The sequence below is a fragment of the Actinoplanes sp. DH11 genome, from assembly GCF_020873875.1.
Classification (GTDB): Bacteria; Actinomycetota; Actinomycetes; order Mycobacteriales; family Micromonosporaceae; genus Actinoplanes.
In genome coordinates this window covers 1-57,671 of sequence record NZ_JAHWGU010000024.1, presented here as the reverse complement: position 1 = coordinate 57,671, position 57,671 = coordinate 1, and the positions used below count along the sequence as shown (strand labels likewise).

Genomic DNA, 57,671 nt, shown 5'->3' with positions numbered 1-57,671 from the left:
GGTGCCATGCCCAGCACCTTGGTGCCGAACTCCCGCCACGCGGGCACGTCGGTGGCCTCGACCCGCAGGTAGCCGAGGGATCTGATCAGGTTCACGGAGCCTCCCGGAGCAGGAAGTCGGTGGCCAGGCGGTGGAACTCGTCGAACTTCTCCAGGTGCGCCCAGTGGCCGCACTGGCCGAACACGTGCAGGCGGGCGTTGCGCAGCACCTTCAGCGCGACGAGCGCGCCGTCGAGCGGGTTGACCCGGTCCTCGCGGCCCCAGACCAGCAGCACCTCGTGCCGGAGCCGGTGTGCGTCGCGCCAGAGCATGCCCTCCTCGGGGGACGCGGCGAAGGACGACGCCATCTCCCGCATCGCCCGCAGCGCGGCGGGCGATGACGCGGCCTCGAGACGCTCGCCGATCATCTCGTCGGTGACGAGCGACGGGTCGAAGACGAGGGTGCGCAGGAACGCGGCAATCCGCTCCCGGCGGGGGTCACGGGCGAACGCGGCGAGCCGTTTCACGCCCTCGGTCGGGTCGGCGGAGAACACGTTGAGGCTGAGGCCACCGGGCCCCATCAGCACCAGGCGGCGGGCGCGCTGCGGGAAGAGCAGCGCGAAGCGTACGGCGGTACCGCCGCCCAGCGAGTTGCCGATGAGGTGGATCCGGTCGAGGCCGAGCTTGTCGAGCAGTTCCGCGAGGGCGGTCGCCGCCGCGGTGAAGTAGTGCCCGGTGATCGGCTCCTCGACCGAGCCGCCGTACCCGGGCTGGTCGACGGTGAGCACGTCGAAGTGCGGGGCGAGCGCGGGCACCGTACGCCCGAAGTTGCTCGTGCCGGACGCACCGGGACCGCCGCCGTGCAGCAGGACCAGCGGCGGACCGTGGCCGTCGCGGGTGAAGGCAAGTGTCATGTCAGACCATCGCGTCGTTGAGCGGCAGACCGAACTCGCCGCGACCGAACATGGACAGGGCCCGCTCGGGGTCGTTTATCGCGTGCACCCGGCCGGCGTGCGCGTCGCGCCAGAACCGCTGGATCGGGGTGCCGACGGTCAGCGCGCGACCGCCGGAGTTCTCGAAGAGGCGGTCGACCGCGCGGATGGCGAGTTCGGTGCCGCGTACCTGATCCCGCCGGACGCGCAACCGCAACGGCATCGGAAGCCGCGCCCCGGCGGTGACCAGGTCCATCAGCTCGCGCATGTTCGCCGCACACGCCAGCCAGGCGGAGTCGAGGTCGCTCGCCGCCTCGGCCACGCGGACCTGGGAGTGCGGGTCCTCGGCGGCGCGGACGCCCACATAGGACGCACGGACCCGGTCGCGCAGGTGGTCGACGTGCGCGCGGTAGGCGCCGGTGGCCATCCCGATCAGCGGCGTGGTGATCGCGTAGGAGAAGAGCGAGGCATACGGGATCTTGAACAGCGGGCCGGGGTTCTGCTCCTGGCCCGGGCAGCGGCAGCGGGAGGTGTCGTTGAAGCTGAGCGAGCGGTACGCCGGGACGAACGCGTCGTCCACCACGATGTCGTTGCTGCCGGTGCCGCGCAGGCCCACCGTGTGCCAGACGTCCTCGATCCGGTAGTCGGCGATCGGCAGCAGGAACGTGCGGAAGTCGGCCGGCGCGCCGTCGTCGGCCGGCGGGACGATGCCGCCGAGCAGCACCCAGGTCGCGTGATCACAACCGGACGAGAAGCTCCAGCGGCCACTCACCCGGTAGCCGCCCTCGACCGCCGTGACCCGGCCGGTCGGCGCGTAGGACGAGGACATCCGGGTGCCCGGGTCGTCGGCCCAGACGTCCTGCTGGGCGCGGTCCGGGAAGAGGCCGAGCTGCCAGTTGTGCACGCCGATCACGGAGGCCACCCAGCCGGTCGAGCCGCACGCCGAGGCGATTTCGCGGACGCCGGTGAGGAAGGTGAGCGGGTGCGCTTCGAGACCGTCGAAACGGGACGGTTGCAGGAGGCGGAAGAAGCCGGTCGCGGCGAGGGACTTGACGATCTCCGGGTCCAGGGCGCGGCGGTCCTCGGTCTCCTGCGCCCGATCACGCAGAACCGGTAACAGTTCACGCACTCCGTCGAGGATCGCTTCCATGAGATCCCTCCAGGTGTTTGGCCGGGGTCCGGCGCGAGGCCTATAGTAGAACACGTTCTACCGCACCGACCAGATCCGGAGGTGGTCCATGCAGCCTCGGCTGATAGACGCGGGAGCTGTGCCGGCCAGATTCGCCCGGGGCTGGCACTGCCTGGGGCCGGCCGGCTCGTTCCGCGACGGGCGGCCGCACGCGATCGAGGCGTTCGGCACGAAGCTGGTGGTCTTCGCCGACTCGGGCGGTGACCTGCACGTTCTCGACGGCTACTGCCGGCACATGGGCGGCGACCTCACGATGGGGACGATCAAGGGGGACACCATTGCCTGCCCGTTCCACGACTGGCGGTGGCGCGGCGACGGCCGGTGCGACGGGGTGCCCTACGCGCACCGCATCCCGCCCCGAGCCCGGACCCGGTCGTGGACGACGTGCGAGGAGAACCGGCAGCTCTTCGTCTGGAACGACCCGCAGGGCGGCGCGCCGCCACCCGAGGTCGCGATCCCGCGGATCGAGGGCGCCTTCTCCGACGAGTGGAGCGACTGGACGTGGGACTCGGTGCGCATCGAGGGCGCCAACTGCCGCGAGGTCATCGACAACGTGGTCGACATGGCGCACTTCTTCTACATCCACTTCGCCTTCCCGACGTTCTTCAAGAACGTCCTGGAGGGCCACGTGGCGGCGCAGTTCCTGAACACCCGGCCGCGGCCGGACGTGCCGGCCACGGCCAGTTCGTCGGGTGACGCCACACTGCGGTCGGAGGCGGCCTACTACGGGCCGTCCTACATGATCGACTATCTCTACAACACCTGGCACGGCGTCGACGTCGAGTCCGTACTGATCAACTGCCACTACCCGGTCACGCCGGACTCCTTCGTGCTCCAGTGGGGCATGATCGTCAAACGGATACCGGGGATGACCGCCGAGCAGGCCACCAAGGCCGCCGCGAAATTCTCCCGCAGCATCGGCGTCGGCTTCCGTCAGGACGTGGAGATCTGGCAGAACAAGACGCGCATCGACAACCCGCTGCTCTGCGCCGAGGACGGGCCGGTCTACCAGCTGCGCCGGTGGTACGAGCAGTTCTACGTCGACGTCGAGGACGTCACCGACGACATGACCGCGCGCTACGAGTTCGAGGTGGACACCACCCGCGCCGTGCAGACGTGGGAGGCGGAGGTCGCCGCCAACCAGGCGCGGGCCGCGCAGCCCTCATGAACCCGGCCATTCTGTCCCCGGAGGGCGGGGGTGCGCCCCTTCCGTCCCCGGAGGCCGGACGTGCGCCCCTTCCGTCCCCGGAGGCTGTCCGGGAGCGGGACGAATACCTGCGGGGCGGGCTCGCCGGAGTCGGCTGCGACAGCTGCGGCGTGCTGGTCCGGGCCGGGAAACGCAGTGCGGCACAGACCAGCGTGCAGTGGTCGGGCCGGTCCTGCCGGCGGCTCGCCGACCTCGCCGGCACCCGGCCGGCGGCGCTCGTGCCCACCTGCCCCGACCTGCGGGACAGCATCGAGCGGGCGGTCCGCGAAGGGCGCCTGGAGGTGAGCTGACCGTGCCCGGTTTCTCGGCGTGGCGGGTGCTGGACGTGATCTGGGAGACGGCGGACGCGTGCTCGCTGGTCCTGGACGCGCCACTGACGTACGCGCCCGGCCAGTACCTGACCGTGCGCACCCCCGCCGGCGTCCGCTCATACTCCCTGGCCAGTTCACCGTTCGTGGACGCCGCGCCGGTCGTGACCGTCAAACGGGTCCGCAACGGCCCGGTGTCGAACTGGATCTGCGACCACGTCCGGCCCGGCGACCGGCTCGAGGTCACCGCGCCCGCCGGCGACTTCACGCCCGCGTCCCTCGACGACGACCTGCTGCTGCTCGCCGGCGGCTCCGGCATCACCCCGATCATGGGCATCATCAGGTCGATCCGGGCGCGCGGACAGGGCCGGCCAGTGCTGATCTACGCCAACCGTGACGCCGACTCGATCATCTTCGGGCGCGAACTCGACGGTCTGCTTCCGGTGGTCCACTGGCTCGACCGCGAGCGCGGCCTGCCTACCGCTGCGGGGCTGGCGCGGCTGCTCCGGCCGTACCGTGATCGGGAAGCCTTCGTCTGCGGCCCCGAGGCGTTCGTCGAGGTGGCCGAGAAGGCGCTCGGTCTGGCCGGTGTCCCGGCCGCCAGGGTCCACATCGAACGGTTCACGCCCACATCGTCCGGCGAACCCGCCCCGGCGGGTCCGGCTGCAGTTCCGGGTCCGGCGGAGGGTCCGGGTCCGGGTCCGGCTTCGGCTTCGGCTTCGGCTTCGGCTTCGGCATCATCGGCGATGACTGCCGTAGTTCCGGCGGCGGACAGCGGAGTGGCCCCTGTGCTTCCGGCCGCGGACGGCGAGGGGATGGCGGTACTTCCGGCGGCGGACGGCGGGGTGACGGCGGTACTTCCGGCGGCGGAGGGCGGGGTGACCGCCGAGGTGACCATGGACGGGCGGACGCATGTTCTGCCCTGGCCGGCCGGTCGGCGCCTGCTCGACGTGATCATCGACGCGGGGCTGAACCCGCCTTACTCCTGCCGGCAGGGCCAGTGCGGGGCGTGCGCGGTTCGGATGACCGGCGGTGAGGTCGACCTGATCCACAACGAGATCCTGGAGGAGGAGGACTTCGCCGAGGGGTACATCCTGGCCTGCCAGGCGGTGCCCCGAAGCAGTACGGTCTCGGTCACCTACTTCTGATCCTTGTCGGTCCCGGCCGGGCGCCCCTTCCCTTGGATAAGTAGCCGCGATCGACTTCGGTGGATCCGCGCGGGCGGTGTTGATCTGCTAGCGGTGCGAAATCGCGGTTTTGACCCCTTGGTCACAGCGATTTCGTAGCGCTAGCAGATCAACATCTCGCCAGGGGCGGCGTGTCGGGCGCCACCGGGGCCAGAATCGGGGAACCGGGGGGTGATGCACGGGGCATCGGATGGACGGCGATCGGGGTGCGACGCCCGCGGGGGGACGGCACGGAGGTCAAGCCCCGGCCGGCAACGGCACGGAGGTCAAGCCCCGGCCGGCAACGGCACGGAGGTCAAGCCCCGGCCGGCAACGGCACGGAGGTCAAGCCCCGGCCGGCAATGGCACGGAGGTCGAGTTTCGGCTGGGCAACGGCGCCCGGGCATCAGTCCCAGCCGCCAGCGACGACGCGGAGGTCAAGCCGCGGCCGGGGCGACGACGCCCAGCCGTCAGACCTGACCGGTGGGGGTGGCGACGCGGAGGGCGAGTCCCGGTGGGGGCGGCGACGCGGAGGGCGAGCACGTCGTGCACGGGTCCGCTCCTGGAACAGGTGTTGATTCCATGATGCCGCGTGGATGGCGGCTTGGACGGCGGTAACTATAACCTGTTCTAGTGACGGTCGAGGAGTACGACGTAGTGGTGGCCGGCAGCGGCGGTGCCGGGATGACGGCGGCGCTCACCGCGGCCCGGCACGGTCTGCGCGTGATCGTGGTGGAGAAGGCGCCGGTGTTCGGCGGCTCGACGGCCCGGTCCGGCGGCGGCCTGTGGCTGCCCGGGAACGCGGTGCTCGGCCGCTCCGACGACGCGGCCACCTATCTGGCCCACATCGCCGGCGCCGAGGTGCCGATCGCCCGGCAGAAGGCGTTCCTCGCGCACGGGCCGGACATGCTGGCGCTGGTGCGGGAGCACACGCCGCTCGACTTCGCGTGGGTGCGCGGCTATCCCGACTACCACCCGGAGGCGCCGGGCGGGCTGGCGCGTGGCCGCACCGTCGAGCCCCGGCCGCTGGACGCCCGCGCGGCCGGGCCGGACCTCGGCGACCTCGCACCGCCCTACCTCGCCGCCCCGAACGGGATGGCCGTCACCGCTGTCGACTACCGCTGGCTCTCGCTGGGTCTGCGGCACGCGCGCTCGGTCTCCACCGCGGCCCGCCTCGCCGCCGTCACCGCCGCCGACCGGCTCCGCGGCCGCCGCCGCCTCACCATGGGTCAGGCGCTCGCCGCCGGGCTGCGTGCCGGGCTGCGTGCCGCCGGCGTCGAGGTGCGCCTGGGTACCGCGCTGACCGGGCTGGACGTCACCGGTGACCGGGTGACGGGGGTACGGTGCGACGACGTCACGCTGCGTGCCCGGCGCGGCGTGCTGCTGGCCAGTGGCGGGTTCGAGCACAACGAGCGGATGCGCCGGCAGTTCCAGGGCATCGGCACCGCGTGGACGGTCGGCGCCACCGGCAACACCGGCGACGGCATCCTGGCCGGTCAGCGGCTCGGCGCGGCCCTGGACCTGATGGACGAGGCCTGGTGGGGGCCGTCGCTGCCGCTCACCGGCGGGCCGTACTTCTGCCTCGCCGAACGCAACCTGCCCGGCAGCCTGATCGTGGACGGCACCGGCCACCGCTTCGTCAACGAGGCCGCGCCCTACGTGGCGGCCGTGCACGCCATGCTCGGCCCGCCCGCGCACCTGCCGGCCTGGCTGGTCACCGATCAGAGCTACCGCGACAGGTACGTCTTCGCCGGCCGCGCCCCCCGCACCGCCCTGCCGCGCCGCTGGTTCGACGCCGGGATCGCGCACCGCGCGGACACCCTCGAGGAGTTGGCCCGGTCCACCGGCGTACCGGCCGGGGCGCTGCGGTCCACCGTGGAGCGGTTCAACGAGTTCGCCGGGCTGGGCCGCGACCCCGACTTCAGGCGGGGCGAGTCGGCGTACGACAGGTACTACGGCGACCCCCGGCAGCGCCCCAACCCGTGCCTGGGGCCGCTGCGCAAACCGCCGTTCTACGCGTTCTCGCTGGTGCCGGGCGACCTGGGCACCAAGGGTGGCCTGCGGACCGACGAGCGCGCGCGGGTGCTGCGGCCCGGCGGGGAGCCGATCCCCGGGCTGTACGCCGCGGGTAACGCCAGCGCCACCGTGATGGGGCGGGGCTACGCGGGCGCCGGTGCCACGCTGGGGCCGGCGATGACGTTCGGGTACGTGGCCGCACTGGACATGGCGGCGGTCTGAGCGGCAGGCGGGCGGAAACTGACCGGCCCCGCGGCGGATCCTCAGTCCCCCCGCAGGATCAGGGCGCTGGTCGGCACCCCGGTCCCGGCCGTCACGAGGACCGGCCCGTCACCCGGGACCTGGTTCACCGCGCTGCCGCGCACCTGCCGGACCGCCTCGGCGATCCCGTTCATGCCATGGATGTACGCCTCACCCAGCTGACCACCGTGCGGGTTGACCGGCAGCCGGCCGCCGAGTTCGATCCCGCCGTCCGCGACCAGGTGCCGGGCCTCCCCCCGCCCGCAGAAGCCCAGTTCCTCCAGCTGCATCAGCACGTACGGCGTGAAGTGGTCGTAGAGCACCGCGGTCCGCACGTCGGCCGGGCCGAAACCGGACCGCTCCCACACCTGCCGCGCCGCCACACCCATCTCCGGCAGCGCGGCCACCGGATCCCGGTAGTAGCTGGTCATCACGTACTGGTCGGGTCCGCTGCCCTGCGCCGCGGCGGCGATCACCGCGGGCCGCCCGGTCAGGTCCCGCGCGCGCTCCAGCGACGTCACCACCAGCGCGACCGCGCCGTCGCTCTCCTGGCAGCAGTCGAGCAACCGCAACGGTTCGGCGATCCAGCGCGACGCGCGGTGCTCGTCCAGGGTGATCGGCCGGCCGTGGAACCAGGCGCGGGGGTTGGTGGCCGCGTGCCGCCGCATCGCCACGGCGACCCGGCCGAAGTCGTCGGCCGAGGCGCCGTGGTCGTGCAGGTAGCGCCGGGCCACCATGGCGACCATCGCGGCCGGGGTGGCCAGGCCCATCGGATGGTGCCACCCGGAGTCCGGGTCGGGTGCGGCGACGGCCCGGCCGAACCGGCGGCCGGACCGCTCGTTGAGGGCGCGGTAGCAGACGACCACGTCGGCGAGACCGGCGCCGACGGCCAGCACGGCCTGCTGCACGACGGCGCACGCGGCGCCCCCGCCGTACCCGATCCGGCTCAGGAAGCTCAGCTCGCCCATCCCGAGCTCGCGGGCGACGGCGATCTCGGGGTTGTTGTCCATGCCGAACGTGACCAGGCCGGAGACGTCCGCCGGCCGCAGACCGGCGTCGTCGAGCGCCGCCCGCACCGCCTCGACCGCGAGGCGCAGCTCGCTGCGGCCGGACTCCTTGGAGAACTCGGTGGCGCCGATCCCGGCAACCGCACAGATCATGTCGAGACCTGAACCTTCCCGGTCACGTGGGCACCGGACTCGGTGCGGCCGACGACCTCGACGACGCCACCGGGGTACACCTCGCCGGTGAACGTCAGCGTGTCGTAGGCGAAGCACGGCGTGCCCAGCCGGATCGAGACGCCGCGCACCACGGCGCCCGGCAGCCGGTCGGTGACGTAGCGCTGGACCAGCCCGGTCGTCGTCAGGATGTTGAGGAAGATGTCCCGGCCACCACGGCGGACCGCCGCATCCCGATCGTGATGGACGTCCTGGAGATCACGGGTCGCCAGGGCCGCGCTGATGATCAAGGTGGGCGTCACGGCGAGCGTCAGAGGTTCCAGGACGGGCACGCCGGGCCGCCAGACGGGCAGGCCGTCCACGATCTCCGCGCGAACCGGGTCGCCGATCGCGATCGGTCGCGCGGACCGCACCTCGCCGACCATCCGGACGCCTTCGGTCAGGTCGATCAGCCCGACTGTCCAGGGTGCGCGGCGGCCCGGGACCGGCGGGTGGTGGCAGACCACGAAGCTGTGCACCGTTCCGGTGCCGGCGGCCACCGTGTGCTCCTGCTTCAGCGCGCCGCAGCGCGGGCAGGCCGGGCCCGGCGGGTGCCGCAGCGCACCGCACTCGCCGCAGCGCTGGATGCGCAGTTCCCCGGCGGCCGTGCCGTCCCAGAAGAACGCGGTGTCCGCGGTGACAACAGGCCGCAGCGCGGCGCCGCCCCCGACGCCGGCCCGCGCGCCGCCGGCGGCCGGACCCTCGCCGGTGGCCGGACCCTCGTCGGTGGCCGTTCCCAAGCCGGCGGTATCCGGGCGCGAGGCGCCCGAAATATTGCGATACTTCAGGATCCGGAACCGCATGGTTGCCACCGGCTCCGCGCCACTGAACCACGTGCTCCGCGTCGTGACGAACCAGCCTTCGCCCAGCGAGGTCCGCTTCGGCCCGGTCACCGACTCCAGCCGGCTCCGCACCGAGACCTGCTCACCGACCCGCAGCGGGCGGTGGTACTCCTGCTCGCTGTCGGTGGCGACGACGTTCGGGAACCCGGCCGCATCCAGCGCCACCGACATCTCCCCCAGCGGGTCCCCGGCACCCGGCTCCCCCTCCGGGGCCGTGACGCCCGGCGGCAACCCTCGCATCGTCCACACCTGGATCATCGCGGGCGGTGCGACGCCGTCCCGCTCATAGGCCGGGTTCGCGTCGCCCAGCGCCTCCAGCCAGTTCCGGATCATCGGCAGGTTCACCGGATCCCGGCCGGCCCGCGGCGGCGACTCCCCGGCGGCCAGGAGCCGCTCAGCCAGGTCCTGCACGCCACTCATCCCGGCACCCACCATCTCGGCACCCGCCATCTCGGCACCCGCCGTCCCGGCACCCGCCGTCCCGGCACCCGCCGTCCCGGCACCCGCCATCTCGGCACCCGCCGTCCCGGTACCTGTCATCTCGGCACCCGGGGCAGGCCGAGGCCCGCGCTGGCGATGATTTCCCGCTGGATCTCGTTGACGCCGCCGCCGAACGTGAGCACCAGGTTCCGCAGGGCCTGCAGGTCGAGCCAGTCGAGCAGGCCGGGGTCACCGCCGTACCGTGCCACCAGCTCGGTCAGTTCCTCACCCAGGCGCAGCAGCCGCTCGGAGGCGAAGACCTTCGTGGCGGACGCGTCGGCCGGGTTCGGCTCGCCACCGGCGATCTGCGCGTTGAGCAGCTCGTTGACACGCAGCGCGGCGAAACACCTGCCGAGCGCGCGGCGGACCTCCGGGTGGGTGACGGCGTTGCTCGCGTACGCCCAGTCGCGCACCCGGTCGTAGAGCGCCCCCAGCCGTCCCGCCGGGCCCAGCATCACCCGCTCGTGGTTGAGCTGCGCGGTGAGCAGCCGCCAGCCCTCGTTCTCGGCGCCGACCCGCAACCCGACCGGCACCCGCACGTCGGTGAGGTGCACCGTGTTGACGTGGTGCGCGCCGTCGCAGGTGATCAGCGGTGTCCAGGAGTAGCCGGGGTCGGTGGTGTCGACGATCAGGACGGACAGCCCGCGGTGGCGGGGCGCGTCCGGGTCGGTGCGGCAGGCCAGCCACAGGAAGTCGGCGTCGTGCGCGCCGGTGGTGAACGTCTTCACGCCGTTCACCAGGTAGAACTCGCCGTCCCGCACGGCCCGGGTGCGCAGCGAGGCCAAGTCCGTGCCGGCTTCCGGTTCGGTGTAGCCGATCGCGAAGTGCAGCTCACCGGCGAGGATCCGGGGCAGGAAGTGCTCGCGCTGCGCGGGCGTGCCGTGCGCGAGCAGGGTCGGCGCGACCGTCTGCAGGGTGACCGCGGGCAGCGGCACGTCGGCGCGGGCCGCCTCGTTCACCAGGATCTGCTGCTCGACCGGGCCGAGGCCGCGTCCGCCGTACTCGATCGGGAAGCCCAGCCCGAGCCAGCCGTCGCGGCCCAGGCGGGACACCAGGTCGCGATGAGCGCGGCCATGCCGTTCCTGGTTCAGCTCGGCGCGTTGCGCCGGGGTCAGGAGCATCCGGAGGTACGCGCGAAGCTCGTCCCGCAGCGCCAGCTGCCGGTCAGTCAGGTCGAGGAACACAGCGCTCCCCCAGCGTGGTCAGGGCGTGCTCGGCGCCGCCCAGGAACCGGACCACGGTGCGGATCAGCGCGGTGTGCCGGTGCAGCGGGTAGTCGATCATCAGGCCGAGGCCGCCGTGCAGGTGATGGCAGGTGCGGACGGCCGGCGGCGCCTCCGCGGTGAGCCACTGCACCGCCACCGCGAGCGCGTCACCGGCCGCGGAGCCGGACGCGTCGGCCGCCGAGGTGCCGGCCGGGGCCGCGCTACCGGAGGCGGCCGCATTGCCGGAGGCGGCCGCATTGCCGGAGGCCGCCGCATTGCCCGAGGCCGCCGCATTGCCCGAGGCGGCGGCGGGGCGGGTGGTGCTGAGGTGCCAGCAGGCGGAGAGGACGGCCAGGTGCAGGGTGCGGGCGGCGATGTAGACGTCGGCGATCTGCTGGGCGACCGCCTGGAAGGTGGCGAGTGGACGGCCGAACTGGTGGCGGGTGCGGACGTGGCCGGCGGTCAGGTCGAGGGCCCCGGCCAGGGCGCCGTCGGCGAGCGCGCACGCCGCGGCGACCACCAGGGGGTGCTGGCCGGCGTGGTGGGCCGCGTCCATCCGTACACCCGGGATCTGATCTTGGTGGGGGTCCAGGACGGTCAGAGCGGGGCCGTCGGCGGCGAGGGCGGGCAGGGCCGCCGCACGCCGGCCGATCTCGTGCAGCACGAACGAGGTCTCGAGGATGCCGAGACCGCCGCCACCGCGACTTTCCGGGACCGTGAGGGTGAGCAGACCGGCCTGACCCAGGTCCTTCCAGAGCCGCTCGGGGGTGTCAGCGCCGGCGACCACCTCGGCGGCGAGCCGGCTGATCGCCACCTGCGTCTCGTCCGACCGGAAGTCCATCAGGCGATTAGAACACGTTCCAGTTCGACGACGCCACCCATGGGTGACACATCGGGGCAACGCGCCGTTGCTAGGCTTGATTCACTGGCGAAGGGGCAACGATGGCAGGACCGAGAACGAGTACCACAAGTGCCGCCCGGGCAGCGCTCTCCGGGACGGAGGCCGAGCAGGGTTCGGCCGCGCAGCGTGACCGCCGGCGGCGCATCCTGGAGGCCACGCTGGCGCTGGCGTCCAAGGGTGGCTACGACGCCGTGCAGATGCGCACGGTCGCGGAGAAGGCCGAGGTCGCCCTCGGCACGCTCTACCGATACTTCCCCTCCAAGATCCACCTGCTGGTCTCCGCGCTGTCCCTGGAACTCGAGGCGATCCAGGACAAGCTCAACCGCAAACCCATCCCGGGCGGAACGCCGTACGACCGCACCCTGTTCGTGCTGACCCGGATGACCGGCGCCCTGCAGCGCGATCCGATGCTGGCCGAGGCGATGACCAGGGCCTTCATGTTCGCCGACCCGTCGGCCAGCGCCGAGGTCAACGCGGTGGCCCGGCTCATGGAGGAGATGTTCACCCGGGCCATGCACGACGGCGAGCCCACCGCGGACGACCGCGCCAAGGCCCGGGTGATCGGTGACGTGTGGCTGTCCAACCTGGTGGCCTGGGTGACCCGGCGGGCGTCGGCGAACGACGTCGTCGGCCACCTCGAACTGGCCACCCGGCTGCTACTCCGCTAGCTCCGTCAATTTGTCCAGGGCCTGCTTCGCGGCGGGCCCGGCCTGCTTCTCCAGCATGGCCGCCATCGGCCCGTTGAGCGCCGGCCCAAGGAACTCCATGTCGTAGGTGACCTGCGTGCCACCCTCGGCCGGCTCCAGCACGAAACGGTTCTTCGCCTTGACGCCCATCGGGCCGTCACCGGCCTGCTCCAGATGCTTCGGCGCGTCCGCGGTGACCACCCGCCAGGCCATGTCCGCGGGCATGCCCATCAGCTTCACCTTCTGCTTGTACTCGCTGCCCTCGGTGAGGGTCTCCGGCACGTCGCCGGTGAAGCCCTGATGCATGGAGTTCCACTCGGGCGTCCGGCTCGGATCGACCAGGACCCGCCAGATCTGTTCCGGGCCGGCCTTCGTCACGGTCGACACACTGACCTTGGGCATGCGCTCCTCCTCGTGTCTGGACTGCCGGCTGCCAGGTCCGTCCCGGTGCTGAGTCCCTGTCCGCCCGGGGCCACCGGAGGCAACAACTAGAACAGGTTATAGCAGTGTGATGAGATTCACTAGCAGCAAGCGCACCGGCGGCCGGGCCGCTGATGGAACCTGATGCTGTTCCCACGATCGCCCGACCGGGGCCGGAGGAGACGACGTGACTGACGGGCTTCGATCCGCCGACCGGCTGCTGGAGCGACGCGAGGCGATCGGCGACCTGGGCGACGCGATGCGCCTGCTCATCGAACAGGCCACCGCGACCGAGGCGCCGGCCGAGGAACTGCGCCGGGCCGCCGACCGGATCCGGCAGGCGACCGCGCCCCTCGGCGAGCAGGTCCGCCGGCGCGGCCGGCTCGCCGGCGCGGACGACCTGCGCGGCGGCGTCCGGATGTACAACCCGGTCATCGGCGCCGGCAGCGCCCTCGCCCCACCGGTGCGGATCGAGAGCGCCGACGGCACCGCCACCGGTTTCTGCACGCTCGGCCTCGCCTACGAGGGGCCGCCGACGTACGCGCACGGCGGCGTCAGTGCCCTGCTGCTCGACCAGATGCTGGGGCACGCGGTGACCTCGTCCGGGAACCCGGGCATGACAGCACAGCTGGAAATGGCGTACCGGAAACCTGTTCCACTCCTCACCCCGCTGCGGCTGACCGCCACCGTGCACCACGTCGAGGGCCGCCGGGTGACCGCCACCGGCAGCATCGCCACCGCGGAACGTCCCGACGACGCCCTGGTCACCGCGACCGGCCTGTTCGTGGCGTTGCGCGCGGGCCAGGCCCAGGAGCTGTTCGGCTCCGTGCTGGCGGACGACCGGGAGTCACGGGCCAGCTGACCTCCACCGCCCGCGCCCGGCCGTGCCGGCCGCCCCGCCATGCTCGCCGTGCCAGCCGCCCCCGCCGTGCTCGCCGTGCCAGCCGCCCCCGCCGTGCCGGGCGCCCCCTCCGTGCCGGCTGCCCCCGCCGTGCCCGCCGTGCCGGCGGCCCCCCGTGCCGGCCCTGTCGAGATGTTGATCTGCTAGCGCTACGAAATTGCTGTGATCAAGGGGTCATCACCGCGATTTCGTAGCGCTAGCAGATCAACACCGCTGGCGGAGAGCGCGCAGTCGCTGCTCGGCAAGGCCATAGGCACCCCCTGCGGCGAGACGGTCCGGCGGGGACGGTCCGGCGCGCGTAGTCCGGTGGGCGTAGTCCGGCAGGGTGGTCCGGGGGGCGTAGTCCGGCAGGGTGGTCCGGCGGGCGTACTCCGGCAGCGTGGTCCGGCGGGCGTACTCCGGCAGCGTGGTCCGACGGGCGTTATTCGACGGCCGGGTCCGGGGGTAAGGCGTCGGCGAGGCGGGATCGGACGCGGTCCACCAGTTCCGGAGGGCTGCCGGAGCGTACGCCCAGCCAGGTCACCCACTCCGGCAGAAGCGCGAGCACGTCGGCGGCGAAGCCCGGTTCGAACTCCTCGCCGACGCATCGGACCACGTGCGCCACCCGGTGCGGTGAACACGTCCCGTAGAGGCGCGGGATGGCCGCGGGCCACAACCCGGCCAGCGCCTGCGCGGCCGCCCGGTGCCGGTCCGGATCCGGCGGCCCGCTCAGCGTTCCGGCGAAGTCGGCGGCCACCGCGTCCGTGTCGACAGGCGCCAGCCGGGCGGTGCCCGACTCGGCGCCGCCCCGGGGCAGCTCGGCCCGCGACATCCCGCCCCGCGGCATCTCGCCCCGTAGCATCGCGCCCCGCGACGTCCCGCCCTGCGGCATCCCGGCCCGCAGCATCCCGCCCGGTGGCAGCTCGGCCTGGGGCAGCTCGGCCCGCAACAGCTCGGCCCGGAGCAGCTCGGCCAGCCGGCGGGAACGGTGGTGCTCGGCGAGCCGTTCCGCGGACTCGGCACCGCGGGCCGGCACACTTTCCGCCTCCGGCAGTAGATCGTCCAGCAGCCGGAAGTCGTCGGCCCCGCGCCAGCCGGTGCCTCCGGCGGCGAACGCGCCGACCGCCACCTGCCACGCGGCAAGGCCTTCCTCCGGTGACGCGTAGTAGCCACTGTGCACGACGACCGGCCGGAAGCCGCAGCCGTCGACGTCCCAGAGGTAGCAGCGCACCGGGCCGTCCGGGACGGCGACCTCGGCGAGGATCGCGAACCGGCTGCCGTACCTGTCGCAGGTCCAGCGCGCCGGACCGGCGATCCCGGGACGGCCCGGCAGATCCGGCAGATCCCCGGCCTCCGACGCCGTGCCGAGCCGGCCCATCGCCGTGCCGAGCCGCCCCACCGCCTCCCGGGCGCGGTGCCCCGGCTCAGCGGGAAGGATGCCGGCCAGCATGGACAGCACCCGCCACGCACCCGCCCGGTCCGGACCGGCATCCGGCCCCGCGGCATCCAGCCCTGCGGCATCCGACCCCGCGGCATCCGACCCCGCGATGACCGGCCCCGCAGTGACCGGCCCCGCGATGACCGACCCCGCAGTGACCGTCTCCGCGGTGATCGGTTCCTGGCTGGTCAGCGCGGCGGTGGCCGCGTCGGTCAGGGCCGTCGCGACGTGGTCCGGGCCCGCGTACTCGTCGCCGGTGCGACTGCCCAGGTCGGCGCAGAGGGCGCCGAGCCGGGCACAGAGCAGGTCCTCGGTCAGCGGCGCCGTGGCGAAGTCGGCGAGCAGGTCGCGCGCCCGGGGCGCGACCATCCGGACCCGGCGGGCGTTGTCCTGCTCCCAGAGCTCGTACGCCCCCACGGACTGTCGGGTCCGGCGGCGGCCGGCGCGCACCGCGGACTTCTTACGTTTGCGAGACACCGGCACGCGCCGACCATAGGCAGTTCCGGCGGGCCGCCGCCCCCTTGACTCACTCGCCCGTGCGCCGTGCACCCCGCCGGATTCACCCCCGCCCGCCCCGATCGGCCGGTTTCAGCCGCGCTGGGCCAGGAGCTGGTGCACCTCGTCGAGCAGGGTCTGCGAGTCGAACGGTTTATGGATCAGCGGGGCGTCCGGGGGCATCGCCTGGCCGCCCGGCGCCGGGCCGCTGGTGTAGCCGGACATGAAGAGCACCGGCAGGTCCGGGCGTTCGCGGCGCAGTTCGGCGGCGAGCTGGGTGCCCGACATGCCCGGCATGATGACGTCGCTGAGCAGCATGTCGAAGGTGAGGCCGTCCTCGCGGCACATCCGCAGCGCCTCGGCCGGGTGGGGTGCGGCGGCGACCACGTACCCCGCCTTGCGCAGCAACCGGCAGACGATGTCGCGGACCGCCTCCTCGTCCTCGACCACGAAGACCCGCCGGCCGGCGCCGGAGCGGACCGGTGACACCGGAGCGGGCGGGCTCACGCCGGGGGCCGCCGCGGCGCCGGCGGGCAGGCGGACCCGCAGGGTGGTGCCGCGGCCCGGCTCCGATTCCAGGCTGATCGTGCCGCCCGCGTCGGTCACCACCCCGTACGCCGTGGCCAGGCCCAAGCCGGTGCCGCTGCCCCGCCCCCTGGTGGTGAAGAACGGTTCGAATGCCCGCGCCAGCACCTCCGGCGTCATCCCGCACCCGGTGTCGATGACCGCGAGGCACACCTGCCGTTCGCCGGCGGTCTGTTCGAGGGAGGTGGCGATGGTGAGCCGGCCGCCGTCGGGCATCGCGGCGCGCGAGTTGAGCACCGCGTTCATCAGGACCTGTTCCAGCTTGCTGCGGTCCATCACGACCGGCGGCAGGTCCGCGGCCAGGTCGGTGCCGAACTCGATGTCCTCGCCGAGGGTACGGGCGAGCAGCCGCTGCATGTCCGAGGCGACCGCGTTCAGGTCGAGGATCTCGGGGCGGGACGGCTCGGACCGGCTGAAGATGAGCAGCTGCCGGGTGAGCGCGCTGCCCCGGTTCGCAGCCTGCTTGATCCCGGCCGCGTCGGCGTGCCCGGGATGGTCCTCGCCCAGCTCGTCGACGAGCATGTCGGCGTACCCGGAGATCACCGCGAGGATGTTGTTGAAGTCGTGGGCGATACCGCCGGCCAGCTGGCCCAGGGAGTCCAGCCGTTCCGCCTGGCGCAGCTGTTGTTCCAGTTCGGCGCGTTCCCGCTCGGCGGCGATCCGCTCGGTGACGTCCCGCAGGATGCCCTCGACGGCGACGGGCCGGCCGCTGTCGTCGGTGACCGTGCTGGCCCGCTGCTCGATCCAGACGATGTCACCGGCGGCCCGGCGCATCCGGAACGCGATGGTGCCGGGCCGCATCGCGCGCCAGGACTGTTCGAAGAGCGGCCGGTCCTCGGTGACCACGGACTCCCGGATCAGCCCGGGGTCCGCGTAGAACTCCTCGGCCCGGCGTCCGGTGATCGACTCGACGGCCCGGCTCAGGTATTCCATGCCGGGGTCGGGCTCCAGCCGGTACCGGAAGATAATGTCCTGGGCGTGCTCGGCGAGCAGCCGGAACCGTTCCTCGCTGTCCCGCATCGCCGCTTCGGCCCGGACACGCTTGGTGATGTCGGTGGAGATGCCGGCGACCGCGTACGCCCGCCCGGTGTCGTCGATGAGCGGGAACTTCACGGTGATGTACCAGCGTGAGGAGCCGTCCTCGCCCGGCGCCTCCTCCTCCATCTGCACCGGTACGCCGCCGGCCAGCGCCTCCAGGTCGTTCTGCCGGAACGCGTCGGCGATGTCGAGGGGGAACAGGTCGTGGTCGGTGAGCCCGACGATCTCCTCGCGGCGCAGGTGGAACAGGCGCTCGTACTCCCGGTTGACCAGCAGGTAGCGGCCGTCGGCGTCCCGCATGTAGATCACTGCGGAGGTGTGGTCGAGCAGGGCCATGAGCTGGTCCCGGCCGATCTCCGCCAGCGGCGACCTCATCTGCGGCCTCACCATGCCCCCGCTCAACCGGCCAGCTCCACCACCACGGGCCGGGCCGCTTCCCGACCGGACCGTACCTGAGGATCTATGCCGTTTTCCCAGTTTTCGGACGATATAACCGGGCGAAGGGCGGCGAGAGCGTGATTCTGCCGGGCGCGGGTCAGCCGCTCCAGGAACGTCTCGGTCATCCCGGTGGTGCCCGCCCGGTTCGAGACCAGCTCCCGGTCACCGAGACCGGCCTCGTCGCGCAGCCGCTGCGGCTTGAACAGGAACTTCTTGGCCAGCAGCAGGTGGGCGCCGGCGGCACGGGCATGCATGGTGAGCAGCCGGTACCAGTCGACGAGCGCCGGGTGGTGTGCGACGAGCCGGCGCAGGTCGCCCTCGTCGCAGAGCCGCAGCTCGTGCTCGTCGGTACCCAGCGCGGCCAGCAGCCGCTCGGGCAGCGTGGGTTGATCCATCAGGGTCGCCAGCTCGGCGCGTTCGGCGGCGAGCAGCGCCGGGAACAGCCGGCGGGCCTGCTGGTCGTAGTTCTCCACGGCGAGGCCGAGCAGGAAGTCCCGTTTCAGCGCCTCCGGGTCGAGGGCACCGCTGGGCGGGATGTCGTCGAGCGTCCAGTGCGCCGCGAACTGCCGGAACACGTCCATGAAGTGCTCCGCCGGCATGGCCTGCCCGGGCGGCAGAGCGGCGAACTCAACCATGAGACGGCGCAGCGTGTCGAGCAGGACGGTCGCCAGGCGTACGCCGTGTCGCGCGTCCGCGCAGATCAGGCTCGCGTTTCCCCGGGTCAGCGGGCAGAGCAGTTCGTTGACCGCCAGCTCGACCGCCTCGCCCTGCTTGACCAGCAGGAAGAATCGTTCCTCGCCACCGCTTCCGGTGTAGCTGCGGATCCGGCCGTCCTCGAAGACGCCGGGCAGCTCGGCCAGGACCTCGTCGCCGAGGCGTACCCGGATGGTCCCGACGTTCCAGCGCACCAGCGAGGCGAAGCTGTCCCGGTCGTAGTGCCCGGTGCCGGTGTGCTCGGCGAGGGCCGCGAAGTACGCCCGGAAGGGGATCCGCTCGGCGCCCGCGTACAGGCCCTCGAAGGCGTGCTCGGGATGCCGGATCCCGCCGGGCGTGTGTTCCTGGTAGTGCCGGGCCACCGAGGCGCCGGCGAATCCCAGGTTCACCACCAGCCGCTGCGCCTCGAGCGGGGTCAGCCGGGTCACCTCCGGCACGTCGGGCAGCACGTGCTCGTCGAGCTCCGTGATCAGCAGTTCCGGCGGGGCGTGATCCTGCAGGATCGCCTGGTTGAGGCGGGGCAGTTCGCGCAGCACCCAGTCGCCGATCCGTTCCGGGATCATCCGGGACACCACCTCCTAACCGTCCTGTTCGGCTTGGTGGCGGAGACGCTTAAGTGAGCGCTGTCACTGCGAATGCGTGTTTATCGCGAAAACGGATTTGTCGGCATTCAGGGGGCGAGAATGCACGGGCGGACCCTCCGGCGGGTCAGACCGTGCCGTCGGCCTGCCGGCGCCGCTCAATGCGGCGCTGCTCCAACCGGCGCCAGCGGTCATAGACCTCGCCGGCGGCCTGCCTGGCATCGGGTACGCGGCCGGCCTGCCACTGACGCGGCAGGAACGACTCGGCGCCCAGCCAGAGCAGATCGCTCATCGGGACCGTCCCGCCGTTCAGGCGCATCAATTCGGCCGCGACCTCGGCGGCGTGGTCGCTCCGCCGCCACATCTCCAGCGCCGAACCGCCGTTCAGCAGTTCGTCGTGGTCGTCCGGGTGCAGTTCCATGGGGGGCCTCCGCCGTCCTCGTCCGGCCCGCGGACGACCCCTTCACCGGGGCCCCGCAGGTCGTTCGCCAGGCTTTACTTCGGCGCGAAGCAGCAGGTCAACGCACCGAAGCGGCAAGAATCCGATGTCGTCGGGCCGGTGTCAAGCCGGGCCCGCGAAGATCACGGCGAGACAGGACCCCCGGGGATCATTCAGTCGCGGCGGAATGCCCGCTCCAGATCCTCCTCGGGCAGCGATCGGGCCTTGAACGACGTGGTACCCGAATCGAGCAGTTCGCGGGCGGCGTCCCGCAACGCGCCGTATGCCACCCAGGCCAGCCCGCCACCCAGCGACACCCGGCGCACCCCCAGCTCGGCGAGCTCCGGCACACTCGGCCCGCCGGACACGGCAAGGACGTTGACCGGCCCGCCTGCCTCCGCGACAACCCGGGCGATGTCGGCGCGTTCCCGCAGGCCCGGGGCGTAGAGCACGTCGGCGCCGGCCGCCCGGTACGCCCGGAGACGAGCGATCGTGTCGTCCAGGTCGGTGTGGCCGTACAGGAAGTTCTCCGCCCGCGCCGTCAGCACGATGCCGTGCCGGGCCGCCGCCCGCGCGGCCGCCGCCACCCGCTCCGCACCGGCCTCCAGCGTCTCCACCCGGCCGGTGCCCGGGTCGTAGTCCTCGATCGAGATGCCTGCCGCACCCGCCTGCGCCAGCAGGTCGACCGTCTCGGCGATGCCCTCCGCGGAGTCGGCGAAGCAGCGCTCCGCGTCCACGTTCACCGGGATCCGGACCGCGGCCGTCACCGCCGACACGTGCGCCACCAGCTCGTCCCGGGTGACCTGCTGGTCCAGCTTGCCCAGCGACGCCGCCAGACCGGACGACGTGGTCGCCAGCGCCGGGAAGCCGTAACTCTCCAGCAGCCGGGCCGAGCCGGCGTCCCACGGGTTCGGAATGATGAAGGTGCCGTCACGGTGCAGGTCACGGAAGATGCTCATGAGTCCAACCTAGGCTTTCTGGAGTGTCGGCCTTCGACGAGCCGACGGCGTCATTTGACGGTCACGGACGCCGCGGGGGTCGTGCTGCCGTCGGCCAGCTGGAGGCGGAACTCGTACCGGTGGCCGCCGGTCAGCAGGGTCTTCTCGAAACGGTTGCCCGTCACCGGGAAGGGGTCGGTGATCCACCCCTCGCCGGCGGTCGCGTCCCGGAGCTGGATCCGGTAACTCAGGCCGGACCGTGCCTCGTTCCAGGTGACCGTCACCGCGCCGGGGCCGTCGCTGCGCGCGGCCAGGCCGGTGGGCAGGGCCGACGGGAGGCGGGTCCGGACCACCTTGGACTGCGGGCCGACGCCGCCGTCACCGAACGCGGCGACGGCGAACTCGTACTGGTGGCCGTCGACCAGGTTGTGCACGGTGGCCCGGGTGCCCTCGACCGGGATCTCCTCGCGGGTGAAGTCGCGCGCGCCGGCGGTCACGTCGCGGCGGAAGACCCAGTACCAGCGGGAGCCGGTGGACCGCCAGCTCAGCTCGACCCGGCCGGGACCGGGGTCGGCGACCAGGCGGGTGGGCGCCTCGTCGGGCGCGGCCACGTCGGCGGTGGCCCGGACGCCCGGTGACCGCTCCCCCGCCCCGCCGGAGTTGACCGCGGCGACGGTGAACTCGTACTCGTGGCCGTGCACCAGCCGCCCGGTGTCGAACGTGGTGCCGGTCGCGAGGCCGGGCGGGCCGAAGTCGCCGCCGTCGGTCACGTCCCGGCGGAACACCTGGTACGACAGCCCGGGCGCCACCTGCGGCCAGGTCAGCCGGATCGACCCGTCGGACCGGACCTGCGCGCTGGGCCGTTGCGGCGCCGGCGGTTTCGCCACGGTCGGCCGGGCCCGCACCGGCGCCGAGGGCCGGCTGTCCCCGCCGCCACCGACCGCCACCACGGTGATCTCGTAGTCGTGCCCGTGCCGCAGCGGGCCGATGGTGGCGCTGCGTCCCGGGTAGGTCCCGGCCGTCACCGGATCACCCTGCCCGGCCGTCAGGTCCCGCTGGAACACCTTGAAGAGCTGCACGAACGGGATTTCCGGCCAGTGCACGGTGACCCGCCCGTCGGCGAGGGTGTCGACCCGGATCCCCTCGGGCGCGGCCGGTGGCGGCACGGCCGCCCGCATGGTGGCGGGCGCGGAGAGCGGGCTCTCGCCGTCGCCGTCGACGGCGGTGACCGCGAACTCGTAGTCGTGCCCGTTGACCAGGAAGTCGGTGCGGAAGGTGGTGGCGCTGCCGGGGCTGTCGGGCAGGCGGACGAAGTGGGTCTGCCCGTCGGTCACGTCGCGCCGGTAGACGCGGTAGCTGATGCCGTCGCCGCCGACCGGCTGCCAGGCGAGTCCGGCGATGCCGGCGCCGTCGGGCGCCGCGGTGAGCCCGGACGGCGTGTCCGGACCCTCCTCGGACGAGCCGTCCAGCGGCCACTCCACCTCGACGAAGCGCGGCCGGTAGATGCTCGCGTCGCCGTACGTGACCTCCTCGTCCAGGTTGTTGACGTTGTAGGAGATCAGCAGCCGGCCCGGCCGGGCGAGGTCGGTGTGCAGGTCGGCGTCGTAGACGATGTGCCCGGCCTTGGCCTCGGGCGCGTCGAACAGATAGTGCGGGCCACCGAACGGCCCGGCCGGCGACTCGGCGGTGTACGCCACGAAGTCGCCGCTGAACGTCCGGTTGTTCTCGTGGGTGACCAGCACGTACCGATCGCCGATGCGGCGCATGCCGTAGTTGGTGCCGACGCCGCTGAGGATCCGCGCCGACTGGGCCTCGGTCGCGGTCCACGCCGCCCCGGTCCAGAACTCCCAGGGCGCGGTGAGGTCGGTGCCGCGGACCCGGGCCAGGTGGGCGAACTTCATGTCGCCGGCGGCCTCGGTGCCGTAGACGTAGGTGAACTCGCCGTCCGGCAGCACCTCGGAACCCCAGGACACCCGGGAGCCGAGCGGCAGGTCGCGCACCGGGCCGGTGGTGAGGTCGGGCAGCCCGAAACTGGCCAGCGCGGTGCCGGTCAGCCGGTGGTCCAGCGGGCCCGGGCCGGACCGCTGGTAGCGGTTCACCAGGACCTGCACCGACTCGCCGCTCACGGCCGCGTCGCCGACCCACGCGAAGTCGTTGCCCTTGCCCGCCGGGACAAGCGCGGACGGTGCGGCCGAGGAGCCGCCGTAGTGCAGCGCGCCGAGTGCCGCGCCGGTCTGCGTGATCGCCGAGTTGTTGATCAGCCCGGAGGTGCGCGGGCGGGAGCCGTCCGGGCCGGGCTTGCCGAGGAACGTGTCCGAGAAGAGCCAGAGGATCCGGTTGTCGGGCAGTTTCAGCGACGCGGTGCGGTCGGCGCCGAGCCAGCTGCCCGAGGTGTTGCCGTACTGCTGGAACATCGTGGTGAGATGCTCGGCCGAGAGACCGCCGGCCTTCTCCGGTGGGTCCTCGTCGTTCCAGGACGCGGCCGCGGCGACGCCTCCCACGACGAGTGCTGCCACCACGAGACCGCCCAGCGCGCGGCGCGTCACCTTCTTCACGATCCGACCCCCGTCGTCCTCATTCGACGGAGAGACTGTCATGACTGGATCGCACTTCGGTAACGGACGTCCGGACACGGACCGCCACCAGCACCCCGGTGGCGGCGAGCGCGAGCATCGCGGCGCCGAGCGCACCGGCCGCGATCCCCGGCACGGTGTGCGGCAGGACCAGCCAGGTGACCAGGAAGAACAGCACGGTGACCGCCCACAGCGGCGCCGACGGCCAGCGCGCCTCGGCCGCCACCTGCGCGTTGACGAGCATGAAGACGAGGCCGTAACAGGCGCCGGTGGCCGCGAAAATCCACGCGTACCGGCCCATGTCCACGTAGTCCGCGCCGCCGGCCAGCCCGAACGCCAGGCCACCGGCCAGCGCCGACGCGGTCACCAGCAGCACACCGCAGGCGCCGACCACCAGCAGGCCGAGCCGCAGCGTGCGGCGGTTGCCCTGGGCCAGGCGGGGCAGCGCGAGGATGGTCACCACCTGCGGCGCCCAGAGCGCGCCCTTGGTCAGCACGGTGCCGACCGCGTAGGCCCCGGAGGCGTCCGGCGGCAGGAACCGGCGGGCCAGCAGCAGGTCGGCGTAGGAGACCACGAGCATCGCGAGGGTCGCTCCCCCGGCGGTGAGCACGGCACGCAGCGGGAGGCCTTCGCCCCGCACGGGTACGCCCGGACGCCGCGCCAGCAGGTGCAGAACGGGCAGGGCCAGGATCGCGGTGACCGCGCCGAGCAGCAGAGACAGCGTGAGGCCGAGACCTGCCGCGAGGCCGAGGACGACACCGCCGTACCGGCCGCCGGCGACCACGGCGATGCCTGCGGCAAGCGGCAGGAACCGCTGGTCGCCCTGCATCTCGCCGAGCCACCGCCCGGCCGCGACCACACCGACCGTGGAGACCGCCGCCAGGGCCGTCGCGACCGCCGGCAGGCGCAGCACCACGACCGCGATCGGCATCACCACCAGCAGCGCGCCGACGGTGCCGAGCACCGTCCAGAGCGCCGACCGGGCGGTCGGCAACGGTCCGGAGCGTGCCCGGTGCACCGCGACCGCGATCTGCAGGCCGGTGCTGGCGACCCCGGCGATCGCGGTCATCGCGAGCAGGGTGGCGAGCGCGCTGAGGTGGGCGGCGGTGAGCTGCCGGGCGCCCAGGACGGGCACCACGTACGCCAGCCCGTTGGCCAGCACACCCGCACCCGTCACGGCCAGCCCGGCCGTGCCGATCCCGCTGTTCTTCGCCATCCGCCTGTCCTGTTCCGAACCCTGTTGTGCGTACAGTGTCGCCACGCCGCGATCACACTAGAGATGCCACGAACCGGATCGAGGAGGCCCACCCTGCGACGGCTCGCGCTGCCCGCGACGGCGGTCGTCCTCACCCTGCTGGTGCTGGCCCCGCTCGTCGCGCCGGGTTACCTGCTGGCGTACGACATGGTCTTCGTGCCCCGCCAGCCGCTGCGCGCCGACCTGCTCGTCCCGTCGGCGACGCTGCCCCGGGCGGTGCCGCTGGACGCGCTCGTCTCGCTGGCCACCACGGTCCTGCCGGGCTGGCTGCTGCAACGCGTGGTGCTCGCCGCGATCCTGCTGCTGGCGGCGATCGGCGCGGGCCGGCTGGTGCCCGCCGACCGGCTCGGCACCCGGCTGGTGGCGGCGGTGGCGTACGCGTGGACCCCGTACCTCGCGGAACGTCTGCTGCTCGGGCAGTGGGGACTGCTCCTCGCGTACGCCGCCCTGCCCTGGATCGTCGCCGCCGCGATCCGCCTCGGCACGGGTGACCGGCGCGCCTTGCCCGCGCTGCTGGGTTTCGGCGCGCTCGCCGCGGTGACGCCGACCGGCGGCCTGCTGGCCCTGCTGACCGTCGCCGTGCTCGTCGCACGCCGCACCGTGCTCGCCGCCGGCGCGATCGCCGGGATGGCGCTGCTGAACACGCCGTGGCTGCTGGCCGCCGCCCTGACCGACGCGGACGCCCGCAGCGACCCGGCCGGTGTGGCGGCGTTCGCGGCCCGTGCCGAGAACTGGAGCGGCACCCTCGGCGCACTGCTCGGCACCGGTGGCATCTGGAACGCGCAGACCACCCTGCCCAGCCGGGAGTCCGTGCTCGCCCCGCTGGGCACGCTGCTGCTCCTGGTTCTGGCCGTGGCCGGCGCGCGGGCGTTGCGCACCCGGTGGCCGGCCGGCGCGGCGGTGCGGCTGGCCGCCGTGGCCGCCGCCGGTTTCCTGCTCGCGGCGGTGGTGCTGCTGCCCGGCGGGCGCGCGCTGCTGGAGTGGCTGGTCGCCGGTGTGCCGGGTGCCGGGCTGCTCCGCGACGGGCAGAAGTTCGTCCTCCCGTACGCCCTGGTCCTCTGTGTCCTGATGGCGCTCGGCGCGGAACGTGCCGCGGCCCGGTTGCCGGATCGCGCCGCCGCCCGGGTGGTGCTGGCCGGTGCGCTGCTGCTCCCGGTCGCCCTCCAGCCGGACCTGGCGTTCGGTGCCGCGAACCGGTTGCGGCCGGCGCCGTACCCCGCCGATTTCGCGGCGGTCACCCGGCTGGTCGGCGCGAGCCCCGGTGAGGTGCTGTCGCTGCCGTTCTCCGCGTATCACACCTACTCCTGGAATCATGGGCGGACCGTGCTGGATCCGCTGCCGCGCCTGCTCGACGCCGACGTGCTGACCGACGACCGGTTGATCGTGGGGAACATCGTGGTGTCCGGGGAGGACCGCCGGGCCTGCGCGGTCCGGCAGGCCGTCGCGGCCGGGACCCCCCTGGCCACCCTGGGGGTGCGCTGGATCGTGGTGCAGCGGGTGGTGGGCGCCGCCGAGATCCCGGCGGGGGCGCTGTCCGGATTGCGGATGGTGCACGACGGGCGGGACCTGGACCTGTACGAGAACACCCTTCGCAGGGAAGTTACTACGTGGTAGCGTCCCGCGCACGCACCGCACACAAGCTTCATCACGCACCGACTTCGAGGAGGAGTAAACGCATGACCAGAGCCCTTCCGCTGATCCTGGCCGGGGTTGTCGCCCTGGGCCTGGGCGCGCTCGGCACCGCAGCGCTGGCGAGCCAACTCAGCGGCTCGTCCGACGCGACCGCGGCCAGCGTCGACGAGCAGAAGGTCACCGAGGACGTCCTGCAGTCGGGCGTTTACGGCAGCCGCTGAAACACGCAGAAAGGTCCCGGTGGCGCTGCCGCCGGGACCTTTCGCATGGCCGGCGCTGGTTTCTCGCGTGATCGGTGCGGGCTTCCCCGCCCGGTCAGTGCGGGACGGTGGTGCGCTGCCGGGCGTGGCCGGCGGACCGGGTCACCCGCGGCGACATCACCAGCGCGGCGAACTTCTCGCCCGCCGACGGCCAGGTGAACCGGTCGGCGTGCGCCCGGGCGGCGCTGCCCATCTCGGCGCGCAGCGCGTCGTCGGCGAGCAGCAGCCGGGTCTTCGCGGTGAAGTCGGCCTGGTCCTCGGCGAGCATCCCGGTGCGACCGTCGACCAGCGACTCCTCGACGCCACCGGCGCCGCGCATCGCGATGTTCGGCGTGCCGACCGCGCCGGCCTCGACGATGGTCAGGCCCCAGCCCTCCTTGAGCGACGGGGTCAGCGCCACCCAGGCCCGGCTCATCAGGACACGCTTTTCCTCGTCGCTGACGAAACCGGCGAACCGGACCCGGTCGGCGATGCCGAGGCGGCGCGCGTACTCCCGAAGCTCGTCCTCCCACCAGCCCTGCCCGGCGATCACCAGGCTCAGACCGGGGAACCGGCCGCTCAACTCGGCGACCGCGTCCAGGGCCATCTCCACGCGCTTGTGCGGGACCAGGCGGCCCAGCACCACGAGCGACGGCTCGGGGGTACGCGCCACCGGTGCCGGCGGTGCCATCTCCGGCGTGCCGTTGTGGATGATCGTGACCCGTTCCGGGTCGACGCCGAGGACTGCCAGCTCGTCGCGGGTCGCGGCGGAAACGGTGACATATCGGCACTTGCGGTAGACCCGCGGCGCCAGCCACGACTCGATCCACCAGCCGATCCGGGCGAGCCGCGGAGTCAGCACCACCGGCCATTGCTCGCGGTGCACATGGTGCACGAGAGCAATCACCGGACGGCGGCACCACAGCGGAGCGAGGAACGGCAGACCGTTGCCGACGTCGACCAGCACGTCCGGCCGGCCGCCCCGGCGCCGGCTCAGCGGCCCGATGCCGATCATGCCGAGCAGATAGGTCAGCGCGGCCCGGAGGTAGACCGTGTGCCGGCCACCCCGGCGCAGCACGCGCAGCCCGGCGACGGTCGTCTCGTCGGCCGGACCCTCGTCGTGAGCAGCGCAGAAGAGCGTTGCTCGATGTCCCCGGCGGATCAGTTCCCCAGCGATCTTCTCCACGTACACTTCGCTTCCGCCACCGTGGGGGTTACGAGTGTCCCGCCAGTTGAGGAACATGACGTGCCGGGATGCGGCGGCCGGTATGTCCACAATCACCTCTACTAGCGAGTAGCATTCGCGGGTCGCGTCACACTATGGGGTCGGCCCGTGACACCGCAATGGCGGAACAGGAGAAACATGCACAGCCCTCGGAGGCCAGCCGAACCAGCCGGGCAGAGCGGCGTCACCCCCCGTTCCGTATGGCGGATGCGCCTGCTCACGGTCTGTCTCGGCCTCGCCGCTCTCGGCTTCCTGCAAGATCCCGGCCAGATCGTCATCGATACGAAGGTCGACCTGGCGGTCGATCCGGCCGGGTGGCTGGCGCGGGCTCTGCACGTGTGGGATCCGGCCGGCACATTCGGGCAGTTGCAGAACCAGGCGTACGGCTACCTCTGGCCGATGGGCTCGTTCTTCCTCGCCGGCAAGCTGCTGACGATCCCGGCCTGGGTGGTGCAGCGGCTCTGGTGGGCGCTGGTCATGACGGTCGCGTGCACCGGCGTGGTGAAGCTGGCCGAGAAACTCGGCATCGGCTCGCCGTGGGCGCGGATCATCGCCGGCGTCGCGTTCGCCCTCTCCCCCCGCATTATCACCGAGCTCGGGCCGATCTCGGTCGAGGCGTGGCCCAGCGCGCTCGCCCCCTGGGTGCTGGTCCCGCTGATCGGCCTCGCCAAGGGCGCCCGGCTGCGCCGGCCGGTGGCCCTCTCCGCCCTGGTGGTGGCGTGTGCCGGCGGTGTCAACGCGACAGCCGTCCTGGCCGTGGTGCCGCTCGCCGCGATCTGGCTGCTCGGGCTGCGCCCGTTCACGCTGCGCGTCAAGGCGCTGCTCGCCTGGGGCGTCGCGGTCGGCTGTGCGACCGCCTGGTGGGTGGTGCCGCTGCTGCTGCTCGGCCGGTACAGCCCGCCGTTCCTGGACTTCATCGAGACCGGCTCGACCACCACCTCGGTCACCGACACGGTCTCGGTGCTGCGCGGCACGTCGCACTGGCACGCCTACCTGAGCAGCGCCTTCGGCGCGCCGTGGACCGCCGGCTGGCGCCTCGCCACCGAGCAGCCGCTGATCCTCGCGACCCTGGTCGTCGCCGGGTTCGGCATCGCCGGTCTGGCCCGCCGCGGCATGCCGCACCGCTGGTTCCTGATCACCGGGCTGCTCACCGGCCTCGCCATGGTCGGGTTCGGCCACATCGGCGACGTGCCGGGGCTCTTCGCCGAGCAGCAGCGTGCCTTCCTGGACGCGGCCGGCGCCCCGCTGCGCAACGTGCACAAGTTCGACGTGGTGGTCCGGCTGCCGCTGATCCTCGGCCTGGCCCACCTGATCACCGTTTTCGCCCGGGCCGCCGGCACCGCGCCGACCCCGTGGGTGGGCCCGGCCCGGCTGCGGGCCGCCACCGTCACCGGCGTCGCGCTGATCGCCGTCGCCGGGGTCGCCGCGCCCGCCCTCGGCGGTGGTCTCGCCGCGCAGGGCAGCTTCCAGACCGTGCCCGGCTACTGGCAGCAGGCCTCCGGCTGGCTCAACCGCAACCTCGACGCCGAGCACGTGCTGGTGGTGCCGGGCAGCCGGTTCCCGCGCTACCTGTGGGGCAGCCCCAGCGACGAGATCACTCAGCCGCTGCTGGACAAGCGCTGGGGCGTCCGCAGCTCCATCCCGCTGACCCCGCCGGAGACCATCCGGGTCCTGGACTCGATCGAACAGACGCTGACCAGCGGAGCCGGGTCCGACGGGCTCGCCGCCTACCTCGGCCGGTCCGGGGTGCGTTACCTGCTGCTCCGGTCCGACCTGGACTACGGCCGGTCCGGCGCCACCCAGCCGATGATCGTCAAGCAGGCGCTGTCCCGGTCGCCCGGCCTGCGCCAGGTCGCCGGCTTCGGGCCGTACATCGGCGGCGAGAAGTTCCCCAACATGTACGTCGACAACGGCATGCGGACCCGGGTGCGCGCCCTGGAGATCTGGGAGGTGCAGCAACCGGCCGAGCCGATCGTCGCCTACGACTCCAGCCAGATCACCACGCTCGTCGGCGGCCCGGAGTCGGTGCTCGAGACGGCCGCCGCCGGCGTGCTCCCGGCCGGGCCGACGGTGCTGGCCGGCGACCGCACCCAAGAGGTCGCGAACGGCCCGGTCGTCGTCACCGACGGGCTGCGCCGCAAGGAGGTCGCGTTCGGCCTGGCCCACGACAGTGCCTCGGCCACCATGCAGGCCGACGAGAAGGGCTACCTGGGCGCACCGGCCCGCGACTACCTGCCCGACTGGGCCGAGGGCAACGAGACCGCCGTCCAGTACCGCGGCATCCAGAATGTGTACGCCTCCAGCGCGTTCTCCCAGGCCCAGCCACTGGCCGGGTCCCGTCCCGCCTACCAGCCGTTCGCCGCCGTCGACGGCGACCCGACCACCTCGTGGCGGTCCGCGCCCGGCACCATCGCCACCGAGCAGTGGTTCGAGGTGCAGCTGCCGGCGGCCCGCACGGTCCCGAAGGTGAACCTCACCTTCGACCTGGGCACCGACTCGGTGCCGACCCGGGTCACCGTGGTCTCCGCCGGCAACACGGCGGTCAGCCTGGACGTCATCGGCGGCAGCCTCGAGGTGCCGCTGCCGATCACCCGGCCCACCAACCGGATCCGGGTCTGGTTCGACGCGGTCCGCGACCTGCGCCTCGGCTTCGGCGGCGTCGGCCTCACCGAGGTCGTGATCCCCGGCGTCCGTGCCGAACGGACCCTGGTGGTACCGCCGAGCCCGGTGACCACGGCGGCGCCGACCATGGTGTTCAGCTCCGCCACCGCGACGCCGGCCTGCTACTTCACCGAAGGCCGGCCGGCCTGCAACGGCGACCTGAGCCGCGACTCCGAGGACGGCAACCGGATCGACCGGACCACCACGCTGCCGGTCGCCGCCGGCTACCAGGTCGCCGTCACGGCCCGGCCCCGGCCCGGCTCGGCCCTGAACGCGCTGCTCGACGCCGGCGGTGCCGCCTCGGTCACCCGCGGGGTGGTGCCGAACATCAGCGCCTCCAGCATCGGCGTGCCGGAACCGGTGGCCCGGCCCGGCGCGGCCGCCGACGGCGACCCGCGGACCGCCTGGTACGCCGCCGACAGCGACGGCAAGCCGTGGCTGCGGATGGTCTGGCCGACCCTGCAGATGCTCACCGGCGTGAAGCTGTCCCTGCACGAGGACACCGCGGCGGCCCGGCCCTCGCAGATCACCGTGCTCACCCACGGCGACACCCGCAGCGGCTTCCTCGACGCCGAGGGCGTGCTGCGGTTCGACCCGCCGCTGAACACCGACGAGCTCACCGTGCTGATCACCGACGTGATCCCGGCGAAATCGTTCGACCCGTACCGCAACCTGCACCGGGACCTGCCGGTCGCGGTCGGCGAGATCAGCGCCCTCAACGGCGCGCCGACCCAGCGGTCCAGCCCGACCACCACGGTGAATCTGGGCTGCGGCAGTGGTCCGAAGGTGACCGTGGACGGGGTCGCCCGGACCACCGCGCTCCTCGCGAGCCGCCGTGACCTGGTCGAACTCCGCGACGTCGAGGCGCGGGTCTGCGGGCTCGACGCCACCCGGCCGGTCGGCGTCTCGTCCGGCGAGACGCGGGTGCTGGCCACCGCCTCCGCGGCGGCCACGCCCCGCCGGGTGACGCTGACCCCGGTGCGGGCGGCCGGCCCGGCCGGCGGCGCCCGCGGCCTGACCCCGGTGCGCGACGGGACGACCACGGCGACCGCGACCGACCGGCAGATCCCGGTCCGGGTGGACGCGTGGGCGGCCACGCTGCGGCGGGTGCATCTGGACGCGTACCCGAACCAGCGGGTCCTCGCGCTGCGCGAGAACGTCAACGCCGGCTGGAGCGCCACCCTGGACGGCGAGAAGCTGCCGGCCGTGGTGACCGACGGTTGGCAGCAGGCCTGGCTGGTGCCGGCGGGCGCGTCCGGCGAGGTGGTGCTGCGGATGGAGCCGGACCGGGTGTACGGCGCCGCGATGGGCGCCGGTGCGCTGCTGCTGGCCGGTGTCGGCGTGGTGGCCGTGCTGCCCGGCCGCCGGGGCGGTGGCACCGCACCGGCACCGGCACCGGCCGCCCGGCGCCGCCGCCTGCTGCTGCCGGTGCTCTTCGGCGGTGTCGCGCTGCTCGTCTTCGGCGGGGTGGCGGCGACCGGCCTGGCCCTGCTCGGCGCGGCCGCGGTCCTGGCGTTCCGGGCGCTCCAGCCGTACTTCGGTGACCACGACCGCCGCCGGATGCGCCAGGTGGAACGCCTGGCCGGCTGGCTGCTGCCGGTGGCGTTCTTCGCGATCGCCGGTTACCTCGCGGTGACCACCACCGGGCACACCGCGGCGCTGCCTCAGCTCACCGCGGTGGGCACCGCCGTGGCGCTCTGGCTCTCCGTGGTCCTGGGCCGGCGCGGCCGCGGCCAGCGGTGGCTGAAACGCTGAGCCGGCCGCTCGATCAGGTAGTAGCTGCCGGCGGCGAGCACCAGCCCGCCGCCGGCCACCACGACGTAGGTGAACCAGAACCCGCCGGTGAACTCCGGACGGCCGGTGAGCTGGTAGAACATCTCGAGCACGAAGGGGTGCCAGAGGAACAGGCCGTAGGAGATCGTGCCCAGCCAGCGGCCCGGCGCGCTGCCGAAGGCCTCCTTGGCCCGGGTGTGCGGCCCGAACGCCAGCGGCACCGTGATCAGCACCGCGAGCAGCGTGTAGAGCATCATCTTGATCGCGAACTCGGTGGCCGTCGGCTCGGCCAGGTCGAGCGGGCCGGCGATCGGGGTGGTGGAGATGGCGTAGACCGCCAGGGCCGCCACCCAGCAGGCCACCGGCGCCGCGGCGATCTCGTCCAGGAACCGCCAGCGCGGCCGCTGGCCGTTGCGCAGGTCCACGTGCACCGCGGCGAGGATCATGCCGGCGCCGAACCAGAGGCCGTAGGCCGGCAGCCACATGGTGTGCAGGCTCGGTGAGAGCAGGCCCGCGGCGATCAGGGCCACCCAGATGCCGGTCAGCACGATGCCGCCCGCGGCGATCACCCAGGGCCGCCCGGTGCGCTTGCGGCCGAGCGTCAGCAGCGCGGCGATCACCGGGAGCAGCGCGTAGAAGGCCACCTCGGTGCAGAGGCTCCAGGTCTGGCTCAGCCCGTGCTCCAGGTTGTCCCGGGTGTAGACCTGGGTCAGCGTGAAGTGCCTGACCCAGTCCGCGCCGGTCGCGTCGTCGTTGCGGTCGAGCACCAGCAGGCAGACGACCACCGCCACCCAGTACGCCGGGAGCACCCGCATCGCCCGCCGCCACAGGTACCGCCCGGTGGCGGGCTTGTCGCCGCCGATCGCCTGGGCGTGCGCCCACGGGCGGAACAGCAGGAACCCGGAGAGCACGAAGAACACCGCGACACCGGAGTCGAGCCGGGCCAGCCAGCCGGCCCAGGAACCGCCGCCGGTATTGACGCCCGTGGCGAATCCGACGTGGTGCCCGACCACGGCCAGCGCCCCGATCACCCGGACCGCGTCCAGGGCGGGAACACGGTGCAGGGTATTCATCGAAATCGGTGCAGACATGTCCCGTCCAAGGGTTCCGTAACAAGTAACCGGCGAGTAACCTCCGGTCATTATCGGCGACGGCGCCACTGGCGCAATGCGGTCGGCCGTCTGATGGGGAGGTTCAGTGAAAGCTCGCTTGGGTGCCGTGCTGTTCGGCATCGGCGTTTTCGCGGTCGTCATAGCCGCCGGGCTTGCGTTCTATGTCGCGCCGACAGTAGCCCGGCTGCCGTACGACCTGAAATTGTGCACCGCGACCGTGACCGAGGACTGCCTGCGACCGAGCGTAGCCGAGGCCACGAACGCGCAGTTCCTCTACACCAAGGGCGAGCCGACCCCCGAGGTCGCCATCAAGTCCGGGACGCTGCGCTCCACCACCGAGATCTCGCCGCTGGCCGACACCACCGACAAGGAGTTCGGCGACACCGACGACACGGTCGTCTGGCAGGCGCTGGGCACCAACGTCTGGGTGGAGCAGAGCAGCGAGATGATCAGCCAGTACGAGGCTCTTCTCGCGCTCGACCGGGACTCCGCGGCCGCCGTCGAGTGGACCGGCCAGAAGCTCAACGACACCGAGGACCCGGCCCCCGTCACCTTCCAGGGCCAGCTCTACAAGTTCCCGTTCGGCACGGAGCAGAAGACGTACGAGTACTTCGACCGTGACCTGCGCAAGGCGCTGCCGATCGAGTTCAAGGGCACCGAGGAGATCCAGGGCCTCGAGGTCTACCGGTTCGAGCAGGTCATCCCGGAGACCGACCTCGGGTTCGACACCGAGCGGGTCGCGTCCCTGATCGGCGCGTTCGCCCCCACCGCCACCGCGGGCACGGTGAACTACGCCAACACGCGCAACATCTGGGTCGAGCCGGTCACCGGCCAGTTCATCAAGGTCTCCGAGCAGCAGCGCAAGACGTTCGTGCCGAACGTCGGCACGCCCACCCAGCTGCTCAACGGCGACTTCGTCTACACCGAGGACACCGTCACCAACAACGTGGAGTCGACCAGCGACACCAAGAGCCAGGTGCTGCTGATCAGCCGCTACCTGCCGATCGGTCTCGCCGTGCTCGGCGCGCTGCTGCTGGTCCTGGGTCTGTGGATGGTCACCACCGGGCGCCGGGCGGCTGCCGCCAAGCACCGGCACGAGGAGATCACCGAGGACTCCGACGGCAAGGTCACGGCTTGATCGGCGTTTCCCCGGCGAGTCCCGTACCCCGTAGGGTGCGGGACTCGTTCCGTCTTTCTAGGGTGATCGCATGGGCCCCACTCTGAGTGTGCGGAGATCGCGCCGCGCGCTGCGTACCTCCGCCATGATCTCCGTGCAGCTGCTGGTCGTGCTGCTTCTGACATATGTGGCACTCCGGCTGCTCGGCAACGCATGGTCGATCATCTGGCCGCTCGTCGTCGCGCTGCTGCTGACCACCCTCACCTGGCCGCCGGTCCGGTTCCTGCGCCGGCACAACTGGCCACCGGCCCTGGCCGCCTCGCTCGTCACCCTGCTGTTCCTGGTGGTCGCCATCGGCACCCTGGTCGGCATCATCGTCCCGGTCGCCTCCGAGTCCGGCACCCTGGCCGACGGCGTGGCCGACGGCATCGACACGGTCCGGGAATGGGCGGCCGGCCCGCCCCTGAACATCGGCGACGACCAGGTCAACAGCGCCCTGGACAGCGGGATCGACCGGCTCCAGAACAGTGTCGGCAGCATCGCCACGGCCACCCTGACCGGTGTCAACACCGTGGTGGACGGCCTGGTCACCACGGTGCTCGCGCTCTTCCTGATGTTCTTCTTCCTGAAGGACGGCCCGCGCTTCCTGCCGTGGCTCTCCCGCCAGCTGCCCGGCCGCCTCGCCACCGACGTCCCGGCCATCGCCGGCCGCAGCTGGGACACGCTCGGCGCGTTCGTCCGCTCGCAGGCCTTCGTCGGCCTGCTGGACGCCGTCTTCATCGGCGTCGGCCTGTGGATCGTCGGCGTGCCGCTGGTGCTGCCGCTCGCCGTGCTGACCTTCGTGGCGGCGTTCGTGCCGATCGTCGGCGCGCTCTTCGCCGGCTTCGTCGCGGTGCTCATCGCGCTCGTCTCCAACGGCTGGACCGACGCGCTGATCGTGCTCGCCATCATCGTGGCGGTGCAGCAGCTGGAGGGCAACGTCTTCCAGCCCATGGTGCAGAGCCGCGGCCTCGGCCTGCACGCCGGCGTGGTGCTGCTCGCCGTCACCCTGGGCAGCAGCCTCTACGGCATCGTCGGCGCGCTGCTCGCCGTCCCGGTCGCGGCGATCATCGCGGTGATCTGGACCTACCTGCGGGAGCAGCTCAGCGACCCTGCCCCGGCGGTGCAGACCGCCGACCCGCCGCCGGTGCCCGCGCCCGCTTCCGCACCCGCGCCTGTCCCGGCGCCCGCACCCGAGCCCGCCGCCGGCGGCACGACCGTCACCGAGTCAGATCGGCCCTGAGCCGCTCGCGCACGTGCCCGATCAGCCGACTCATGTCGGCGCAGTAGACGGTCGGGTTCCGGAAGCCGTCACCGGGCCGGTAGCGGTGGGCGTAATGCCCGCCGCCACAGACCCGGTGCACCGGGCAGGTCAGGCACCCGTCCGCCAGGGCCGCCACACCGATCTGCCGCGCGGCCACGCCCGGATGCGTAAGCACCGTGTCGAAGGCGTCGGTGCGCACGTTACGGCCGGTGGCGCAGGCTCCGGCGTACGCGCTCTTCAACGCGTCGACCTGCTCGATGTCGCCGTCCGACTCCACCACGGCGATCGCCACCGGGCTCAGACCCACCTGCTCGGAACCGCTCGACCCGCCCAGCAGCAGGTTCATCACGTCCTCGAAAAGCCGGATCCGGGTCGGCCGGGACGGCGCGGCGTACCACTCGTCGAAGACGGCGATCAGCCACGCCGCGACGTCACCGGACGGCGGGCTCGCCCAGTTCGCGTGCGGCAGCAGCAGGTCGATCGCGGGCGGTTCGTGGCTCAGCAGGGCCCGATAGGTCCGCACCGGATCGGACGCCGGGTCGACGGTGCAGAGCAGGCCACCGTACAGATGCCGGAAAGGCTCCGAAGCCAGCAGCCGCAACGCCCCGGTGACCGCCGCGTGGCTGCCCCGGCCGTCGCGCAGCACCCGGTGCCGATCATGGTCCTGCGCCGTGCCGTCGACGCTCACCCCGACCCGGATGTCCGCCGCCGCCAGCTCGGCCAGGGCCCGCTCGTCCAGCCCCACCCCGTTCGTCTGCATGCTCACCCGCAGCTCACAGCCGGTGGTCGCGCGCATCGCGGTGACCTGCCGCCGAAGCCGCGCCGGGCCCGCGAGCAGGGGCTCCCCGCCGTGCAGCACCACCCGTACCCCCGCAAGACCGTGCCGCGCGGCATGCTCCCCGATCCGCTCACCCGCAGCGCGCCACACCTCGTCGCTCATCAGCCGGGGCCGCTCCCGCCAGCTCCGGTCCGGCGACTCGTAGACGTAGCAGTAGGTGCAGGCCAGGTTGCACCGCTGGTGAACCTTGAGGACGAACTCGCGGAAGGGCTGGGGACGCCAGCCGCCGGCTTTCAGCCCGGCGAGATCCAGCGAGTGGTACGGCCAGCGAGGGTGCACCAGACCACGGTACGTGTGACGGCGGTCACTAATTGACGGTTCCTCCGCTGATGGGCAGTTTGTGCCCGACGCTGGGGAGCTGTGTGGAAAATCCTTCCGGCGCTTGTCGTGGCCCTGGTCCCCGCCGTTTCTTCCCCTTCCTCTTCGCCGGCCGCTTCGTCATCGCCGGCCGCTCCGTCATCGCCGGCCGCTTCGACATCGCCGGTCGCTCCGTCATCGCCGGCCGCTTCGACATCGCCGGTCGCTCACGTTGTCCGGCCCGGTGAGACGGTTGCCGGGATCGCCGCCGAACACGGTGTGCGCGCCGCCGACCTGCGCAACTGGAACGGACTCGGCTCCTACACCCGGCCGCGGCCCGACGGCATGCTGCGGCTGCACACCCCGCGCGCCCCCATCCCGGACTTCCGGACCCGCACCGAAACCGTCACCGCCCGCGAAGCCAACGGCGACCCCGCCCGCGAATGCCCGGTCCCGGTCACCGACCTGCGACGGATCTGGGTCCGCTACATCGACTTCCAGGGCCGCGTCCACAACGGCAGCCTGATCATGCACCGCTCGCTGGTGCTGCCGACCCAGAAGGCGTTCGCCCAGCTCTACCGCTGGCGGTTCCCCATCATGGTGATGCAGCCGGCCTCGGTGAACATGCCAGGCCTGACCGACCGGTCGGTGCTCACGGGCGGCTACGAGTGCCGATTCGTGGCCGGAACCACCAAGTGGTCCCAGCACTCGTACGGCCGGGCGGTCGACGTGAACCCCCGCCAGAACCCGATGATCCGAGGCGACTACCTGGACCCGCCGAACACGGAGTGGTGGCTGAATCGGTCACGCTATGCCGTGGGGATGGTGCATGAGGGCGGGGCGGTGGAAGCCTTCACGCGGCAGGGGTTCGCTTGGGGCGGCCGGTGGAACTCCCTCAAGGACTACATGCACTTCAGCACCACCAACCTGTGACGACCTGGTCATCTCCCGCTCCAGGCCGTCGCTGGGCCGTGGCGAGAAGTTGATCTGCTAGCGATGCGAAATCGCTGTGATCATGGGGCTGTGACCGCGATTTCGCATCGCTAGCAGATCAACACCGCCGCGTGGACCGCCCGCAGCCGACGCCGGCGCGGAGCCGTCGCCGCCGGGCCGGGCCCGGTCCGGCGGCGGGGCGGCGCGGGGCTGTGCGGGACGGCAGTATGGTGGGGTGATCGGACGCTGGCACGGCCTCATCATCGACTGTCCCGACCCTTCCGCCTTGGCCTCGTTCTACCAGGAGCTGCTCGGGATGCAGCGGGTTCAGGACGAGGGTGACTGGGTGGTGATCGGGGACGCGCCGGACCGGCCGGGCATCGCGTTCCAGCGGGTTGCGGACTTCCGGGCGCCGGGCTGGCCGGGACAGGAGCACCCGCAGCAGATGCATGTGGACGTGCGGGTGAGCAGTCTCGATGAGGGTGAGCGGCAGGTCACGGCGCTCGGTGCGAAGCGGCTGGGTGGTGGGGGCGACACGTTCCGGGTGTTCGCGGACCCGGTCGGGCATCCGTTCTGCCTGATCTCCTGACGCGGCGGGGGCGCGGTCGGTTCGGGGTCAGACCGCCACGACGCGGTTGCGGCCGGTTTCCTTCGCGCGGTAGAGGGCGTGGTCGGCGCGCGCCAGGAGCTCGTCGAGGCTGGTGTCGCCGGGTTCGAGGCGGGCCAGGCCGACGCTTATCGTGACGGTGACCGGGCCGGCCTGGGTGGCCACCGGGTCCGCGGAGACCGCCTGGCGGATGCGTTCGGCCAGTTCGGCGGCCTGGCCCTCGTGGTCGGGCAGGACCACCGCGAACTCCTCGCCGCCGTAACGGCCGAGCACGTCGGAGGCGCGCAGGCAGCCACGGACGCGGGCGGCAACGGTACGGATGACCTCGTCGCCGACGCCATGACCGTACGAATCGTTGATGTTCTTGAACTTGTCTATGTCCAGCATCGCGGCGGCGAGCTGGCGCCCGTGCCGGGCCGCGGTGCTGACCAGGGCGCCGGCGATCGCGTAGAAGTGGCGCCGGTTGTGCTGGCCGGTCAGTTCGTCGGTGGTGGCGAGTTCCTGGACGCGGCTGAAGAGCCGCGCGTTCTCGTACGCCGTCATGCCCTGGGTGGCCAGCGCGGCCGCCACCTGGCGGCTGGTGTCGTCGAGGGCGGGGCCGCCCAGCAGGATCCGCCCTGCGGGTTCGTCGCGGCCCTGCAACGGCACCTCCAGGGTGGTCGCGGCACCGGCCAGCAACAGGGGCGCGTCCGTGACTGTCGAGCCCAGGGCGTCGGCGGGGGCGTCGCCCACCACGGCCAGCACGTCCCCGCCGGGGCCGACGAGGACGCCGGCCGAGGCGCCGAGCTGCTCGTACAGCGTCACGCAGAGCTGCCGCAGCACCCGGTCCGGTTCCAGGATCGCGGTCAGCTCGGCCAGGCTTTCCCGCAGCATCTCGGCGAGCGCCTGCTGCTGCCGGGCCGCCTGCACCGCCGAGTGCAGCTGGGCCGCCCGGGCCGTCTCCAGCGACACCGCGACATGGCTGGTCACGGCGGTGAGCACGGCGACGTCGTCGTCGGTGAAGATGCCGCGGGCCAGGCGGCTGTCCAGGTAGACGACCGCGATGAGCCGGCCCTTGAACTGCACCGGGGCCACCAGGATGCTGCGCAGGCCGTGCACCACGGCGCTGCGGGACCCGAGCGCCGCGCCCTCCTCGGTGCCGGTCACCACCAGCGGTTCACCGGTCTCGGCGACCCGGGCGACCAGGGTGGCGCCGTACGCGATCTCCTCGGCCAGCTCGCCGTCCGCGTCCCGCCCGGCGTAGCGGACCGGCTCGCCCGACTCGCCGACCAGGAAGAACAGTGCCCGCTCGGCGCCCAGGATGCGCAACATCTCGTCGAGCGCGACCTGGGCCAGCTGCTGGGGGTCCAGGATGGAGGCGGCTGCGGCGCTGATCTGCTGCAACGCGTCCAGGTGGCGGTTGCGGCCACCGCCCGGGCGGCGTTCGGCGACGGTGCGGCGATGCGTGCCGGCGCCTTCTTCCACCCCGAATTCGGTACGCGTCTGACGTCGCCGCTGCTCCCAGCCGTGGTGCCCGGCGACCGTGAGCGCGTACCGTGCCTGCCGGTCCGCCTCGTTCGCCATGCCGAGGGCGCGCATCGCCCGCGCCCGGATCCGGAACACCTCGTACTGGATGAACGGCGCGTCCAGGCCACGCAGCCGCTGCTCCGCCTCGTCGGCGACCTTGAGGCAGCGCTCGTATTCGCCGGCCACGAAGTGCAGCGACGCCCGGGTGGTCAGGTGGACGGCGCGCAGCAGCGGGGTGCCGCCCACCTCGCCGAGGTCCTGCACCGCCTTGCGGGCCACGGCCAGACGTCGCGGGCGCTCCTCGTCGGGGGCGAGCCGCAGTTGTATGAGGCGGGCGTGCGCCTGGTAGACGTACACCCACCGGTGCTGCGGCATCAGGTCGCCCGCGCGCAGCCCCAGCGCGTGGAACTCGGCGAGGACCTCCTCCAGCTGCTCGCCGGTCTCGCCCTGCTCGAGCAGGAAACAGCAGGCCGCAGTGAGCATGTTGGCGCGCTGCACCCGGGTGCCGGTGCCGTCCGGGAACGCCTCACGCAGCCGTTTCAGGGCGGCTCCGGCCTCACCGAACCGGCTCTGCCCGGACGGGATCATCACGCTGAGCATGCCGAGCGACGTGCCGAGCGCCTGGTCCGGGTCGGCCAGGTGACGCATGGCGCGCTCGTACTCCCGCTCGCTCTCCGCCACGTAGCCGCGCAGCAGCAGGCGCAGGCCGACGGTGGCGTAGCCGGGGATCATCTGGGCCGGCGAGTACCACCGGGCGTGCCGGGCGATGACCGTCTCCCAGGCGGTGCCGTCGTCGTAGCCGCCGAACAGCAGCGCGCAGCCGCGCATCCACTCCACGTAGGCGGTGAGCGCCGGGTCGCCCAGCTCCGCCGCGACCCGGGCGGCCCGGCTCAGGCAGCGGTCGCTGGTGCCGCGCAGGTGGATCACCGCGGTGACGTACCCGATCAGGGCGTAGACCCGGACGTACTCCGGGCAGGGTCCGAGCCGGTTCACCGCGTACATCGCGCGGAGTGCGAGTGTGCCCGCCTCGCGCAGTCGCAGGCCGACGCCTGCGGCGTAGCCACCGGCATCCAGCACGGCGGTCAGGGCGGCCAGCGTCTCCCGGCGGCGGCCGCGGGCGGTGCCGAAACCCACACGGGTACGGCGGACGACGCCACCACCCAGCGCGACCAGCAGTGACGCCAGCAGGGCGAGCAGTCCCGCACCGGGCAGCGGCCGGCGCAGCTCCGCCAGCGCGGCCCGGGTCGCGTCCAGGGCGCGCTCGTCGTCCCACAGGGTGTGGTGCAGCTCGATCCGGGTGGTGAGCAGCCGGGCCCGCCGCAGCCGGTCCGGCTCGTTCGCCAGGGCCCGGTCCAGGGTTGCCGCGGCGTCGTCGAACCGGGCGGCCCGCAGGTAGGCCCGCGCCAGCGGGTGCAGCAGCGTGAACCCGGCCGCCGGGTCACCCGCGACGGCCTCGCTCAGGTAGTCGACCGCCTCGGCCGGCGCCTGGTCGGCGAGCGCCCGCAACCCGGCCGCGGCGACACTGCGCAGCCGGTCCGCCGCGGGTGCCGCGTCACCGGCCCGGCGGTAGTGGCGGGCGATCGCGTAGACGTCGCTCTCCCCGGGCAGCCGGCCCAGCGACCGGGCCAGGGCCGCGTGCCGGCGGCGCAGCTCGGCCGGGTCCAGCGCCTCCAGCAGGACGTCACGCAGCTGGGGGTGGACGAACGCGTACCACCCGCCGGGACGCGGCTCCAGCACGTGCCGGTCCACGCCCGCGGCCAGCGCGGTGACCACGAGTTCCGGTGCCGGTGCCCGGTCGTCGCCCGAATCGAGCAGCGGTTCCGGGCGGAACCGTACCCCCGCCACCGCCGCCGTGGTCAGGATGTCGCGGACCGCGTCGGACAGGCCGGTGAGCCGGGCCGCGAGCAGGTCCCGGACGTCGGCGGCGGGCGGCAGCGCGTCGGCGCCCACGGTGTCCAGCCGCCACTCACCCCACAGCGGGCCGAGCAGCCCGGCGTCGAGCAGCCGCAGCAGGTGGCTGACCACGGCCAGCGGCGTACCGTCGGTCCGCGCGGTCACATGCCGCGCCAGGTCGCCGGGCACCCGCGCGCCCGGCAGCCGGGAGGCGACGAGCCGGGCCACGTCGTCGTCCGGCAGCGGCGCGCAGGTCACCTCCAGCGCATTCGGCACGTCCAGCGGGTTCGGCACGTCCAGCGAGTTCGGCGCGTCCTGCTGGTTCGGCACGTCCTGCTGGTCCGGCACGTCCTGCGCCGGCTCCACGAGCACGAGCAGGATCGGCAGCGACGGCAACTCCGCGACCAGCTTGGTGATCAGGTGCCGGGACCCCGAGTCCAGGTGGTACGCGTCGTCGATGACGATCAGCAGCCCGCCGGAACGGGTGGCCAGCTCGCCCACGAAGGTGACACCGGCGGCAAGCATGTGCTCCTGCTGCGGCGCGTCGCCGTCGTCCTCCCCGGACAGCCGCCGCATCAGGGCCGGACCGGCCACCTCGGACGCCTCCGCCACGACACGCTGCGCCCGCGGTGACCGGCGGGCCTCGGCGAGCCAGCCGCCGATCGCCTCCCGGGCCGCGGCCAGCGGCGACGCCTCGTCCGGCCGGCCGGTGGCCCGCAGCACCGGCACCCCGGCCGCCGCCGCCCAGCCGGCCACCTCGGCGGCCAGCCTGGTCCGCCCCGACCCGGCGCCGCCACGGATCACCGCGACCCCGCCGAGACCCTCGCGCGCCCGGTCCCAGCGGTGGCGCAGCCGCGCCGCCTCGGCCTCCCGGCCCACCAGCGGCCAGCCGGACACGGCCGGCTGCTCGGCCGCCGCACCGCCCGGGCAGCCCCGCAGGTCGGTGAGGAGTGCGGCGGCGTCCAGGTAGCGGTCGTCGGGGTCCTTCGCGAGCAGCCGGTTCACGACGGCGACCAGGGCCGGGTCGAGGCCCGGGCGCAGCGCGACGAGGTCGGGCACCGGGGCGGCCAGGTGCAGACGGAGCAGTTCACCGACGTCGTCGGACTCGAACGGTAGCCGGCCGGTCAGGCACTCGAAGAGCACCACACCCAGCGAGTAGAGGTCGGAGCGCCCGTCGACCGGGCGCTTCAGCATGCCGGACTGTTCGGGGGCCGCGTACAGGAAAGTGCCGACCGCCTCATCCACCGGCGCCTGCCGACCCAGCAGGGCCAGACCGAAATCGATCAGCTTGGCCGGCCGGTCGCCGGAAACCATGATGTTGCCGGGCTTGATGTCCCGGTGCACCAGACCCAGCCGGTGCGTCGCGGCCAGGGCACGGGCCAGCCGGGCGGCGATCTCCACCACGCGGTCCGGCGCGAGCACACCGGCGGCGATCAGGTCGGCCAGCGAGCCGCCCGGGATCTGCTCCAGGACCAGCGCCGGCACCCCGTCCAGGTCACCGCAGGCGTGCACGCGCACCACGGCCGGGTCGTCGATGCAGGCCAGCACCGCCGCCTCACGACGGAACACCGCCCGGATCCCCGGGTAGGCGTCCGGGCCGGACAGGGGACGCTTCACCGCGTACTCCTGGGATCCTCGCCGGGCCCGATGCACCATCGTGAAAGCGCCCCGCCCGAGCTCCTCTCCGACGACCAGATCGGTCAGGGCTATCTCCGTCACCTGCACACTCACTCCGTGTCCGGGGTCGTTCTGCTGATCGGCCGGAAACCGGGCAACCTGAAGGAACCGGGTCAGAGGGATGCGGCGAGCTTCTGCAACTCCTCCGGCGCACCGGTGATCAGAGGCTCGCCATGGCCGGGAAGGATCGCCTGCACATCGAGCGTGGCCAGTTTCTTGACCGACGCCGCGGCCTTCGCCGCGTCCGCCGTGTACTCCGGGTTCGACCCGGTCAGCCCGGCCGTGTTGTTCAGCGCGTCACCGGCCACCAGCACCCCGGTCGACGGCTCGAAGACCGAGATGTGCCCCAGGGTGTGCCCCGGCGTGCCGATGATCTGCAGCCCGAAGATCTCCTGACCGTCCGCCAGCCCCTTGAGCGGCTTGCTCGCGGTGATCGCATCGAGTTCCGCGTCGCCGGCGTAGAGCGTGCCGTTGACCACCGCCGGCGCGACCCCGGCGAGACCGCCGGCGTGATCCTGATGGCCGTGCGTGACGATGACGTGCTTCACCGCGCCCCAGCCGGTGCCGGCGGCCTGCAGACCGGCCTCGATCTCGGCGACCGAGCTGGACGTGCCGGTGTCCACGACGGCGACCTCGTCGCCGCGCACCAGCAGATAGACGGAGACGAACGTGAGGTTGACGCGTTTCCAGCTGCCGACGACGCCGGGGCCTGCGCCGCTCGCGCCTGCGCTGTTCCCGCCGGGGCTGTTCGCGGCCTCTGGGGTTTCCGGCGTCTCCGGCGTCCCCGTAGCCGAACAGCCGGTCAGCGTATTGAGGACGGCCACACCCAGCACACCTGATCCGCCCGTGACAATCAATCTGCGACTCACCCTGAAGTCACTCATCACCCCTCAATACTCGCTCACCCAGCGCAACGCCACGGCTGCAGACAGAACGAGACCATCTTGAGCTGCCGGGCCGGCTCCGCCAGATCGGAATCCGTCACCGCGTGCACCTGCTGCGCCACCGCAATCGTCAGCACCACATTGATCACTTCGTCGACCGGCGTCTCCGGCCGCAGCACCCCGTCCGCGATCGCGTCCGTCAAATGCCCGCGCAACATGCCGGCCCACTCGTCGACCACGTCGGACTGCGTCTCCGCGATCCGCTTGTTCGCGGCCAGGCGGCCCCAGAAACCGACGACGACGTACGCCTCGTCCACCGTCTTCTTCTCCAGCGGAAGAATCTCCCGGAGCATGGCGTCCACCGCGTCCAGGCCCCGCAGCCCGGCCGTCGCCGCCACGATGCGTTCCGTCGTCAATTCGCTTATCCGCTGGTAGGCGCCCGCTGCCACAGCGTCGAACCCGTCGAAGTAGTGCCAGAGCGCGCCGGTGCCGACATTGAGCTCGGCGGCGACCGCCCGGCTGGTGGCCCCGGGCAGGCCGTCCCGGGCGACCACCGTCAGGTACGCCTCGACGATCTCGCTGCGCCGCTGGTCGTGGTCGACGATTTTCGGCACTCCGCACCTCTTTCCGCCTCAAGGGAAGTGTTGCGCACCCGACAGCGTGCGGGACAGACGGGGGCGCCGGGGAGAGGCATGCTCAATTCTCGGGGGCCTCGGCGTCACGGGCTTTCCTTGGCGTCTCGGCGTCACGGGCTTTCCTCGGGGGAGGATTGATGGTGGTTCGTGTTCCGGCCGGGGAAGACCGGCGACTCGCCGATCATGTGATCCAGCTGCTCAGTGACCTGGCAGCGGCAGCGACCCGGGAACAGGACCCGCTGACCGTGACGCGGCGACCCGACCCCGACGGCGCGCACACCCTCGTCGTCCCCGCCCTCGACGACCTGCTGCACCGGGTCCGCGAACTCTGGTGGCAGCGCCTCGAACCCGCCGACCGCCTCGCGGTGCACGTAGCCGCCATGCACCGCGCCACCCGCCCCACCCCGCTCGGCGAAGTGCTCACCGCCTGCCGCCTGGCGACCGGCTGCGGCCACCAGATCACCGTGCCCGAATTCACGTCGCTGACCTGCGGCGCCGTCAAACCCGGCCCGCGCAGCACGTGGCAGGCCGAGGTCGGCACGCGGCCGTACGGTATCGGTCACATCGGCGAGTACGGCAGCATCCGCGCCGCCAACGCCGCCGTCTGGGACACCATCGAGACCAACCGCGAAACCCTGCGCGAACGCCTCCGAGCCGCATCGCCCCTGCTGGCGGGCGTGGCCGCACGCGGCTGGGAGGAACCCCAGGTCAGCGTCTGGGCCACCACCGAACAGCGCGACGCGGACGACCCCGACCTGGTGACCATGCATCAGATCGCGCACCGCGCCCGTGTACGCCCCGCCGAAGTAGACCGGTGGCGGGCCGCGCACGCCGCTCCTTCCCCGCCGTCCCCTCCCCTCCCCCCGCCGTTTCGCCCGCCGTTTCCCTCGCCGGAGCCGGGCACGTCGGTCTGGTTCTGGCCCCTCGTCCACCACTGGCTCGCCGAGACCGGCCGGCTGCCGGAGCAGCTTCCGGACGATCGCCCGGACCTGCCCAGAGACGCGTCCTTCTGACGCTCCCCGGCCGTCCAGTTCCGCTCGCTTCCGGCACCTCGCTCTCCCCTGCGCGCCGGCCTCGGCTCGTGTGCTGCTCTGTCTCTTCGCCGCCGCAGTAATTCCGGTGAACTTCGGACAGCAGCACGCCGGGCATACAATTCCATCATTCACCACAACGTTTATATACCGCCGGGGAGCCCGCGTTCGATCAAGGCCCGAGGTTGGCATGATCGAATCGATTTATTGCGGGCGTTCTTGAGGGCGGAGCGGGAGAATGAATGCATGGGGCAGATGCAGTTCTTCACCACCTCCGGAATGGCGAGGATGCGTGATCGGACTGCGTCCCGCAGCTACTCCCCTGCGGCCGACGACTTCCGCCGCGAGCACAAGCGCCACCGCGATTGGGGCCTGGCCCGCCGTCACGCGGAGAAGCTGTTGCGCGCCAGAGCAGCGGCCACGGAGGCACCGGACGGTGCTTTCGTGCCGGTCGCCAGGCGGGAGTCAGCCGGGAGGCCGGGGCTGGCCGGCGAGCCGGGGGCGGCCGGGAGGCTCGAGTCCGCTGGGAGGCCCGAGTCGGTTGCCAAGCCCCAGTCAATTGCCAGGCCTGAGTCGACCGCCAGGTTTCAGTCGGCCGGCAGGCCCGCGCCCGCCGGGAGGCCCGGGATGGTTGCGAGGCCAGGGTTGGTGGGGAGGCCGGGGTCTGTGGGGAGTTCCTCGGGCGCTGAGTGCTCGGCGCCAACGGGGAACTCGGTGTCTGGCGGGCATTCAGCGTCGGCGGGCAGCTCGGCGCGCGGTGAGACTTCGGCTTCGGCAGGTGGCTCCGCGGCGTCGGCGGGCAGCTCTGCGCGCGGTGAGACTTCGGCTTCGGCAGGTGGCTCCTCGGTGGCCGGCACCGTTGGCAGGGGCTTGAGGGAGCTGGCGCCCACGGCTCCTGGGGCGCGCTCGGTGCCCCGCATCGGCTCCCACGCCGGGGCGTCCGGGCAGCGCCGATCCCCGTCGGGCATGGGCCGGGCGAGAAGGTCGGCGGCTGACGAGATGCCGGTGACACCCGTTGCGGCGGCGGCACCGACCTGGCCGGGAGCGTCGGCCGTCCGAGCGGCTCGAAGTCCATCTGTTCCAGGCTCTCCGACGAGGCCGGCGACTTCAGGTTCCTCCCACGCGGTGGCCGCACGGCGGTCGCCGGAGCCAACGCCTCCGACCTCGGCGACGCGGTCGGCGGCTTCGGGCACATCGTCGCAGGCAGCGGATGCGCGAGAACCGAGTGAGCCGACGCTTGCGACCGCGCCTGCGCGGCCGGCCGTTTCGATGAGGCCTGGGCGGCGAACGTCCGCCGGGAGAACGGCACGGTGGTTGGCGAGTGCCCGCTTGATGAGGCCGGCGCGGCAGGCGGCTTCGAGTGCATCGAGCCTGGTGCTGGCGGTGCGAGAGGTGGCGAGACCGGCGGGTTCGAGTGGACTGGCCGAGGCGGTGATCGTTGGAGGTTCGGCTCGGGTGACTCCGAGGGATCCGTTCGAGACGACGGATTCGAGAGCGTCGGGTGGGTTGGCGGTCGCAGGCACGTCGGGGGTGAACCGCAGGCCTTCGGCAGCGGGGAGTTCCGGCGTCGCGGTGGAAACAACGACCGGAAGTCGCGACGCCGGCGCTGTAAGAGTGCCGCGGACAGCACGGGGTTCGGCTGCACGGGAGGCGCTGGTCGCAGCTGGTGGTGGTCGGGCTTGGGTACGTAGTCGGGCTACGGCGGGTAGCCGAGCTTCAGTGGCCGGCCGGGCCGCACGAGCCACCACGGCCGGTCGGGCACCGCCAGGCCGGGTCGGGCACCGCCGGGCCGGTCGGGCACCGCCGAGCCGGACGGGGACAACCGGGCCGCACGAGCCACCACAGCCGGACGGGCACCGCCAGGCCGGACGGAGACAACCGGGCCGCACGAGCCACCACAGCCGGACGGGCGCCGCCGTGTGGCGGGCGGGTTCAGCGGGTGGACGGTGGCGGGCTGGTGATCGGGCGGGGTTGGCCTTGGCTCGGGTGATGGGTCGCGGCGGGTGGCGGGTTGGCCTTGAATTGTCGCGGTCGGGAAATGGGTGCTGGGTGGTGGATTGGGCTCGGTGGGTGACTTGTTGTCAGCGGCGGTTCGGCAGGGGTGGGAATTGCCGGGTTCATGGCGGAGGGGAGGGGGCTAATTGGTTTTTCAGCGTTGTTGGTGATGCTTGCTGACAATTTTGTTTTGCTTGGCGGGATTGCGGCAGGGAGTAGGTGAACAACGGACGGTGACATTTGGCAGGGCTGGTCGGGTTTCGGTCGGGGCGGCTTCGAGGTGGGGTGGGGGACGGCAGCGGTGGTGGGTGGAGATGGGGGGCCGGGTTGATACAGGTAACCGTCAGGTGCGTACCGAAGCATGTTTGGTAGGTCCCCTAGCCAGGAAGACGTTCGCCATGCATCCCCAGGCTCCCCGCCGCACCACCCATGCCTTTGGCACGCCCGTCAACCGACTCGTGTACGACCGCTGGGGCCGGTTCGGCCGGCCCGTCGTGTTGCTGCACGGGGTGCTCTACGACCGGAGCATGTGGTGGCCGGTCGCGGCGGAGCTCGGTAACTCGTGCAGTGTGCTGGCCGTGGATCTGCCGGGGCACGGGGATTCGGCGCCGCGCGGGGATTATGCGCTCAGTACGCTCGCTGCTGACCTGGCGATGCTGATCAACGGGTTGGATCTGCACCGGGCGCCCGTCGTGGTCGGGCACGGTGAGTCGGCGCTGCTGGCGGAGGCGTTCGCGGCGGACTATGCGACGAAGGCGGTTCTCACCGTGGACGAGCCGCCGGCGGAACCGTCGGAGACCGTGGAACAGCACCTGGCGGCGGCCGATCTGGGGCGGGTGCCGGAGCCGTACCGCCAGTTCGCGGTGCCGCGGCGGGATGCGACGCTGCTCCGGGCGTACCGCTGCTGGTTCGGGAAAAGCCCGCGCCGGGCTCGCAAGATCGCGCCCGCCGGGTTTCCGCACCTGAGTGCGCCTGCCACGTTCGCGACGGACCTGCGCCAGCTGATCTGACACCGCCGGCCGGGCGAGCGGAACAGCGCCGATCGGGGACACCGCCGGGTGGGTGCGCGCCCGCCCGGCGGATCCTGCGGGTCTAGCTGTGTCGGTGATGGAAACCGGGCCAGTGGAAGCCGGCCCGATGGTGGCCGCGGCCGCGCCCGTGACGGGCCGGCGGCGGCAGCAGCGCGATGCTGCTGATGAGAAGGCAGATCAGCACCACCGAGCCGACCAGGATGTCGAGCACCATGCGGAACCTCCCCGGTACCGCTCGTCAGCTGGGAAAACAGTCCTCCCCTCACGGTCCCCCGTCACCGGGGCCGCGTCAACCGGAATCACGTATCCCGGTGGTTTGGCATGACTCGGCACGCCGAACGCGCCTATGGTGGGCGGCGAGGGGAGTACCTCCGACAGAAGCGTGGCGGTCATCACGGGCACCCCTGAGTGCCCCCGTGCGCTGCCCGCCGGACGCCCGGCGGGTGAGGGAGACCTCGGACGAAGTGCCGTGTCCGAGGAGGCTCTGTGTCACAGCTGTCCACGATCGCGTCCCCGCAACTCTGGGCGATCACCGTTGCCATGCTGTTCGGCCTGCTGGCCGTCGACTTCGCGATCACGCGACGCCCGCATGACGTGGCGATGCGCGAGGCGGTCGGCTGGTCGCTGTTCTATCTTGCGCTTCCGGCGGCGTTCGGGGTGCTGGTCTGGCAGGTGTACGGGCGGACGCCCGCGATGGAGTTCTACACGGGGTACGTCGTCGAGAAGTCCCTGTCGGTGGACAACCTGTTCGTCTTCATGCTGCTGCTGGCGGCGTTCGCGGTGCCACCGGCGCTGGCGCAGCGGGTCCTGCTCTACGGCATCGTCGGCGCCCTGGTGCTACGGGCGATCTTCATCGCGGCCGGTGCGGCCGTGCTGCAGACCGGGGCGTGGGCGTTCCTGCTGTTCGGGGCGGCGCTGCTGCTGACGGCCGCGAAGGTGATGCGGGACGCGGCCCGGGACGAGCAGTACCAGGTCGACATCGACAACATGCGCAGTGTCCGGCTGCTGCGCCGGTTCATGCCGGTCACCGGGCAGTACCACGGTGGCCGGTTGACGGTCCGCGAGAACGGGCGCCGCACCCTGACCCCGCTCGCCCTCGTCGTGGTGGCCGTCTTCGTCACCGACCTGGTCTTCGCCGTGGACTCGGTGCCGGCCGTCTACGGGGTGACCGAGGACCCGTACCTGGTTTTCGCCACCAACGCGTTCGCCCTGCTGGGGTTGCGGGCACTCTACTTCGTGCTGCGTAACGTGCTGGGCAAGCTGCGGCACCTGGACTATGGCCTCGCCGTGATCCTGGCGTTCATCGGCGTCAAGCTGGTGCTGCACTGGGCGCACAAGCTGTGGCCGTCGGTGCCGGACATCCCGACCGAGTTGTCGCTCGCGGTGATCGCGGTGGCTTTGACCACGGTGACCGTGACCAGCCTGGTGGCCAACCGCCGGGACGAGAGGGCCGCCGCCCGCCGCTGACCACCCGCCGCCTCACCGGGGCTGGACCGCGCCGGCCTCACCGGGGCCGGGCGGCGGCGACGTGGGGCCGGGTGTCGGCGACGTGGGGCCGGGTGTCGGCGATGTGGCGAAGCGGTGGCGGATCCGGTTCACCGCCGCCCGCACCAGCGCCACCTGCGGGCGGGCGTGCGCCAGCGAGGCGACGGCCGCGTCGAGGTCCTCGTTGCGGGCGTCGTCCTCCAGCCGCCCGCAGGCCAGCGTGGCCACGCCGGTGCCGAGGTTCGCCATGATGCCTTTGAGCTGGTGGGCCTCGTTGCGCAGCTCGATGACGTCGTCGAAGGCGAGCGCCTGCACGATCCGCTCCATGTGCTCGGGGATCTTCCGGGCCAGGGTGCCGAGCAGGGCGTCGAGGGCGGTGGCGGTGGCGACCGGGTCGGGGCCCCGCAGCTGGTCGAGGCGGCGGTCGATCTCGACGACCAGGGTCTCCACGTCCGGCACCGGCAGCCGGACCGTCCAGCGCTCCAGCACGCGGGCCACGTCGGCCGGGATCAGCGGTTTGGCGATGTGCGCGTCCATGCCGGCGGCCAGGCAGCGGGCCCGGTCCTCGGGCAGGGCGCCCGCGGTCAGCGCGATGATCGGCACGTGCCGGCCGGTGGGTTCGCGGCGGCGGATCTCGGCGGTGGCGGCGTACCCGTCCATCTCCGGCATCAGGCAGTCCATGAAGATGGCCTGGTAGTCGTGCCGGGCCGCGAGCTCGACCGCCTCGACGCCGTTGACCGCGACGTCCGCGCTGTAGCCGAGGTTGGCCAGGACGCCGAGCGCCACCGTGCGGTTGATCTCGTTGTCCTCGACCAGCAGCAGGTGTCCCCGGCCGGCCGGCGGCACCGCGGTGGTGGCGGCGGCCGGGTCCTCGCCGGGGCGTTCGGCGAGCGCGCCGACCAGCGCGTCGTAGAGCTGGGACTGCCGCAGCGGCTTGGCGAAGGCGGCCGTGACGCGGTGCGGGTCGGGCTCGCCGGGCAGGTGATGGTCCTCGTCGGCGAGCAGGATCGTGCGGGGCGGCGGGCAGCCGGGCGGCACCAGGTCGAACCCGGCTACGTCCAGGCCGTCCTGCTGTGCGGTGCCGATGTCCACGATGACCAGGTCGATCGGCCGGCCGGCCACGGCGGCCTCCTGCAGGGCGACGCCGGCGCTGCGGGTGTCCCCGGTGCCGGCGGCCCGCATCGACCAGCCGGTGAGCTGCTCGGCGAGCACGTCCCGGTCCCGCTCGTCGCGGTCCACGATCAGCACCCGCAGCCCGTCCAGCGAGTGCCGGTCGGAGAGGTCCAGGTCGTCCCGGGCGGTGCGCAGGCCGACCGTGAACCAGAATGTGCTGCCGGCGCCGGGCTCGCTCTCCACCCCGATGCTGCTGCCCATCAGCTCCACCAGGTCGCGGCTGATGGCCAGGCCCAGCCCGGTCCCGCCGAACCGCCGGGTGGTGCCCGCGTCGGCCTGCGTGAACGCCTCGAAGAGCTGTTCCTGCTGGTGTTTGTCGATGCCGATGCCGGTGTCGTGCACCTCGAAGCGGATCGGCACCTCGTCCGGGGTGGCCCGCGGCCGCCGGTCGAGGGAGGCCGTCACGGTGACCTGCCCGGCGGTGGTGAACTTGACCGCGTTGCCGGCCAGGTTGAGCAGCACCTGGCGCAGTTTCGCCGGGTCGCCGCAGACGGTCGCGGGCAGCCGCGGGTCGCAGGCGCCGGTGACGGTCACCGCGGTCCGGGTGTCCGGCGGGGAGACCAGCGCGACCACGTCGTCGATCAGCCGGCCGATCTGGAAGTTCGCCTCCTCCAGGAGGACCTTGCCGGCTTCCAGCTTGGAGAAGTCCAGCACATCGTTGATCACCGTGAGCAGCGCCGAGCCGGCGGAACTGATGCCCTCGGCGTACCGCCGCTGTTTCTCGTCGAGCGGGGTACGCAGCAGCAGGCCGGTCAGGCCGATCACGCCGTTCATCGGGGTCCGGATCTCGTGGCTCATCGACGCCAGGAACTGCGATTTGAGCCGGGCCGTCTCGAGCGCCTGGTCCCGGGCCTCGGCGAGGGCCGCCTCGGTCTGCCGCCGGGCGGTGATGTCGCGGACGAAGCCGTAGAAGTGCACGCCGCCGTCGTGACCGATGCGCCACATGGTCAGCTCGACCGGGATCTCATGGGAGTCTCGGTGCACGGCACCCATCTCGGTGGGCCGGTCGAGCAGCCAGTCCCAGCGGCCGTCGAGCAGGCGGCGCAGTGCGGCCCGGTACCGCCGGGGCAGCACGGTGTCCGCCACGGTGCGTCCGACGATCTCCGCGCGCGGCCAGCCGAAGACGTGTTCGGCCTGCCGGTTCCACTCGGAGACCACCCCGTCGGCGTCCATCGTGAAGAACGGGTCGCTGGCCGCCTCCATGATCATTTCGAGCTGTTCGCGTTCCAGCCGCAGGCGCTGCTCGGCACGGACCCGCGCGGTGATGTCGTGCGCCACGGTGGAGACGCCGATCACGGTGTCGTCGGTGTCCCGCATCGGCGCCATGCTCAGGGACACCTCGATGATGCTGCCGTCCTTGCGCTGGCGGCGGGTCTCGAAGCGGCTCAGCGCCTCACCCTGGAAGACCCGGGTCAGCAGTTCGCGCTCCTCGCCGAGGCGGTCGGCGGGCAGCAACCGGGTCACGTCGTTGCCGACCATCTCCTCGGCGGTGTATCCGTAGAGCCGCTCGGCGCCCGGGTTCCAGCTGCGGATCGTGCCGTCCAGCGCCTTGCTGACGATCGCGTCCTGGGAGGCCTCGACGATGGCGGCCAGCCGCGCGTTGATGTGCGACTGGAGGCGCCGTTCGCCGGCGGCCTGACGGGTCGCCCGGTTCCCCTCGGTCACCTCACTGCTCACCCCGAAGATGGCGTACGGGCGGTGGCGGCGATCGCGGAGCGCGTACAGCGTGGTCACGAACTGGCGGAGGCCGCCGCTGCTCCGGATCTCGTCCTCGAAGGCCAGCGGGCCGTCGGCGGCCAGCACCAAACGGTCGCGGCGGCGGTGCTCGGCCAGCCTCTCGGGTGGGTGGACCTCGTGGTCGTACCGGCCGGCGGCGACACCGGCGGGCACCTGGTGCAGTCGCTCGTAGGCGCCGCTGACCAGCCGGTACCGCCCGCTGACGCTCTTCACGAAGGCCGGCGTCGCGGTCTGTTCCAGGATCGCGGCGAGATAGAAGTACTGGTCGAGGCGTCGCCCGGCACGGCGGATCAGCTCACCGCCGATCGTCACCCCGGCCCCGGCGATGCCGCCGGCCACCAGCAGGTGACGGAGCCAGCCGGCCTTGCCCACGATGCACCTCCGGATGCGGTATGGATTCCACGTCAACCTACATGTGAAGATTTTCTGCTTTAGCCTTATTACGGACAAAGCGCATCATCACGAGGGGGACGCCGTGGCGACAGTGATGGTCGTCGACGACGTGGCCGCCAACCGGGACATCGTGCGGATGCTCCTCGGGTTCCGCGGCCACGACGTCATCGAGGCACGGGACGGCGCCGACGCGCTGCGGCTCGCGCACGTCCACCACCCCGACGTCGTGGTCTCCGACGTCCTGATGCCCGGCATCGACGGCCTCGAACTGGTGCACCGGCTGCGGTCCGACCCCGACCCGCAGGCCGCCCAGGCGCCGGTGATCTTCTACACCGCCAACTACCTGGAACCGGAGACCCGGCCGATCGCCGAGGCCTGCGGGGTCAGCCAGGTGGTGCTGCGCTCCCAGGACCCGCACACCCTGCTCGAGGCGATCGACACCGCGCTCGCGCAGGGCCCGGTCCTTCTCGACGTGCCGGCCGGCGACGACGACTTCGCCCAGGCCCACCTGCACGCGGTGAACGCCAAACTCATCGAGAAGGTACGCGCCCTGCACGACACCGAGCGGCGCTTCGAGGCGATGGCCGTCGCCTCCCCGGTCGGCATCGGCATCCTCGACGTGCACGGCAACGCCGACTACATCAACGAGCGGTTCACCGAGATCCTGCAGCTGCCGCAGGAGAACCTGCTCGGGCACGGCTGGCTGGACATCCTGGAACCGGCCGCGCAGGACGCCGCCCTGGACCTGCTGCACGGCGCCGGCGACACCGCCGAACTCCGCCTCGACCACCGGATCACCTGGCCGGACGGCACCACCCGGCGGTTGCGCCTGCACCTGCGGCAGATCCACGACGACGAGGACGGCCGGCTGGCCGGCGGCGTGCTGATGGTCGACGACGTCACCGACCTGGTCTCCGCCGAGGAACGGCTGCGCGAGGAGACCCAGCGCCGGCAGGAGGACGCCCGGCACCGGGACGCCGAACGCCTGGACAGCCTGCGCCGGATGGCGGGCGGCACCGCGCACGACTTCAACAACATCCTCGGCGCCATCCTCGGTTACACCAACCTGGCCATCGAGACCATCAACGACGGGCAGGAGGACGGTACGCTGCCGGCGGAGACCGCCGAGTCCCTGCTCGGCGACCTGCAGCACGTCCTCAAGGGCGGCGAGCGCGCCAAGGGACTCACCCAGCAACTGCTCGCCTTCGGCCGCCGGGAGATCATCCAGCCGGCCGCGATCAACCTGAACACGCTGCTGCGTGACGCCGCACCGTCCCTGCGGGCCGCCACCGGTGACGACGTCGAGCTGGTCCTCGACCTGGACCCGGCGCTGCCGGACGTGAAGGCCGACCCGGCGCAGATCACCCGGGCGCTGCACAGCCTGGTCAGCAACGGCGCCGAGGCGATGCCCGACGGCGGCACGGTCACCGTCACCACCGCGGCGCAGGACGAGAACGTCACCGTACGCATCACCGACACCGGCACCGGGATGCCGCAGGCGGTGCTGGACCGCGCCTTCGAGCCGTTCTTCAGCACCAAGCCCGCCGGCAGCACGGCCGGCCTGGGGCTCTCCACCGCGCACGGCATCATCAGTCAGGCCGGCGGGCAGCTCACGCTGCGCTCCCGGGAGGGACACGGCACCACCGCCACCGTGACCCTGCCGGCCCTGGTCACCGAGGCGCCGCCACCGCCGCCCGCGGACCGGACCGAGGAACCCGCCGGCGGGGAGACCCTGCTGCTGGTGGACGACGAGGAGGCCGTGCTCCAGGTCACCGCCCGGATCCTGTCCGGCGCCGGGTACCAGGTGCTCACCGCGGGCGACGCCGGTGAGGCGCTGCGGATCCTGGAACAGCATCCCGGTCACGTGTCCGCGCTCGTCACCGACGTGGTGATGCCCGGCATGAACGGGCGTCAGCTGGCCAAGGTGGCCTCGATGCGCCAGCCCGGCCTGTCGATCGTCTTCGTCTCCGGGTTCGCCGAGTCGCTCATCGACGAGAAAGGCAACAACCTGGAACCAGGTTCCACCATCCTGGCCAAACCGTTCGATCGGGACGCCCTGGTCAGCACGGTACGAGGTGCCCTGAACGCGGCACCGCACAGGTGACCCCCAGGTTGGCGGAACGCCTCATCAACTAGCATCCTTGGCCCGGCGGCGCGTCGATGCCGCCCGAGCCCGAGGAGGACGCCCGGTGAGCGCTGCAGGTGATCCTCAGCCGACCGTCGAGAACACGCCGACCGTCCGGCTGCCGGCCCAGGCCGTCCCGGTGCACGACGTGCTCGACAGCGCCGACCCGCCACCCGCCGTCCCGCCGGCGCCGGGCCGGGGCCGTGGCCGCCGGCGGGCACTCATCGCCGGCGCGGCCGTGCTGGTCCTGGCCGCCGGCGCGGGCACCGCGGTGACCTGGGCCTATCGCGGCGACGTCCCGCTCGGGGTCACCGTCCTCGGCGCCGACCTCGGCGGTCTGAGCCGTTCCGAGGCCGCCACCCGGCTGCGCACCCACCTGGCCGCCGACACCCGCCTCACCCAGCCGCTCACCGTCCGGGTCGAGGACCGCGACGCCACGGTGAAACCGGCCGACGTCGGCCTGGTCGTCGACGTGGACGCCACGGTCGCCGCCGCCACCGCCGGCAACCCGGCACCGTTCGGCGAGCGGGCGGTCCCCCCGGTCGTGGCCGTCGACGCGGAACTGCTCGACGCCGCCCTGCGCAAGTCGCTCGGCAAGGTCGGCGAGACGATGACGAAACCGGCGGTGGTCTTCGACGGGGTGACGCCCCGTGCCGTACACCCGAAGCCGGGCCGTGGCCTCGACCCGGACCGGTCGGCCGCCGCGGTGCGCGCCGCCTGGCCGGCAAGCGCGCAGGTCACCGTCCCGCTGGTCGAGGTGCAGCCCACGACGACCGCCGCCGAGGTGGACAAACTGGTCGAGGACGTGGCCCGGCCCGCCGTCGCCGGCCCGCTCACCATCACCACGGCGAAGGGCGACCTGACGGTCCCGCCGGCGGCGATCGCGAAGAGCCTGGTGCTGACGGCCGACAAGACCGGCCGGATCGAACCGCGGATCGACGCGAAGAAGCTGCGGGCCGCCGTCGCCACACCGCTCGCCAAGCTCGAGACGAAACCGAAGGACGCCCGGTTCAGCCTCAAGGGCGGCAAGCCGTCGATCGTCGCCGGCGCCGACGGCACCGCCGTCGACCTGGCCGCCATGGCACCGGAACTGCTCACCGTGCTGCGCGGCACCGGCGAGCGGTCGATCGAGGCGACCGTGACCAAGGCCGCACCCGCACGCACCGCGGCCGACCTCACGAAGCTCGGTGTCAAGGAGAAAATCTCCACGTTCACCACGAAGTTCACCGGCGGGCTCGGCTCCTCGCGCAGCCAGAACATCGTGCAGGCCGCCAAGCAGGTGGAGGGCACCCTGGTGCTGCCCGGCGAGACCTTCTCGCTGAACAAGCACACCGGCGAGCGCAGCTACAAGCAGGGCTACCAGGACGCGCCGGTGATCCTGGGCGGCAAGCTGGTCCCGGGCGTCGGCGGCGGTGTCTCGCAGTTCACCACGACGCTGTTCAACGCGACCTACTACGCCGGGCTCAAGGACGTCGAGCACAAGCCGCACTCGTACTACTTCGACAGGTACCCGCCGGTCATCGAGTCGACGATCTTCTACCCCGACCTGGACTTCAAGTTCAAGAACGACAGCCCGCACGGTGTGCTGCTGGACACCGCGTACACCAGCAGCAGCATCACGGTGTCGGTCTGGAGCACCAAGGTGTGGGACAAGGTGACCACCGAGTGGAGCAAGCGGCGCAACGTCACCTCGCCCCGGACGATCACCCTGCCCGACGGCCCGAGCTGCATCGCCACCGGCGGGCTGCCCGGCTTCACGCAGGACGCGTTCCGGCTGTTCCACCGCGACGGCAAGGTGCAGAAGCGGGAGAAGTTCACCTGGAAGTACGACGCCGAGCCCAACTACATCTGCGCCAAGCCGGACGAGGCGGCCGAGGACTGACCGGATCTTCCCTGGTCGCCGCCGCCTTGCCCGGTGGCAACTGTCTTACCTGGTAGCGGACTTAGCGCATTGCCGTCGCTGTTTCCGGGGTTGCCATGCGAAGCGACGTTGCACCCCTGATCGCCGACACCATGGCGAGCTCTGTGGAGAGGTAGGGGATGTGGACAACGGTTTCGTGGAGTCTGGTGGGGGTCATAGGCCAAGGCCGCGTAGTTAAGGGGTTCGGGGTGTTGGCAACACTCGTTCGGTGGATGTAGGTGCATTAGGAACGGGGCCTCCGGTAGGCAGGTAGTCGACGAAGATCTATCTGCTTTGCGGGAGGCCCC

41 protein-coding genes and 1 pseudogene (1 of these 42 running past the window's edge) are annotated in these 57,671 nt (G+C 72.5%); 18 read left to right on the top strand and 24 right to left on the bottom strand.

The annotated features are described in order from the left end of the window. The 3 genes in view from hsaC to hsaA are tightly spaced (at most 1 nt apart) and all read right to left on the bottom strand, a layout consistent with a single transcriptional unit that may run on beyond the window. Positions 1 to 95, bottom strand: partial view of an iron-dependent extradiol dioxygenase HsaC gene (gene hsaC / locus LPA41_RS29580; RefSeq protein WP_229074209.1) — the start only. It extends 805 nt beyond the left edge of the window; only the first 95 of its 900 coding nucleotides appear in the window; it begins with the start codon at positions 93 to 95; its stop codon lies off the left edge, out of view. After that, entirely contained in the window at positions 92 to 892 is an 801-nt protein-coding gene (gene hsaD, locus LPA41_RS29575) for a 4,5:9,10-diseco-3-hydroxy-5,9,17-trioxoandrosta-1(10),2-diene-4-oate hydrolase (protein ID WP_229074208.1), read from the bottom strand. Before hsaD ends, hsaC begins: the two co-directional genes overlap by 4 nt. A 1-nt stretch (position 893) precedes the next feature. Continuing rightward, positions 894 to 2,060 (bottom strand): 3-hydroxy-9,10-secoandrosta-1,3,5(10)-triene-9,17-dione monooxygenase oxygenase subunit, encoded by a 1,167-nt coding sequence (gene hsaA, locus LPA41_RS29570; protein ID WP_229074206.1) that lies wholly within the window; start codon positions 2,058 to 2,060, stop codon positions 894 to 896. 88 nt (positions 2,061 to 2,148) lie between these two features. Here hsaA and LPA41_RS29565 point away from each other — a divergent pair, with 88 nt between their 5' ends. The 4 genes from LPA41_RS29565 (at position 2,149) to kstD (ending at position 7,018) form a co-directional block, all read left to right on the top strand. Then, positions 2,149 to 3,267: a Rieske 2Fe-2S domain-containing protein gene (locus LPA41_RS29565; RefSeq protein ID WP_229074204.1), complete on the top strand. Its 1,119-nt coding sequence runs from the start codon at positions 2,149 to 2,151 to the stop codon at positions 3,265 to 3,267. Then, entirely contained in the window at positions 3,264 to 3,596 is a 333-nt protein-coding gene (locus LPA41_RS29560) for a hypothetical protein (protein WP_229074202.1), read from the top strand. The genes LPA41_RS29565 and LPA41_RS29560 overlap by 4 nt, the downstream gene beginning before the upstream one ends. A 2-nt stretch (positions 3,597 to 3,598) precedes the next feature. Beyond that, complete coding sequence (locus LPA41_RS29555; RefSeq protein ID WP_229074200.1) at positions 3,599 to 4,762, top strand: ferredoxin--NADP reductase; 1,164 nt, start codon at positions 3,599 to 3,601, stop codon at positions 4,760 to 4,762. Positions 4,763 to 5,413: 651 nt separating this feature from the next. Next, entirely contained in the window at positions 5,414 to 7,018 is a 1,605-nt protein-coding gene (gene kstD / locus LPA41_RS29550) for a 3-oxosteroid 1-dehydrogenase (RefSeq protein ID WP_308036631.1), read from the top strand. A gap of 41 nt (positions 7,019 to 7,059) precedes the next feature. Here kstD and LPA41_RS29545 read toward each other — a convergent pair whose 3' ends face one another. The 5 genes and pseudogenes from LPA41_RS29545 to LPA41_RS43340 form a co-directional block, all read right to left on the bottom strand. Then, positions 7,060 to 8,196 carry a lipid-transfer protein gene (locus LPA41_RS29545; RefSeq protein ID WP_229074198.1) on the bottom strand — a complete coding sequence of 379 codons (1,137 nt, stop codon included), beginning with the start codon at positions 8,194 to 8,196 and terminating at the stop codon, positions 7,060 to 7,062. Then, the gene (locus LPA41_RS43345) at positions 8,193 to 8,546 is read right to left on the bottom strand and encodes a MaoC/PaaZ C-terminal domain-containing protein (protein WP_229074303.1); all 354 of its coding nucleotides are present in this window, start codon (positions 8,544 to 8,546) and stop codon (positions 8,193 to 8,195) included. Before LPA41_RS43345 ends, LPA41_RS29545 begins: the two co-directional genes overlap by 4 nt. 6 nt (positions 8,547 to 8,552) lie before the next feature. Next, a pseudogene (locus LPA41_RS29535) lies at positions 8,553 to 9,515 on the bottom strand (bifunctional MaoC family dehydratase N-terminal/OB-fold nucleic acid binding domain-containing protein); the annotation flags it as partial. A 116-nt stretch (positions 9,516 to 9,631) separates the two neighbouring features. Next, entirely contained in the window at positions 9,632 to 10,759 is a 1,128-nt protein-coding gene (locus tag LPA41_RS29530) for an acyl-CoA dehydrogenase family protein (RefSeq protein WP_229074196.1), read from the bottom strand. After that, positions 10,740 to 11,621 (bottom strand): acyl-CoA dehydrogenase family protein, encoded by an 882-nt coding sequence (locus tag LPA41_RS43340; protein ID WP_374238223.1) that lies wholly within the window; start codon positions 11,619 to 11,621, stop codon positions 10,740 to 10,742. Before LPA41_RS43340 ends, LPA41_RS29530 begins: the two co-directional genes overlap by 20 nt. A gap of 101 nt (positions 11,622 to 11,722) precedes the next feature. Between LPA41_RS43340 and kstR the strand changes: the two genes are divergently transcribed. Further along, positions 11,723 to 12,349, top strand: a complete 627-nt coding sequence (kstR, locus tag LPA41_RS29515) for a cholesterol catabolism transcriptional regulator KstR (RefSeq protein WP_229074194.1) — start codon at positions 11,723 to 11,725, stop codon at positions 12,347 to 12,349. On the opposite strand, the gene LPA41_RS29510 is transcribed toward kstR, so the two are convergent. After that, the gene (locus tag LPA41_RS29510) at positions 12,338 to 12,769 is read right to left on the bottom strand and encodes an SRPBCC family protein (protein WP_229074193.1); all 432 of its coding nucleotides are present in this window, start codon (positions 12,767 to 12,769) and stop codon (positions 12,338 to 12,340) included. The genes kstR and LPA41_RS29510 overlap by 12 nt on opposite strands. Before the next feature lie 205 nt (positions 12,770 to 12,974). Here LPA41_RS29510 and LPA41_RS29505 point away from each other — a divergent pair, with 205 nt between their 5' ends. Continuing rightward, positions 12,975 to 13,649 (top strand): PaaI family thioesterase, encoded by a 675-nt coding sequence (locus tag LPA41_RS29505; RefSeq protein ID WP_229074191.1) that lies wholly within the window; start codon positions 12,975 to 12,977, stop codon positions 13,647 to 13,649. Between the two features lie 460 nt (positions 13,650 to 14,109). On the opposite strand, the gene LPA41_RS29500 is transcribed toward LPA41_RS29505, so the two are convergent. The 7 genes from LPA41_RS29500 to LPA41_RS29470 all read right to left on the bottom strand — a co-directional run bounded on the left by LPA41_RS29500 (position 14,110) and on the right by LPA41_RS29470 (position 24,167). Next, complete coding sequence (locus LPA41_RS29500; protein ID WP_229074189.1) at positions 14,110 to 15,588, bottom strand: hypothetical protein; 1,479 nt, start codon at positions 15,586 to 15,588, stop codon at positions 14,110 to 14,112. Positions 15,589 to 15,693: 105 nt separating this feature from the next. Then, complete coding sequence (locus tag LPA41_RS29495) at positions 15,694 to 17,598, bottom strand: PAS domain-containing sensor histidine kinase (RefSeq protein WP_229074187.1); 1,905 nt, start codon at positions 17,596 to 17,598, stop codon at positions 15,694 to 15,696. A gap of 23 nt (positions 17,599 to 17,621) precedes the next feature. After that, positions 17,622 to 18,938 carry a hypothetical protein gene (locus LPA41_RS29490; protein WP_229074185.1) on the bottom strand — a complete coding sequence of 439 codons (1,317 nt, stop codon included), beginning with the start codon at positions 18,936 to 18,938 and terminating at the stop codon, positions 17,622 to 17,624. Positions 18,939 to 19,083: 145 nt separating this feature from the next. After that, the gene (locus tag LPA41_RS29485) at positions 19,084 to 19,377 is read right to left on the bottom strand and encodes a hypothetical protein (protein ID WP_229074183.1); all 294 of its coding nucleotides are present in this window, start codon (positions 19,375 to 19,377) and stop codon (positions 19,084 to 19,086) included. 191 nt (positions 19,378 to 19,568) lie between these two features. Beyond that, positions 19,569 to 20,354 (bottom strand): isocitrate lyase/phosphoenolpyruvate mutase family protein, encoded by a 786-nt coding sequence (locus LPA41_RS29480; RefSeq protein WP_229074181.1) that lies wholly within the window; start codon positions 20,352 to 20,354, stop codon positions 19,569 to 19,571. A gap of 50 nt (positions 20,355 to 20,404) precedes the next feature. Then, on the bottom strand, positions 20,405 to 22,888 hold the full coding sequence (locus tag LPA41_RS29475) for a fibronectin type III domain-containing protein (RefSeq protein WP_229074180.1): 2,484 nt from the start codon (positions 22,886 to 22,888) through the stop codon (positions 20,405 to 20,407). 19 nt (positions 22,889 to 22,907) lie between these two features. Next, the gene (locus LPA41_RS29470) at positions 22,908 to 24,167 is read right to left on the bottom strand and encodes a polysaccharide biosynthesis protein (protein WP_229074177.1); all 1,260 of its coding nucleotides are present in this window, start codon (positions 24,165 to 24,167) and stop codon (positions 22,908 to 22,910) included. Positions 24,168 to 24,185: 18 nt separating this feature from the next. Here LPA41_RS29470 and LPA41_RS29465 point away from each other — a divergent pair, with 18 nt between their 5' ends. Further along, positions 24,186 to 25,775, top strand: coding sequence for a hypothetical protein (locus tag LPA41_RS29465; RefSeq protein ID WP_229074176.1), 1,590 nt, complete (start codon positions 24,186 to 24,188; stop codon positions 25,773 to 25,775). 62 nt (positions 25,776 to 25,837) lie between these two features. Then, the gene (locus LPA41_RS29460) at positions 25,838 to 26,014 is read left to right on the top strand and encodes a hypothetical protein (protein ID WP_229074175.1); all 177 of its coding nucleotides are present in this window, start codon (positions 25,838 to 25,840) and stop codon (positions 26,012 to 26,014) included. 94 nt (positions 26,015 to 26,108) lie between these two features. Here LPA41_RS29460 and LPA41_RS29455 read toward each other — a convergent pair whose 3' ends face one another. Next, on the bottom strand, positions 26,109 to 27,275 hold the full coding sequence (locus LPA41_RS29455) for a glycosyltransferase family 4 protein (protein WP_229074302.1): 1,167 nt from the start codon (positions 27,273 to 27,275) through the stop codon (positions 26,109 to 26,111). 189 nt (positions 27,276 to 27,464) lie between these two features. Between LPA41_RS29455 and LPA41_RS29450 the strand changes: the two genes are divergently transcribed. Further along, positions 27,465 to 31,673 (top strand): DUF3367 domain-containing protein, encoded by a 4,209-nt coding sequence (locus tag LPA41_RS29450; protein ID WP_229074174.1) that lies wholly within the window; start codon positions 27,465 to 27,467, stop codon positions 31,671 to 31,673. Here LPA41_RS29450 and LPA41_RS29445 read toward each other — a convergent pair. After that, positions 31,583 to 32,782 carry an acyltransferase gene (locus LPA41_RS29445; protein ID WP_229074173.1) on the bottom strand — a complete coding sequence of 400 codons (1,200 nt, stop codon included), beginning with the start codon at positions 32,780 to 32,782 and terminating at the stop codon, positions 31,583 to 31,585. The two genes, LPA41_RS29450 and LPA41_RS29445, sit on opposite strands and share 91 nt — an antisense overlap. Positions 32,783 to 32,888: 106 nt before the next feature. Between LPA41_RS29445 and LPA41_RS29440 the strand changes: the two genes are divergently transcribed. Together LPA41_RS29440 and LPA41_RS29435 are read left to right on the top strand one after the other, a co-directional pair. Then, positions 32,889 to 33,941: a DUF3068 domain-containing protein gene (locus LPA41_RS29440; protein WP_229074172.1), complete on the top strand. Its 1,053-nt coding sequence runs from the start codon at positions 32,889 to 32,891 to the stop codon at positions 33,939 to 33,941. A gap of 70 nt (positions 33,942 to 34,011) precedes the next feature. Beyond that, on the top strand, positions 34,012 to 35,202 hold the full coding sequence (locus LPA41_RS29435; protein ID WP_229074170.1) for an AI-2E family transporter: 1,191 nt from the start codon (positions 34,012 to 34,014) through the stop codon (positions 35,200 to 35,202). Here the strand turns inward: LPA41_RS29435 and LPA41_RS29430 are convergent. Then, the gene (locus LPA41_RS29430) at positions 35,180 to 36,340 is read right to left on the bottom strand and encodes an FxsB family cyclophane-forming radical SAM/SPASM peptide maturase (RefSeq protein ID WP_229074168.1); all 1,161 of its coding nucleotides are present in this window, start codon (positions 36,338 to 36,340) and stop codon (positions 35,180 to 35,182) included. The genes LPA41_RS29435 and LPA41_RS29430 overlap by 23 nt on opposite strands. Before the next feature lie 108 nt (positions 36,341 to 36,448). Between LPA41_RS29430 and LPA41_RS29425 the strand changes: the two genes are divergently transcribed. Next, the gene (locus LPA41_RS29425) at positions 36,449 to 37,291 is read left to right on the top strand and encodes a M15 family metallopeptidase (RefSeq protein ID WP_308036637.1); all 843 of its coding nucleotides are present in this window, start codon (positions 36,449 to 36,451) and stop codon (positions 37,289 to 37,291) included. 235 nt (positions 37,292 to 37,526) lie between these two features. Beyond that, complete coding sequence (locus LPA41_RS29420) at positions 37,527 to 37,880, top strand: VOC family protein (RefSeq protein WP_229074164.1); 354 nt, start codon at positions 37,527 to 37,529, stop codon at positions 37,878 to 37,880. Between the two features lie 27 nt (positions 37,881 to 37,907). Here the strand turns inward: LPA41_RS29420 and LPA41_RS29415 are convergent, their stop codons facing one another. The 3 genes from LPA41_RS29415 to LPA41_RS29405 form a co-directional block, all read right to left on the bottom strand. After that, on the bottom strand, positions 37,908 to 43,016 hold the full coding sequence (locus LPA41_RS29415) for a diguanylate cyclase (RefSeq protein WP_229074162.1): 5,109 nt from the start codon (positions 43,014 to 43,016) through the stop codon (positions 37,908 to 37,910). A 71-nt stretch (positions 43,017 to 43,087) separates the two neighbouring features. Further along, the gene (locus tag LPA41_RS29410) at positions 43,088 to 43,798 is read right to left on the bottom strand and encodes an MBL fold metallo-hydrolase (RefSeq protein WP_229074161.1); all 711 of its coding nucleotides are present in this window, start codon (positions 43,796 to 43,798) and stop codon (positions 43,088 to 43,090) included. A 77-nt stretch (positions 43,799 to 43,875) separates the two neighbouring features. After that, positions 43,876 to 44,472, bottom strand: a complete 597-nt coding sequence (locus tag LPA41_RS29405; RefSeq protein ID WP_229074159.1) for a TetR/AcrR family transcriptional regulator — start codon at positions 44,470 to 44,472, stop codon at positions 43,876 to 43,878. Between the two features lie 158 nt (positions 44,473 to 44,630). On the opposite strand from LPA41_RS29405, the gene LPA41_RS29400 reads away from it, so the two are divergent. Both LPA41_RS29400 and LPA41_RS29395 read left to right on the top strand, forming a co-directional pair. Next, entirely contained in the window at positions 44,631 to 45,506 is an 876-nt protein-coding gene (locus LPA41_RS29400) for a hypothetical protein (RefSeq protein WP_229074158.1), read from the top strand. 2,411 nt (positions 45,507 to 47,917) lie between these two features. Further along, positions 47,918 to 48,529 carry an alpha/beta fold hydrolase gene (locus LPA41_RS29395; RefSeq protein WP_229074156.1) on the top strand — a complete coding sequence of 204 codons (612 nt, stop codon included), beginning with the start codon at positions 47,918 to 47,920 and terminating at the stop codon, positions 48,527 to 48,529. Between the two features lie 82 nt (positions 48,530 to 48,611). Here LPA41_RS29395 and LPA41_RS29390 read toward each other — a convergent pair whose 3' ends face one another. Further along, complete coding sequence (locus tag LPA41_RS29390) at positions 48,612 to 48,764, bottom strand: hypothetical protein (protein ID WP_229074154.1); 153 nt, start codon at positions 48,762 to 48,764, stop codon at positions 48,612 to 48,614. Between the two features lie 326 nt (positions 48,765 to 49,090). Here LPA41_RS29390 and LPA41_RS29385 point away from each other — a divergent pair, with 326 nt between their 5' ends. Further along, positions 49,091 to 50,017: a TerC/Alx family metal homeostasis membrane protein gene (locus LPA41_RS29385; RefSeq protein ID WP_229074300.1), complete on the top strand. Its 927-nt coding sequence runs from the start codon at positions 49,091 to 49,093 to the stop codon at positions 50,015 to 50,017. Positions 50,018 to 50,029: 12 nt separating this feature from the next. Here the strand turns inward: LPA41_RS29385 and LPA41_RS29380 are convergent, their stop codons facing one another. Continuing rightward, the gene (locus LPA41_RS29380) at positions 50,030 to 53,317 is read right to left on the bottom strand and encodes a PAS domain S-box protein (protein WP_229074152.1); all 3,288 of its coding nucleotides are present in this window, start codon (positions 53,315 to 53,317) and stop codon (positions 50,030 to 50,032) included. Positions 53,318 to 53,420: 103 nt separating this feature from the next. Between LPA41_RS29380 and LPA41_RS29375 the strand changes: the two genes are divergently transcribed. Beyond that, positions 53,421 to 55,442, top strand: a complete 2,022-nt coding sequence (locus LPA41_RS29375; protein WP_229074150.1) for a response regulator — start codon at positions 53,421 to 53,423, stop codon at positions 55,440 to 55,442. Positions 55,443 to 55,527: 85 nt separating this feature from the next. After that, positions 55,528 to 57,345: a VanW family protein gene (locus LPA41_RS29370; protein WP_229074149.1), complete on the top strand. Its 1,818-nt coding sequence runs from the start codon at positions 55,528 to 55,530 to the stop codon at positions 57,343 to 57,345. Positions 57,346 to 57,671 lie beyond the last annotated feature (326 nt).

Coding starts and splice junctions, on each gene's coding strand:
- hsaD (WP_229074208.1), bottom strand. CDS start 892: ATGACACTTGCCTTCACCCGCGACGGCCACGGTCCGCCGCTGGTCCTG.
- hsaA (WP_229074206.1), bottom strand. CDS start 2,060: ATGGAAGCGATCCTCGACGGAGTGCGTGAACTGTTACCGGTTCTGCGT.
- LPA41_RS29565 (WP_229074204.1), top strand. CDS start 2,149: ATGCAGCCTCGGCTGATAGACGCGGGAGCTGTGCCGGCCAGATTCGCC.
- LPA41_RS29560 (WP_229074202.1), top strand. CDS start 3,264: ATGAACCCGGCCATTCTGTCCCCGGAGGGCGGGGGTGCGCCCCTTCCG.
- LPA41_RS29545 (WP_229074198.1), bottom strand. CDS start 8,196: ATGATCTGTGCGGTTGCCGGGATCGGCGCCACCGAGTTCTCCAAGGAG.
- LPA41_RS43340 (WP_374238223.1), bottom strand. CDS start 11,621: ATGGACTTCCGGTCGGACGAGACGCAGGTGGCGATCAGCCGGCTCGCC.
- kstR (WP_229074194.1), top strand. CDS start 11,723: ATGGCAGGACCGAGAACGAGTACCACAAGTGCCGCCCGGGCAGCGCTC.
- LPA41_RS29510 (WP_229074193.1), bottom strand. CDS start 12,769: ATGCCCAAGGTCAGTGTGTCGACCGTGACGAAGGCCGGCCCGGAACAG.
- LPA41_RS29495 (WP_229074187.1), bottom strand. CDS start 17,598: ATGAGGTCGCCGCTGGCGGAGATCGGCCGGGACCAGCTCATGGCCCTG.
- LPA41_RS29490 (WP_229074185.1), bottom strand. CDS start 18,938: ATGATCCCGGAACGGATCGGCGACTGGGTGCTGCGCGAACTGCCCCGC.
- LPA41_RS29485 (WP_229074183.1), bottom strand. CDS start 19,377: ATGGAACTGCACCCGGACGACCACGACGAACTGCTGAACGGCGGTTCG.
- LPA41_RS29480 (WP_229074181.1), bottom strand. CDS start 20,354: ATGAGCATCTTCCGTGACCTGCACCGTGACGGCACCTTCATCATTCCG.
- LPA41_RS29465 (WP_229074176.1), top strand. CDS start 24,186: ATGCCACGAACCGGATCGAGGAGGCCCACCCTGCGACGGCTCGCGCTG.
- LPA41_RS29460 (WP_229074175.1), top strand. CDS start 25,838: ATGACCAGAGCCCTTCCGCTGATCCTGGCCGGGGTTGTCGCCCTGGGC.
- LPA41_RS29455 (WP_229074302.1), bottom strand. CDS start 27,275: ATGTTCCTCAACTGGCGGGACACTCGTAACCCCCACGGTGGCGGAAGC.
- LPA41_RS29450 (WP_229074174.1), top strand. CDS start 27,465: ATGCGCCTGCTCACGGTCTGTCTCGGCCTCGCCGCTCTCGGCTTCCTG.
- LPA41_RS29445 (WP_229074173.1), bottom strand. CDS start 32,782: ATGTCTGCACCGATTTCGATGAATACCCTGCACCGTGTTCCCGCCCTG.
- LPA41_RS29435 (WP_229074170.1), top strand. CDS start 34,012: ATGGGCCCCACTCTGAGTGTGCGGAGATCGCGCCGCGCGCTGCGTACC.
- LPA41_RS29400 (WP_229074158.1), top strand. CDS start 44,631: ATGGTGGTTCGTGTTCCGGCCGGGGAAGACCGGCGACTCGCCGATCAT.
- LPA41_RS29395 (WP_229074156.1), top strand. CDS start 47,918: ATGCATCCCCAGGCTCCCCGCCGCACCACCCATGCCTTTGGCACGCCC.
- LPA41_RS29390 (WP_229074154.1), bottom strand. CDS start 48,764: ATGGTGCTCGACATCCTGGTCGGCTCGGTGGTGCTGATCTGCCTTCTC.
- LPA41_RS29385 (WP_229074300.1), top strand. CDS start 49,091: ATGCTGTTCGGCCTGCTGGCCGTCGACTTCGCGATCACGCGACGCCCG.